At 69.6% G+C, this 57,087-nt stretch carries 49 protein-coding genes and 2 riboswitches (2 of these 51 running past the window's edge); of the genes, 23 read left to right on the top strand and 26 right to left on the bottom strand.

All coding sequences use genetic code 11. The annotated features are described in order from the left end of the window. On the bottom strand, positions 1 to 670 hold the 5' portion of the coding sequence (gene mmsB, locus E7Y32_RS00285; protein ID WP_146335295.1) for a 3-hydroxyisobutyrate dehydrogenase. It extends 233 nt beyond the left edge of the window; only the first 670 of its 903 coding nucleotides appear in the window; its start codon is at positions 668 to 670; the stop codon falls past the left edge of the window. A gap of 145 nt (positions 671 to 815) precedes the next feature. Here mmsB and E7Y32_RS00290 point away from each other — a divergent pair, with 145 nt between their 5' ends. Further along, positions 816 to 1,715: a LysR family transcriptional regulator gene (locus E7Y32_RS00290; protein ID WP_261382490.1), complete on the top strand. Its 900-nt coding sequence runs from the start codon at positions 816 to 818 to the stop codon at positions 1,713 to 1,715. Positions 1,716 to 1,825: 110 nt separating this feature from the next. On the opposite strand, the gene E7Y32_RS00295 is transcribed toward E7Y32_RS00290, so the two are convergent. From E7Y32_RS00295 to E7Y32_RS00305, 3 genes are all read right to left on the bottom strand, one after another. After that, entirely contained in the window at positions 1,826 to 3,208 is a 1,383-nt protein-coding gene (locus E7Y32_RS00295) for an MFS transporter (protein ID WP_146335297.1), read from the bottom strand. A gap of 170 nt (positions 3,209 to 3,378) precedes the next feature. Next, a complete protein-coding gene (locus tag E7Y32_RS00300; protein ID WP_146335298.1) occupies positions 3,379 to 4,512 on the bottom strand; it encodes a homoserine O-acetyltransferase in 1,134 nt (377 codons plus the stop codon). 11 nt (positions 4,513 to 4,523) lie between these two features. Beyond that, positions 4,524 to 4,639, bottom strand: a riboswitch (SAM riboswitch). Between the two features lie 182 nt (positions 4,640 to 4,821). Beyond that, complete coding sequence (locus E7Y32_RS00305; protein ID WP_146335299.1) at positions 4,822 to 6,138, bottom strand: bifunctional o-acetylhomoserine/o-acetylserine sulfhydrylase; 1,317 nt, start codon at positions 6,136 to 6,138, stop codon at positions 4,822 to 4,824. A gap of 62 nt (positions 6,139 to 6,200) precedes the next feature. Beyond that, a riboswitch (SAM riboswitch) is annotated at positions 6,201 to 6,316 on the bottom strand. Positions 6,317 to 6,538: 222 nt separating this feature from the next. On the opposite strand from E7Y32_RS00305, the gene E7Y32_RS00310 reads away from it, so the two are divergent. Beyond that, entirely contained in the window at positions 6,539 to 7,177 is a 639-nt protein-coding gene (locus E7Y32_RS00310) for a VOC family protein (RefSeq protein ID WP_146335300.1), read from the top strand. Positions 7,178 to 7,325: 148 nt separating this feature from the next. On the opposite strand, the gene E7Y32_RS00315 is transcribed toward E7Y32_RS00310, so the two are convergent. Together E7Y32_RS00315 and E7Y32_RS00320 are read right to left on the bottom strand one after the other, a co-directional pair. Further along, positions 7,326 to 8,300, bottom strand: a complete 975-nt coding sequence (locus E7Y32_RS00315) for an isopenicillin N synthase family dioxygenase (RefSeq protein ID WP_395940430.1) — start codon at positions 8,298 to 8,300, stop codon at positions 7,326 to 7,328. A 186-nt stretch (positions 8,301 to 8,486) separates the two neighbouring features. Beyond that, positions 8,487 to 9,278, bottom strand: coding sequence for a CPBP family intramembrane glutamic endopeptidase (locus tag E7Y32_RS00320; protein WP_146335302.1), 792 nt, complete (start codon positions 9,276 to 9,278; stop codon positions 8,487 to 8,489). 80 nt (positions 9,279 to 9,358) lie between these two features. Here E7Y32_RS00320 and E7Y32_RS00325 point away from each other — a divergent pair, with 80 nt between their 5' ends. Continuing rightward, entirely contained in the window at positions 9,359 to 10,015 is a 657-nt protein-coding gene (locus E7Y32_RS00325) for a histidine phosphatase family protein (protein ID WP_146338059.1), read from the top strand. 40 nt (positions 10,016 to 10,055) lie between these two features. Here E7Y32_RS00325 and E7Y32_RS00330 read toward each other — a convergent pair whose 3' ends face one another. From E7Y32_RS00330 to tdh, 5 genes are read right to left on the bottom strand one after another with little or no spacing between them, the layout of a single operon-like run. Continuing rightward, the gene (locus E7Y32_RS00330; protein ID WP_222433448.1) at positions 10,056 to 11,444 is read right to left on the bottom strand and encodes a phenylacetate--CoA ligase family protein; all 1,389 of its coding nucleotides are present in this window, start codon (positions 11,442 to 11,444) and stop codon (positions 10,056 to 10,058) included. Between the two features lie 33 nt (positions 11,445 to 11,477). Then, the gene (gene hutI / locus E7Y32_RS00335) at positions 11,478 to 12,689 is read right to left on the bottom strand and encodes an imidazolonepropionase (protein WP_146335303.1); all 1,212 of its coding nucleotides are present in this window, start codon (positions 12,687 to 12,689) and stop codon (positions 11,478 to 11,480) included. An 11-nt stretch (positions 12,690 to 12,700) separates the two neighbouring features. Beyond that, a complete protein-coding gene (locus tag E7Y32_RS00340) occupies positions 12,701 to 13,813 on the bottom strand; it encodes an FAD-binding oxidoreductase (protein ID WP_146335304.1) in 1,113 nt (370 codons plus the stop codon). Positions 13,814 to 13,862: 49 nt separating this feature from the next. Next, positions 13,863 to 15,074, bottom strand: coding sequence for a glycine C-acetyltransferase (locus E7Y32_RS00345; protein ID WP_146335305.1), 1,212 nt, complete (start codon positions 15,072 to 15,074; stop codon positions 13,863 to 13,865). 54 nt (positions 15,075 to 15,128) lie between these two features. Then, complete coding sequence (gene tdh / locus E7Y32_RS00350; protein WP_146335306.1) at positions 15,129 to 16,175, bottom strand: L-threonine 3-dehydrogenase; 1,047 nt, start codon at positions 16,173 to 16,175, stop codon at positions 15,129 to 15,131. A 144-nt stretch (positions 16,176 to 16,319) separates the two neighbouring features. On the opposite strand from tdh, the gene E7Y32_RS00355 reads away from it, so the two are divergent. Next, positions 16,320 to 17,228: a LysR family transcriptional regulator gene (locus E7Y32_RS00355; RefSeq protein WP_146335307.1), complete on the top strand. Its 909-nt coding sequence runs from the start codon at positions 16,320 to 16,322 to the stop codon at positions 17,226 to 17,228. Positions 17,229 to 17,231: 3 nt separating this feature from the next. Here E7Y32_RS00355 and gatB read toward each other — a convergent pair whose 3' ends face one another. From gatB to E7Y32_RS00375, 4 genes are all read right to left on the bottom strand, one after another. Further along, a complete protein-coding gene (gatB, locus tag E7Y32_RS00360) occupies positions 17,232 to 18,737 on the bottom strand; it encodes an Asp-tRNA(Asn)/Glu-tRNA(Gln) amidotransferase subunit GatB (RefSeq protein WP_146335308.1) in 1,506 nt (501 codons plus the stop codon). Beyond that, positions 18,737 to 20,290 (bottom strand): Asp-tRNA(Asn)/Glu-tRNA(Gln) amidotransferase subunit GatA, encoded by a 1,554-nt coding sequence (gatA, locus tag E7Y32_RS00365; protein WP_146335309.1) that lies wholly within the window; start codon positions 20,288 to 20,290, stop codon positions 18,737 to 18,739. Before gatA ends, gatB begins: the two co-directional genes overlap by 1 nt. A 4-nt stretch (positions 20,291 to 20,294) precedes the next feature. Continuing rightward, positions 20,295 to 20,591 (bottom strand): Asp-tRNA(Asn)/Glu-tRNA(Gln) amidotransferase subunit GatC, encoded by a 297-nt coding sequence (gene gatC / locus E7Y32_RS00370; protein WP_138769869.1) that lies wholly within the window; start codon positions 20,589 to 20,591, stop codon positions 20,295 to 20,297. A 281-nt stretch (positions 20,592 to 20,872) separates the two neighbouring features. Next, positions 20,873 to 22,345, bottom strand: a complete 1,473-nt coding sequence (locus E7Y32_RS00375; protein ID WP_146335310.1) for a CitMHS family transporter — start codon at positions 22,343 to 22,345, stop codon at positions 20,873 to 20,875. A gap of 179 nt (positions 22,346 to 22,524) precedes the next feature. Here E7Y32_RS00375 and E7Y32_RS00380 point away from each other — a divergent pair, with 179 nt between their 5' ends. Together E7Y32_RS00380 and E7Y32_RS00385 are read left to right on the top strand one after the other, a co-directional pair. Beyond that, entirely contained in the window at positions 22,525 to 24,282 is a 1,758-nt protein-coding gene (locus tag E7Y32_RS00380) for an ATP-binding protein (protein ID WP_261382491.1), read from the top strand. Further along, complete coding sequence (locus E7Y32_RS00385; protein ID WP_146335311.1) at positions 24,275 to 24,946, top strand: response regulator; 672 nt, start codon at positions 24,275 to 24,277, stop codon at positions 24,944 to 24,946. The genes E7Y32_RS00380 and E7Y32_RS00385 overlap by 8 nt, the downstream gene beginning before the upstream one ends. A 122-nt stretch (positions 24,947 to 25,068) precedes the next feature. Here the strand turns inward: E7Y32_RS00385 and E7Y32_RS00390 are convergent, their stop codons facing one another. The 8 genes from E7Y32_RS00390 to E7Y32_RS00425 form a co-directional block, all read right to left on the bottom strand. After that, on the bottom strand, positions 25,069 to 25,572 hold the full coding sequence (locus tag E7Y32_RS00390; RefSeq protein ID WP_146335312.1) for a GNAT family N-acetyltransferase: 504 nt from the start codon (positions 25,570 to 25,572) through the stop codon (positions 25,069 to 25,071). Between the two features lie 64 nt (positions 25,573 to 25,636). Continuing rightward, positions 25,637 to 26,467: an inositol monophosphatase family protein gene (locus tag E7Y32_RS00395; protein WP_146335313.1), complete on the bottom strand. Its 831-nt coding sequence runs from the start codon at positions 26,465 to 26,467 to the stop codon at positions 25,637 to 25,639. Next, positions 26,464 to 28,761, bottom strand: a complete 2,298-nt coding sequence (ligA, locus tag E7Y32_RS00400; RefSeq protein WP_146335314.1) for an NAD-dependent DNA ligase LigA — start codon at positions 28,759 to 28,761, stop codon at positions 26,464 to 26,466. Before ligA ends, E7Y32_RS00395 begins: the two co-directional genes overlap by 4 nt. Before the next feature lie 36 nt (positions 28,762 to 28,797). After that, positions 28,798 to 29,634 (bottom strand): PP2C family serine/threonine-protein phosphatase, encoded by an 837-nt coding sequence (locus E7Y32_RS00405; RefSeq protein ID WP_146335315.1) that lies wholly within the window; start codon positions 29,632 to 29,634, stop codon positions 28,798 to 28,800. 126 nt (positions 29,635 to 29,760) lie between these two features. Next, on the bottom strand, positions 29,761 to 31,023 hold the full coding sequence (locus E7Y32_RS00410; protein ID WP_146335316.1) for an adenylate/guanylate cyclase domain-containing protein: 1,263 nt from the start codon (positions 31,021 to 31,023) through the stop codon (positions 29,761 to 29,763). Further along, the gene (locus tag E7Y32_RS00415) at positions 31,013 to 31,609 is read right to left on the bottom strand and encodes a PH domain-containing protein (RefSeq protein ID WP_146335317.1); all 597 of its coding nucleotides are present in this window, start codon (positions 31,607 to 31,609) and stop codon (positions 31,013 to 31,015) included. The genes E7Y32_RS00410 and E7Y32_RS00415 overlap by 11 nt, the downstream gene beginning before the upstream one ends. Then, complete coding sequence (locus E7Y32_RS00420; RefSeq protein ID WP_146335318.1) at positions 31,602 to 32,519, bottom strand: biotin--[acetyl-CoA-carboxylase] ligase; 918 nt, start codon at positions 32,517 to 32,519, stop codon at positions 31,602 to 31,604. Before E7Y32_RS00420 ends, E7Y32_RS00415 begins: the two co-directional genes overlap by 8 nt. 61 nt (positions 32,520 to 32,580) lie before the next feature. Then, on the bottom strand, positions 32,581 to 33,480 hold the full coding sequence (locus E7Y32_RS00425; protein WP_146335319.1) for an NAD(P)-dependent oxidoreductase: 900 nt from the start codon (positions 33,478 to 33,480) through the stop codon (positions 32,581 to 32,583). Between the two features lie 247 nt (positions 33,481 to 33,727). Here E7Y32_RS00425 and E7Y32_RS00430 point away from each other — a divergent pair, with 247 nt between their 5' ends. From E7Y32_RS00430 to E7Y32_RS00445, 4 genes are all read left to right on the top strand, one after another. Next, positions 33,728 to 35,311 (top strand): acyl-CoA carboxylase subunit beta, encoded by a 1,584-nt coding sequence (locus tag E7Y32_RS00430; protein WP_146335320.1) that lies wholly within the window; start codon positions 33,728 to 33,730, stop codon positions 35,309 to 35,311. After that, on the top strand, positions 35,308 to 35,553 hold the full coding sequence (locus E7Y32_RS00435) for an acyl-CoA carboxylase subunit epsilon (RefSeq protein ID WP_146335321.1): 246 nt from the start codon (positions 35,308 to 35,310) through the stop codon (positions 35,551 to 35,553). Before E7Y32_RS00430 ends, E7Y32_RS00435 begins: the two co-directional genes overlap by 4 nt. Positions 35,554 to 35,606: 53 nt before the next feature. After that, positions 35,607 to 37,313: a DUF885 domain-containing protein gene (locus E7Y32_RS00440; protein ID WP_146335322.1), complete on the top strand. Its 1,707-nt coding sequence runs from the start codon at positions 35,607 to 35,609 to the stop codon at positions 37,311 to 37,313. 296 nt (positions 37,314 to 37,609) lie between these two features. Next, positions 37,610 to 39,055, top strand: a complete 1,446-nt coding sequence (locus E7Y32_RS00445; RefSeq protein WP_146335323.1) for a dicarboxylate/amino acid:cation symporter — start codon at positions 37,610 to 37,612, stop codon at positions 39,053 to 39,055. A 100-nt stretch (positions 39,056 to 39,155) separates the two neighbouring features. Here the strand turns inward: E7Y32_RS00445 and E7Y32_RS00450 are convergent, their stop codons facing one another. Then, positions 39,156 to 39,731, bottom strand: a complete 576-nt coding sequence (locus E7Y32_RS00450) for a hypothetical protein (RefSeq protein WP_146335324.1) — start codon at positions 39,729 to 39,731, stop codon at positions 39,156 to 39,158. A gap of 190 nt (positions 39,732 to 39,921) precedes the next feature. On the opposite strand from E7Y32_RS00450, the gene E7Y32_RS00455 reads away from it, so the two are divergent. Genes E7Y32_RS00455 through E7Y32_RS00465 form a run of 3 tightly spaced genes read left to right on the top strand, consistent with a single transcriptional unit; the run spans position 39,922 to position 43,644 of the window. After that, the gene (locus E7Y32_RS00455; protein ID WP_146335325.1) at positions 39,922 to 40,332 is read left to right on the top strand and encodes a YbjQ family protein; all 411 of its coding nucleotides are present in this window, start codon (positions 39,922 to 39,924) and stop codon (positions 40,330 to 40,332) included. A 38-nt stretch (positions 40,333 to 40,370) separates the two neighbouring features. After that, a complete protein-coding gene (locus E7Y32_RS00460) occupies positions 40,371 to 41,090 on the top strand; it encodes a TetR/AcrR family transcriptional regulator (protein ID WP_146335326.1) in 720 nt (239 codons plus the stop codon). Between the two features lies 1 nt (position 41,091). Beyond that, positions 41,092 to 43,644 carry an MMPL family transporter gene (locus E7Y32_RS00465; RefSeq protein WP_146335327.1) on the top strand — a complete coding sequence of 851 codons (2,553 nt, stop codon included), beginning with the start codon at positions 41,092 to 41,094 and terminating at the stop codon, positions 43,642 to 43,644. Positions 43,645 to 43,792: 148 nt separating this feature from the next. On the opposite strand, the gene E7Y32_RS00470 is transcribed toward E7Y32_RS00465, so the two are convergent. Continuing rightward, positions 43,793 to 45,214: an HNH endonuclease signature motif containing protein gene (locus E7Y32_RS00470; RefSeq protein WP_146335328.1), complete on the bottom strand. Its 1,422-nt coding sequence runs from the start codon at positions 45,212 to 45,214 to the stop codon at positions 43,793 to 43,795. 138 nt (positions 45,215 to 45,352) lie between these two features. Here E7Y32_RS00470 and E7Y32_RS00475 point away from each other — a divergent pair, with 138 nt between their 5' ends. From E7Y32_RS00475 to E7Y32_RS00485, 3 genes are all read left to right on the top strand, one after another. After that, entirely contained in the window at positions 45,353 to 46,027 is a 675-nt protein-coding gene (locus E7Y32_RS00475; protein WP_146335329.1) for a nucleoside triphosphate pyrophosphatase, read from the top strand. A gap of 124 nt (positions 46,028 to 46,151) precedes the next feature. Beyond that, positions 46,152 to 47,996 (top strand): acetyl/propionyl/methylcrotonyl-CoA carboxylase subunit alpha, encoded by a 1,845-nt coding sequence (locus E7Y32_RS00480; RefSeq protein ID WP_395940431.1) that lies wholly within the window; start codon positions 46,152 to 46,154, stop codon positions 47,994 to 47,996. Between the two features lie 32 nt (positions 47,997 to 48,028). After that, positions 48,029 to 48,760, top strand: coding sequence for a glutamine amidotransferase (locus E7Y32_RS00485; RefSeq protein WP_146335330.1), 732 nt, complete (start codon positions 48,029 to 48,031; stop codon positions 48,758 to 48,760). Positions 48,761 to 48,985: 225 nt separating this feature from the next. Here the strand turns inward: E7Y32_RS00485 and E7Y32_RS00490 are convergent, their stop codons facing one another. Then, positions 48,986 to 50,398 carry an MFS transporter gene (locus tag E7Y32_RS00490; protein WP_146335331.1) on the bottom strand — a complete coding sequence of 471 codons (1,413 nt, stop codon included), beginning with the start codon at positions 50,396 to 50,398 and terminating at the stop codon, positions 48,986 to 48,988. A 176-nt stretch (positions 50,399 to 50,574) separates the two neighbouring features. Between E7Y32_RS00490 and E7Y32_RS00495 the strand changes: the two genes are divergently transcribed. The 7 genes from E7Y32_RS00495 to E7Y32_RS00520 form a co-directional block, all read left to right on the top strand. Next, on the top strand, positions 50,575 to 50,913 hold the full coding sequence (locus E7Y32_RS00495; RefSeq protein WP_146335332.1) for a YnfA family protein: 339 nt from the start codon (positions 50,575 to 50,577) through the stop codon (positions 50,911 to 50,913). A gap of 88 nt (positions 50,914 to 51,001) precedes the next feature. After that, entirely contained in the window at positions 51,002 to 51,334 is a 333-nt protein-coding gene (locus E7Y32_RS00500) for a thioredoxin family protein (protein WP_146335333.1), read from the top strand. Positions 51,335 to 51,574: 240 nt separating this feature from the next. Further along, entirely contained in the window at positions 51,575 to 52,918 is a 1,344-nt protein-coding gene (locus tag E7Y32_RS00505; protein ID WP_261382584.1) for an MFS transporter, read from the top strand. Continuing rightward, positions 52,919 to 55,078 (top strand): molybdopterin oxidoreductase family protein, encoded by a 2,160-nt coding sequence (locus tag E7Y32_RS00510; RefSeq protein WP_146335335.1) that lies wholly within the window; start codon positions 52,919 to 52,921, stop codon positions 55,076 to 55,078. After that, a complete protein-coding gene (locus E7Y32_RS00515; protein ID WP_146335336.1) occupies positions 55,075 to 56,628 on the top strand; it encodes an FAD-dependent oxidoreductase in 1,554 nt (517 codons plus the stop codon). Before E7Y32_RS00510 ends, E7Y32_RS00515 begins: the two co-directional genes overlap by 4 nt. 117 nt (positions 56,629 to 56,745) lie before the next feature. Next, positions 56,746 to 56,916, top strand: a complete 171-nt coding sequence (locus E7Y32_RS16195; protein ID WP_186467007.1) for a hypothetical protein — start codon at positions 56,746 to 56,748, stop codon at positions 56,914 to 56,916. Positions 56,917 to 57,009: 93 nt separating this feature from the next. Continuing rightward, positions 57,010 to 57,087, top strand: partial view of a hypothetical protein gene (locus E7Y32_RS00520; protein ID WP_146335337.1) — the 5' portion only. 147 nt of this gene lie beyond the right edge of the window; 78 of the gene's 225 nt are visible here — the first part of the coding sequence; the start codon lies at positions 57,010 to 57,012; its stop codon lies beyond the right edge, outside the window.

Here is a 57,087-nt window from a genome sequence, read left to right on the forward strand (position 1 = left end):
CGGCCACCGGGTACCAGGTGCGCAGGGCCCAGCTGTCGCCGGAGGACACCGAGGCGATGTCCCAGAAGACCTGCTTGTCCAGGCCGAGGCGGTCGGCGAGCACGGCGCCTTCGGCAGTGGAGGCGAGGTTGATAAAGAGCATCAGGTTGTTGCAGATCTTGGCGGCCTGGCCGGTGGTGGCGCCGCCGGTGGGGATGATGTTGGCGGCCATCGGGCGGATGTATTCGGTGGCGTCGGCGACGGCGCCGGCCTCGCCGCCGATCATAAAGGTCAGCGTGGCGGCCTTGGCGCCGCTCATGCCGCCGGAGACGGGGGCGTCGACGAAGCGGAAGCCGGCCGCCGCGGCGGCGTCGTGCAGGGCCTGGGCGGAGGCGATGTCGATCGTGGAGGAGTCCACCAGCAGGGTTGTGGTGTCCGCGTGGGCCAGGACGCCGTCCTCGCCGAGGTAGACGGCGCGGGCGTGCTCGCCTTTGGGCAGCATGGTGAAGACGACGTCGGCGCCCTCAACTGCCTCGGCAATGCTGCCGGCGGGCTTGACTCCCCCTGCCTCGGCTGCCGCCACGGCCTCGGGATTCAGGTCAAAGCCGCGGACCTCGTTTCCGGCCTTGGCCAGGTTCACTGACATGAACCCGCCCATGTTTCCCAGTCCGATCCAGGCGACAACTGCCATGGCATAAGCTCCTTTGCTCTGCATTGTGTCCGGCGCATTGGCCGGGTTCCGTGTCCAGCATCACACCCTGATACAGTGCAATCAAGGGGAAAAAGTGAAGATGGCATGTGCATCAATGCACATCGACGAAAGGCCAGCGGTGGACTTGAAACGGCTTCCCAGCCCGGACGACCTGCTGATCCTGCTGACGGTGGCACGGCTCGGCCGATTCAACGCCGTCGCGGAGACCCTCGGCACCACGCACACCACCATCTCGCGCCGGATCCTCGCCCTGGACAAACAGCTTGGCGGCCGGACGCTGGAGCGCAGCCCGCACGGCTGGGAGCTCACCGAGCTGGGGTCCCAGGCGGTGGCGGCCGCGGAGGCCATCGAGGGGACCCTGGGCGCACTGTCCGGCCGGATCGCCCGATCGGAGGACGTGCTCTCCGGCCTGGTCCGGATCAGCACGCCGGACGGCTTCGGCGCCGAATTCGTCGCCCCGGCTCTGGTCCGGCTTCAGCAGCAGCATCCCCTGCTGAACGTGGAGATGCTCAGTGCCACCCGCAAGGTCAGCCAGAACCGCTCCGGCGTGGACCTGGAGGTGGTGGTGGGCAACCTGGAGGTCAGCAACGCGCAGACCATCTTCCTGTCCAACTACTTCCTGCGGCTTTACGCCAGCCCGCAGTACTCGGAGGAGCACGGGCTGCCGGAAACGCTCGACGACGTCCGGCGGCACGGCTTTGTCTCCTACGTCGAGTCGGCGCTGCAGGTCGCGGAGCTGGGCCACCGCTCCACCCAGCTGCCGATGCCGCGCTCCAGCTTCCAGGCCACGAGTATCTTCGCCCAGCTCGAGGCCGTCCGCCGAGCTGCCGGGATCGGGCTGCTGCCGAACTTCCTCGTCGTCGGTAAACCCGGGTTCGTGCCGGTCCTGCCGGACGACTTCCAGCGGCAGCTGCCGATCTGGGCCGTGGCGAGGGCCGAATCACTGCGCTCCGCGCCGGTGCAGGCAGTGCTGGCAGCTGTCCGGGCCGAGATCGTCGAACGCCAGGACGTGCTGGCCGGCTGAGCCGGGGTGGCGGTCAAACGTCGAGCGTCCCCCGCCACTACGACAGCAGCCCCCGTCTCCGCAGGGCGGGGACGGGGGCTGCCGTGGTTAGCGACTCGTGAAGTTGCCCGCTACTTCTTGCCTGCGGCAAGGAGGTCGGCAGTGCCCTGGGCGTCGGCGGCGTCGACGTCGTGCAGGGAGATTCCGCGGGTTTCCTTCAGGAAGTAGACCGCCACCATGGTGACCACACAGGCACCGAGCAGGTAGATGGCCACCGGGACGGAGGACTTGTACTGGCCCAGGAGGGCGACGGCGATGATCGGGGCAAGCGAACCGGCCACGATCGAGGTCACCTGGTAGCCGAGCGAGACGCCGGAGTAACGCATCCGGGTCGGGAACATCTCGGCCATGATGGCCGGCTGTCCGGCGTACATCAGGGAGTGGAACAGCAAGCCGATGGTGATGGCCGCGAGGATGACGAGGTCATTCTTGGTGTCCATCATCGGGAAGGCGAAGAAGCCCCACGTGGCGCCCAGGACGGCGCCGGCCATGTAGACGGGCTTGCGGCCCAGGTTATCGGAGAGCTTGCCGACGAACGGGATGACGGCGAAGTGGATGAAGTGCGCCACGAGCAGCAGCAGCAGGATCCGGGAGGTGTCCGTCTGGACGATGACCTTGAGGTACGTGATGGAGAAGGTGACCACCAGGTAGTACAGGATGTTCTCCGCGAAGCGCAGGCCCATGGCGGTGAAGACGCCGCGGGGGTAGCGGCGGAAGACTTCGCCGACGCCGTAGCCCTTCTTCTCAACGGTGACTTCCTTCTGTGCCTCGAGGAAGATCGGGGCGTCCTGGACCTTGGTGCGGATGTAGTAGCCGACGAGCACGATCACGGCGGAGAGCCAGAAGGCGACGCGCCAGCCCCAGCCGAGGAAGTCGGCGGAGGACAGCGTGGCGGAGAGCGTGAACAGCACACCCGTTGCCAGCAGGTTGCCCAGCGGGACGGCGGACTGCGGCCACGCGGCCCAGAAGCCGCGGGACTTGCTGGGGCTGTGTTCTGCGACGAGGAGGACTGCGCCGCCCCATTCACCGCCCACGGCGAAACCCTGGGCGAAGCGCAGGAAGACCAGCAGGGCCGGAGCCCAGTAGCCGATCTGCTGGAAAGTCGGGAGGCAGCCCATCAGGAAGGTGGAGACACCGACCAGGATGATGCTCAGCTGGAGCAGCTGCTTGCGGCCGAACTTGTCACCGAAGTGGCCGAACACGATGCCGCCGATTGGGCGGGCCACGAAGCCGACAGCGTAGGTGAGGAAGGCTGCAATGATGCCGTCCAGTTCGGTGCCGGAGTTGGGGAAGAATGCCTTGCCGAAGACGAGGGTCGCCGCGGAGGCGTAGAGGAAGAACTCGTACCACTCGACAACCGTGCCGGCCATGGAGGCCGTTACTACCTTTTTGAGGCCGGACGTCTTGACGTCGGCCCCATCTGCGCGCCGTGCGGCGGCGTTTTCCGTGCTCATGCGAACTCCTTTGGTGTCGCCTTCGACACCCTGTGGACCATTAGGTTGACAACGCGTGTGTGAACTGGGACACACGGCGTCATTCTCCACGAGTATGGCCTCGCGCGGCCGGAGGCTCAACCACTAATCCCGCAGGGCGTGTCTGCAAAAATGCACACAGCCTTCCCCGGCTACGCGAAGAAGTTGCTCCGGAGCTGTTTGCTGAGCTGGCCGATTTCGGTCAGGAAGCCGTCGTGGCCGATCGGAGCCTCGATGATGTGCACCGGAACCTCCCCCGGCAGGGCGCCGGCAAGTTCATGGGACTGGGCCGGGAAGTACAGCCGGTCCGAGTCCACTGCCGCCACGAAAAACTCCGCCGTGGCGCGGGAAACGGCCTGTTCCAGGGTTCCGCGGCCGCGCGTGACGTCGTGGCTCATCAGCGCTTCGGTGATGGCGATATAGCTGTTGGCGTCGAAGCGGCGCACCAGCTTGTTGCCCTGGTGGTCCAGGTAGCTCTCCACCTGGTAGCGGCCCCGGCCCGCCAGCGACCCGGCCTCCAGCGGCGCCTCGGCAGCCTGGGCGTTCCGTCCGAAGCGGCCGTCCAGCTCGGCAGCGGAGCGGTACGTGATGTGGGCGATCCGGCGCGCCAGGGCCAGCCCGGCATCCGGCTCCGGGCCGCCGTAGTAGTCGCCGCCGTTGAAGTTGGGGTCCTGGCGGATGGCGAGGGTCTGGGCCTGCGCGAAGGCGATCTGCTCGGCGGTGCTGCTGGCGCCCACGGAAATGACGGCGCAGCGCCGGACCCGCGCCGGGTAGCTGACCGCCCATTCCAGGGCGCGGGCTCCGCCGAGGGAGCCGCCGAGCACGGCGTACCAGCTGCCGATCCCCAGGGCGTCGGCGAGCCGGGCCTCGGCGGCGGTGCTGTCGCGGAGGGTCACCAGCGGGAAGCGGGAGCCCCAAGGCCGGCCGTCCGGCCCCGGGGTCGAGGGCCCGGTGGAGCCGTAGCAGCCGCCGAGGATGTTGATGGAGACAACAAAGTACTTGTCCGTGTCCACCGGGGCGCCGGGACCGGCCAGCTGCTCCCACCAGCCCGGTTCCTCGCCGGCGCCCCGGGTGACGTGGGTGTCCCCGGTCAAGGCGTGTTCAATCAGGACCGCATTGGAGGCGTCCGCGTTGAGGGTGCCCCAGGTCTCGTAGGCGAGGGTGACCTCCGGCAAGGTGGCCCCGGATTCCAACATCAGGGAGCCGACCGACAGGTACTGCACGGTTCCGTCGGGGACCGCGGGCGTGTTTTCGGGTACTCCCGTGCGGGAGACGGCAATCGTCATGTGGGGACCTAACCTCGCGCTTGCCCGCCGTCAGCAGACCGGCAGGCCAGGTCTTCACCCGGGGCACCCCGCCGCGGAAGGAGGGTTGCCGGCCAGCAAGCCGGGGCTGTCACTGGCACTCATGACCTGCGTTGATTCTACGAAACCCGGGGGCGCAAGCGCGAAGATTATGACGTCCATGTGACAGTCGGATCCCTGCACACCGCAGTTTCCCCACCTTTGAGGGACGTGTACGGCGGGTGGCCGCAAAGTGCCGGCGAGTCCCGGCGTCGTGCCCGCAAAGGTGGGGAGATTCCGGGACGGCGGCGCTCAGGCGTCCTTGGCCGCCCGGAAGCCGGCGTCGAGGTCCGCGATGATGTCGTCAATGTGTTCGAGCCCCACCGACAGCCGCACCAGCCCCGGATTGACGCCGGCCACCGCCTGCTGTTCCGGCGAGAGCTGGCTGTGCGTGGTCGACGCCGGGTGGATCACCAGCGAGCGCACATCGCCGATATTCGCCACGTGGGAATGCAGTTCGAGGGCGTCGACGAAGCGTTTGCCGGCCTCCGCTCCCCCGGCGAGGTTGAAAGCGACGACGGCGCCGGTCCCCTTGGGCCCGTACTTGCGGCCGCGCTCGTACCAGGGGCTGGACGGCAGCCCCGCGTAGGCGACGGATTCGACGTCGTCCCTGGCTTCCAGCCATTCGGCCACCCGGGAGGCGTTGGCGACGTGCCGTTCCACCCGCAGGCTCAGGGTCTCGAGGCCCTGGGCGATGAGGAAGGCATTGAACGGGGACACGGCCGAGCCGAGGTCGCGCAGCAGCTGGACCCTTGCCTTGAGGATGTAGGACAGGTTCGCCCCGAGCGCCCCGTCCGCCCCGAGGTCCGGGGCGTAGACCAGGCCGTTGTAGGTGGGGTCCGGGGTGTTGAAGCCGGGGAAACGTTCCGGGTCCTTGCCGAAGTCGAAGTTGCCGGAGTCCACAATCACGCCGGCGATCGCAGTTCCGTGGCCGCCGAGGTACTTGGTGGCCGAGTGGACCACAATGTCGGCGCCCCACTCGATCGGCCGGATGAGGTACGGGGTGGAGAGGGTGTTGTCCACGATCAGCGGCACCCCGGCCTGATGGGCCACCTGCGCGATGCCCTCGATGTCCAGCACGTCCTGGCGGGGGTTGGAGACCACCTCGCCGAAGAACAGTTTGGTGTTCGGCTGCACGGCATCGCGCCACTGCGCCAGGTTGTCCGGGTCCTCCACGAACGTCACGGAGATGCCGAACTTCTTCAGCGTGTGGGCCAGCAGGTTGTAGGTGCCGCCGTACAGGCTGGGGCTGGCCACGACGTGGTCCCCGGCCTCGGCGATGTTGAGGATCGCGAAGGTCTCCGCAGCCTGGCCGGAGCTGAGCAGGAGCGCGCCGAGGCCGCCTTCGAGGCTCGCGACCCGCTGCTCCACAGCGTCCTGGGTGGGATTGCCGATCCGGGTGTAGATGGGGGCGAGTTCGGCGAGCGCGAACCGGTTGGCGGCGCTTTCGGCGCTGGGGAAGACGAACGACGTCGTCTGGTAGATCGGCAGCGACCGGGCGCCGGTGGCGGCGTCCGGCTCCTGGCCGGCGTGGATCTGACGGGTTTCAAAGGACCAGGCGTTTGACATTGAAGTGCTCCTGCGGGACTGGGCACGCACCGACCTGCCCCCGGAGGGCCGGACCGGCGCTGGCGCCGCGCTTGCCGTCCGGCGGGCGCCGGAGGGCCAGGTCTTCACCCGGGGCACCCCACCGCGTTAGGAGGGTTGCCGGCCAGCAAGCCGGGGCTCGATGCTGGCGCTCATGACCTGGCTTCAGTCTAGGAACCCGCCCCGGCCGCTGGATAGCTTTGTGACGAATATGAAAGCGGGCGGCCGGGGGCACCGAGTGTCCGCGGACCTCCCGCCGACGCCGCGGAACCGCCGGCATTCCGGGCGGATCGGGCGCCCACCCAGCGCACGAAAATGACATCCTACGATGGTTAGGCGACCCTAAGCTGAGAGCTCCATCACAAAGTGCCAAGATGAGGGCATGCGCATGGATCACGTCTCTTACGCCTGTGAACAAGATGGCCTCGCGGCCACCACCGAACGTATTGCGTCCGCCCTCGGCGTCGAAGCCGTCAAGGGCGGGGTACACCCCCGATTCGGGACCCGCAACATGATTATCCCGCTCGCCGGGCACAAGTACCTGGAGGTTGTGGAGGTCCTGGACCACCCCGCCTCGGACAAGGCGCCGTTTGGCCAGGCCGTGCGTGCCCGCTCGGCAGCCGGCGGCGGCTGGATGGGCTGGTGCGTCGAGGTGGACGACCTCGCCCCCTTCGAGGAACGCCTGGGCCGCTCCGCCGTCAACGGCAACCGCAAGTTTCCGGACGGCCGCGAACTCATCTGGAAGCAGATCGGCATCCTGGGCCTGATCGCCGACCCGCAGGTACCCTACATGCTCAAGTGGGAGGGCGATCCGGAACTGCACCCGTCCAACGCCTACGCGAGCAACGTCAAGATGTCCGCGCTCACCATCGCCGGCTCGGCCGAACGCGTCACCGAGTGGCTGGGCGAACCGGTGGAGAAGCCGCTGGAGGACGTGGACGTGAACTGGCTGGCTCCGCACGGAACGCCGGGGATCCTGTCCGTCACCTTTGAAACCGATTCCGGAGCCGTCACGATCTGACGTTTCCTGCCAACACTTCGGCCGCCAGCAGCGGGTGCCAATGATGCCACCCACCGCTGGCGGCCGAATTCTCTTAAGCCCCTGGGCGCCGTGGACGCCCCTCATGCGACCCCGGGGCGCGGCCGGGTTTTTGGCGGGCCGCTCGTCCTCAGGCCTTGAGCAGGTCCGGGTGGTGGGCCTCGACGACGTTGGGGTGGGCGCGGAGCCGGTAGCGCAGGGCGTTGTCCCCGTAGGTCTCCAGGATCGGGCTGTTCGTCGGGTCCACCGAGAGACCGCGGGCCTTGGCCTGGAACTCCGGGCTGACAGCGAGCCGGGGCATGGTCGCATCGAGGGCCGGGTTGTAGAAGAACGGCAGGGAGATCCGGTCGGTGCCGCGCAGCGGGGAGATCACCCGGTGCAGGGTCGCCTTGAGGTAGCCGTTGGTGGCCAGTTCGAGCATCTCGCCGATGTTGACCACAAACGTTCCGGGCACCTGGGGCGCGTCGATCCACTGGCCCTGGTATTCGACCTGGAGTCCGCCCTTGCCGGGCTCGACCAGGAGCAGGGTCAACACTCCGCCGTCGCGGTGGGATCCGACGCCCTGCTTGGGTTCGGGATCGGATTCGCCCGGGTAGCGCACGATCTTGAGCATCGGGAACGCCTGGGCGGCAAACGCGGCGTCGAAGGTGTCCTCGGGCGCCCCAAGGGAGAGGGCGAGCGCCCGCAGCAGGTCCAGGGAAATGGCGCTGAGCCGCTCGGTCCATTCGGTGACGATCCCGCGCATCTCGGGCAGGTTCTCCGGCCAGAGGTTCGGCCCCTCCAGCCTCCAGTAGTCGGCGACGCCGGGTCGGGGCTCGACGGCGTCGCGTTCGACGCCGATGTCGATCTGCTCGCGCCAGTCGATGGCGCCGTCGGTGATTTCGCCGCCGACGCGGGTGTAGCCGCGGAACTGGGGGCTGTGCACGTTCTCGATCGCCAGCTTCTGGTCCTCTGGCAGGTCGAAGAAGCGGCGGGAGATATCGAGCATTGCGTCGGTGAGTTCCTGCGGGATGCCGTGGCCGGCCAGGTAGATGAATCCGACGTCGTGCATGGCGTCGCGCAAGTCATCCCGGAACCGGGCGGCCTCGTCCGGGCTTGCGCTCAAGCGGGAGAAATCCAACACGGGGAGTGATTCGAGCGTCAACGTCTCATAGTCCTTTGCAGCGGGTTTGGCAAGCCGGAGCCTGTAACAACTCCAATGTTACGGACCGGGCCGCTGCGGAGAGAGTCTCGTGTCGAAATAAGTCATTCTGCTTGCGGCCCCCTGGAGGTCTCCGGCGGTGCCCGCGCGCTAGCCCAGGCCGATTGCCTCGCCGAACAGGCTGAAGCCGACGAAGGCCACGATGTCCAGCAGCGCATGCGCGATCACCAGGGGCATCACCCGGCGCGTCTTTGTATAGATGAGCGCGAAGATGACGCCCATGACGGCGTTGCCGATGAAGGGCCCGAAGCCCTGGTACAGGTGGTAGCTGCCGCGGAGCATGGAACTGGCGAAGATCGCCAGCGGCATGCCCCAGCCGAACTTGCCCAGCCGGTCCAGCAGGTAGCCCACCACAATCACTTCCTCCACGATCCCGTGCCGGATCGCGGACAGGATGAGGACCGGCACCGTCCACCAGTAGGAGTCCAGCGCGCTGGGGATGATCGCCGTCGTGATCCCCAGCGCGCGGCCGGCCGCGTAGAGGCCCAGCGAGGGGATCCCGATCAGCGCGGCCAGGCCCAGGCCCTGGAGCAGGTCCTTGCCGGGCCGGGCGAAGTTGAAGCCGAGTTTCCGGAACGCCGAGGCACCGGTGCCGCCTCTGAAAGTGCCCCCGGCCGGGTCGGCGGGCCGGTGTTCGGTGAGGAAGTAGATCACCAGCACCACGGGGACCAGGGCGAACAGGATGTCCAGCAGCTGGTAGGTGAGGTCGAAGTATTCGCGGCTGCTCTGCGAGCGGTTCAGCGTCGAGGTCCCCTGCGCCAGCGGCGCCCTGGTCATTTTGTCCAGCAGCTGCACCACCGAGTACACCGCCGACTGCCCGAGGGAAAGCCCCAGGACGATCCAGACTTCAAGCCGCAGCCGACGGCGGGAGGGAACCAACATGCCTATATCTTGCCTGCCGTTCCCGGATGTTGACTGCACGTGCCTATGCTTGGGCTGTGAGCGCGCCCGGGAGAATCTTCATGATCCGGCATGGCCAGTCCGCCGCCAATGCCGACACCTCCATCTACAACCGGGTGCCCGACTACCGCATCCCGCTGACCCCGCTCGGCGTCGAGCAGGCCACGGCCGCCGGCGAGCAGCTCCGGCGCCAGCTGGACGGCCAGCAGGTGTGCGTCTACGTCTCCCCCTACCTGCGCGCCTACCAGACCCTGGAGGCCCTGAAGCTGGGCCCGCTCACCGAGCGCGTGATCGAGGAGCCCCGGCTGCGTGAGCAGGACTGGGCAAACTTCCAGATCGCCGGCGACATCGAGGACCAGAAGGAGCTCCGCAACGCCTACGGGCACTTCTTCTATCGTTTCCGCGAGGGCGAGTCCGGCTCCGACGTCTACGACCGGATCTCCTCCTTTATGGAGACCCTGTACCGGCACTGGTCCAAGCCCAGCTACGCGCCCAACGCTTTGTTCGTGACCCACGGCCTGACCATGCGGCTGTTCTGCATGCGCTGGTTCCACTGGTCGGTGGAGTACTTCGAGTCGCTGAACAACCCGGACAACGCCGAGATCCGCACCCTGCTGCGCTCCGCGGAGGGCAAGTACGAACTGGACAAGCCGTTCAGCCAGTGGGAGGAGCGCCGGGTGGACGAGACCGTGCTCGACGCGCCGCCGATGTTCTTCTAGCCGGAGTTTCCTAGACCAAAGCCCTCCAGCCGACGGCGTCCTAGCCCGCCGGGGGCTCCTTGAGGGCGATCACCTGGTGGAACTTTCCGCTTGGCCCGCTCTCTTCCGGTGCCTCCTCCGCACGGACCAGCTCCACGTTCGCCAGGCCCTGGCCGGCCAGGAAACCGGCCAGCTTCGCCGCCACGTCCTGCCATACCGCGCCCGCCGAGGCGCCGGGCTCCGGCTGGAGCCGCACCCGCAGGGTCGCGGGCCCGGTCTGGACCAGCTGGCAGCGGTGCACTCCCGGCGCGTCGTCCACCGGGGCGGTGATGGCCAGTGGCAGCACACTCACCGTGGCGCCGCGTCCGTCCTCCAGGTGCAGGACGTCGTCGTGCCGGCCGGCCACCCGGATGGCGGGCAGCGGGTTGCCGCACTCGCAGGGTCCGCCCCGGGCAACCACGGAGTCGCCGAGGTCGTAGCGGATCAGCGGCTGGACCCGGTTGGCGAGGTTGGTGAGCAGCACCGTGTGGGACGGCTGCCCGGCGGGGGTGGGCCGGTAGTCCGCCTCGACCGGCTCGAGGATGACCCAGTCGCTGTTGACGTGCAGCCAGCCGCGGGGGCAGTCCAGGGCGATCGGGGTGAACTCGGAGGCGGCGTAGACGTTGTGCACGGCCCCGCCCAGCGCCGCGGCCAGGCGCTGCCGGTCGCCCAGGGATTCGCCGCTGGACTCCACGATCACGGGTCGGATGTGCAGCCTTCCCGCATCCTGCTCCCCGGCCAGCAGTTCGAGTGCGCTGGGGTAGCCCACCACAAGGGCCGGGTCGAAGGCGTTGAGCGCCTGCACCAGCTGAACCAGCGGCTGCTGCACGGAAAACAGCCGGTAGGCGCGGCGGCGGCCGCGGCTGCGGCGCCGTTCTGACTCGAGCCAGACCACCCCGGCGAAGTGGCCGCCGTCGCCCACCACGACGGCGGTGCGGATCCCGCGCCGCAGCATCGCCAGCAGCCGGCGGGCGTCCAGGGCCGACCCGACGATCCGGACGCCCTGGGCCCGGTAGCAGGCGACGGCGTCGGGGTCGTGCACGAACAGTCCGGGGTGGCCGGTGGTTCCGGAGCTGGTGCAGGCGAAGTAGCGGCCGCGGTAGCGGGTGCCGACCAGGGACGGATCGGCCACAAAGGCCTCGAGGTCCGCCCGGGTGACGGCAGGGTCGGTGACCCAGTCGTCGAAGCGAGCCATCAGCTGCGGCTTGGTGACCGGGGGCAGGTCCCGGAGCTGGATGTCCCCGGCCGGAAGGCCGCGGTAGAGCGCCCGGTAGAACGGGGAGGCGGTGCGGGCATGGGCCACAAGGGCTGCCAGCCGGGCGTCCCGGCGTCGGGCCAGCGCCCGTTCCCCGCCGTGTTGGGCGCGCACCAGATCGATCATGATGGCGAGTTCCCTGGCGAAGCCGGCCATGTGCGTTCCTCCCTGGTCTCCGGGGCGACCCGGTCAGCGGGCGCGGACCCCGGCCCGCCAGACGGCGTGGGTGAGCGGCATCCCGGGCCGGTACGCCAGGTGGGTGGCGGACGGGGCGTTGAGCAGGTGCAGGTCCGCCCGGTGCCCGACGGCGATCGAGCCGACCGCACGCTGGCCGTCGACGTCGTTCCCGGTGTCCCGGCCCAGCGCCAGCGCACCGCCGTAGGTCGCCGCCCGGACGGCCTCATGCACACTGAGCCGCATCTGCAGCACGGCCGTGGTGACGCAAAACGCCATCGAGCTCGTGTAGGAGGTGCCGGGGTTGCAGTTGGAGGCCAGGGCCAGCTGGACGCCGGCGTCGAGCAGTTCCCGGCCGGGTGCCAGCGGCTGCCGGGTGGACAGGTCGCAGGCCGGCAGGCAGGTCGCCACGGTACCCCGCTCGCCGGCGCCGGCCGCTGCCTCCCAGCCGGCCCAGCTGTCGGCGAGGGCGTGAACGTCCGCGCGGGAGAGATAGTTCACGTGGTCCACGCTCGCGGCCCCGAATTCGACCGCCAGCCGCACGCCGGGGCCTTCGCCGAGCTGGTTGCCGTGCACGCGCAGGCCAAGTCCGGCGTCCCGGCAGGCCTGGAGCACACGGCGGGACTGGTCCTCGGTGAAGGCGCCGCGTTCGCAGAAGACGTCAGCCCAGCGCGCGTACGGCCGGACCGCGGCGAGCATGGGGCCGCAAACCAGGTCCGTGTACTCCTCGGCGTCCATCCCGTCCGGGACCAGGTGCGCGCCGAGGTAGGTCACCTCGTCAGCAACGGTGGACGCGATCCGCGCGCTGCGGGCCTCGTTGTCGACGTCGAGGCCGTAGCCGGTTTTGGTCTCGAGGTAGGTGGTGCCCTGCGCGACGGCCTCGGCCACGCGGCCCAGCGCCAGCCGGGTGAGGTCGAAATCGCTGGTGCTCCGGGTGGCGCCGGTGGTGACGGCGATGCCGCCGGCGCTGTAGCTCTCCCCCGCCATCCGGGCCTCGAACTCCGCGGTCCGGTCGCCGGCAAAGATCAGGTGCGTGTGCGAATCGACCCAGCCGGGCAGGAGCGCGCGGTGCGCCGCGTCGACGGCGTCGTCGGCCGCGGGGGCCTCGGCGGCGGCACCGATCCAGGCGATGCGTTCGCCCTCGATCACAACCGCCGCGTCCTTGAGGACCCGGTGCTCGGTGTCCTGGGTCATCAGTTCAGCGATGTTGGTGATCAGGGTGCTCATGGTTCCATTCTTCAGCCCCGGATCGACATTCGCGTTGCGGCCAGCGCCGCGGCTGTCCGGGATGCCGGACTGTCGGCCGGGAACGGCGCGCCGGAGCCCTGCCCGGCGAGGATCTGTTCCGCGGCCAGTTCGGCGATGCCGGAGGAGGTCTGGAAGCCGTAGCCGCCCTGGCCGGCGAGCCAGAAGAACCCGGCGGCTTCGGCGTCGAACCCCACCACGGGGACGCCGTCGGCGGCTTCGGTCCGCAGCCCGGTCCAGGCCCGGCGGACGCTGCCGATCCCCATCGTGGTGACGGTGTTCAGGCGGGTGATCAGCGCCTCGACGTCGCCGGGGTAGGGCTGGGCGTCCTCGGGGCCGCTCGGCACGGTTTCGGACGGCGAAATGAGCACCTGTCTCCGCCCGTCCGGCCGGAAGTAGAAGCTGTCCGAGGCCACCATCGGGCACCCCTGCGGGAGGGGGTGTTCGACGTCGACAATCGCCGCGGTGCGCCGGTAGGGCTGGAGTCCGAGTTTCTCGACGCCGCTGAGCACGGCGAACTCGTCCGCCCAGGCGCCGGCGGCGTTGACCACAACGGCGGCCTCGAGGCCCTCCTGCCCGGCGCCGAGCTCCCAGCCGGTGCCGAGGCGCTGCGCCGAGTGCACCCGGGCGCCGGTGATGATGTCGACGCCGCCCTCGACGGCCCGCTCCCGGTGGTCCTCCAGCAGCAGGGAGGCGTTGCAGGCAAAGGACCCGGAATCCAGGCCGGCCGCCGTGAAGGAGTCCGGCTTGAGCGCGGGGCAGATCTCCAGGGCCTCGGCATGGCTGATCCGGTGCATAAAGCCGCTGGCCTGGTGCCGGACGGTCTCCTCGTCCCCGATCAGCATGAACCGGCGCGGCGAGAGCACGGGCTCGGGCCGGGTGCCCTCGTGGGTGCCGATGAGCTCCAGGGTGCGCATGGTCAGCTCCTGGACCACGGGCGGGCCGTAACTGGGGATCAGCTGCCGGGCCGAGCGCGCGGACGTGTGGTACCCCAGCGACTGCTCGGCTTCGACCAGGGCCACGGTGCATTTGCCGGCGAGGGCGGAGGCGAGGGACAGGCCGGCGATGCCGCCGCCGACGATCACAACATCGTATTTAGCTGACATGCCTCCATCCTTGCACCCGGCAGGAGGCCACGTCAGTACTTTTCGGCCCCTATGCGGCGGCTACCGCCTCGCGGCTGCGGACAAATGCCTGGACGCAGCGCTCGACGTCGTCCGTGCTGTGCGCGGCGGAGAGCTGGACGCGGATGCGGGCGGCGCCCTTGGGCACTACCGGGTAGCTGAACGCCGTGACGAAGACGCCGTGGGCCAGCATCGCGTCCGCAACCTTGGCCGCCATCACGGCGTCGCCGAACATCACCGGGACGATCGCGTGTTCGCCGTCGAGCAGCTCGAAGCCTTCCTCGCCCATCCGGCGGCGGAAGAGTTCGGCGTTGGCGAAGAGCTTGCCGCGCAGCTCGCCCGAGTTCTCCACCAGGTCCAGGGCCTTGAGCGTGGCGGCAACGATCGCCGGCGCCAGCGAGTTGGAGAACAGGTAGGGGCGCGCCTTCTGCCGAAGCATGGCGATGACCTCGCGCCGGCCCGAGACGTAGCCGCCGGAGGCGCCGCCGAGGGCCTTGCCGAAGGTGCCGGTGTAGATGTCCACCCGGTCCGAGACGCCGGCGTGTTCGGGGGTGCCCGCACCGGTGGCACCCATAAACCCGACCGCGTGGGAATCATCGACCATCACCAGGGCGTCGTACTTTTCGGCGAGGTCGCAGATCGCCTCGAGCGGGGCGAGGAAGCCGTCCATCGAGAAGACGCCGTCGGTGACGATGATCTTGCGGCGGGCCGGGTTCTGCTGGGTGGTGGCCTCGATCAGCCTGGCCTCGAGGTCGGCCATGTCCTGGTTGGCGTAGCGGAAGCGCTGGGCCTTGCAGAGGCGGATGCCGTCGATGATCGAGGCGTGATTCAGGGCGTCGGAGATGACGGCGTCCTCCGGGCCGAACAGGGACTCGAACACGCCGCCGTTGGCGTCGAAGCAGCTGGAGAACAGGATGGTGTCCTCGGTGCCGAGGAACTTGGACACCCGCTCCTCGAGGGCCAGGTGCAGGTCCTGGGTGCCGCAGATGAAGCGGACGCTGGCCATGCCGAAGCCGCGGTCGTCCATGGCGGCCTTGGCGGCGGCGATGATCTCCGGGTGGTCCGCGAGGCCCAGGTAGTTGTTGGCGCAGAAGTTCAGCACCTCGGCGCTGCCCTGGCCGAGCTGGCCCGCCTTGATGTGGCTGGCCTGCGGCGAGTCGATGTGCCGCTCGGTCTTGAAAAGGCCGGCGCTGCGGATCTCGTCGAGTTCGTGCTGCAGCTGGTCCTTGATGGCTGAATACATGGTGGTGCGCTCCTCAGCTGGGGTGAATTTGTGTACGGTACCGGAAATCGGGGCTTAGAAGCAGGTCCAGTCGAGCACGACCTTGCCGCCCACGCCGGCGCGGGCGATTTCGAAGCCCTTTTCCCAGTCCGAGGCGGGCAGGGTGTCCGTGACGACGGCGGAGATGTTGGCGTGCAGCACGGGGTTGGAGGAGAGCATGGCGCTCATGGCGTACCAGGTCTCGAACATCTCGCGGCCGTAGATGCCCTTCATGGTCAGCATGTGCGTGACCACCTTCCCCCAGTCGATGTCGATGGACTGGCTGGGCAGGCCCAGCATCGCGATCCGGCCGCCGTGGTTCATGTTGTCGATCATCTCAGGCAGGGCCGTGGGGTGGCCGGACATTTCCATCCCGATGTCGAAGCCCTCGCGCATGCCCAGTTCGCGCTGGGCGTCCTTGACGCGCATCTTGGAGACGTCGATGGCGAGGTCGACGCCGAGCTGCCGGGCGAGCTCAAGCCGCGGGGCGGAGACGTCCGTGATGGCGATCTTCCGGGCTCCGGCGTGGCGGGCGACGGCGATCGCCATCAGTCCGATGGGGCCGGCGCCGGTGATCAGCACGTCCTCGCCCACCAGCGGGAAGCTCAGGGCGGTGTGGACGGCGTTGCCGAACGGGTCGAAGATCGCGCCGAGCTCCGGGGTCACGGAGGGGTCGTGGTGGACCCAGACGTTGGTTTCCGGGATGACGACGTATTCGGCGAACGCGCCGTCGCGCTGGACGCCGACGCTGACGGTGTTGATGCACATCTGCTTGCGGCCGGCGCGGCAGTTGCGGCAGATCCCGCAGACAATGTGGCCCTCGCCGGAGACCCGGTCGCCGACCTTGACGTCCAGGACGTCCTCGCCGACCTCCACGACTTCGCCGTAGAACTCGTGGCCGGCGATCAGCGGGGCATTGATGATGCCCTGGGCCCAGGCGTCCCACGACTGGATGTGCAGGTCCGTGCCGCAGATGCCGGTGGTGACGACGCGGATCTTGACGTCCCCGGCCCCGGTTTCCGGCTCCGGGCGGTCGACGAGTTCGAATCCCGCGTGGGCGCCGGACTTGTAGAGAGCCTTCATGGGCCTGCCTAACTGTGCTGGCCGCTCCGGGACGGGAGCGGCGGTGTGGGACAACTCACCTCATTAGACCGGGCCGAAAGCATTAGCACAACCGAGTTTTTCTCAATCGACGATTTAGCGATTGCTTACCTCTAGGATGGGGGCATGGAAATCCACCAGCTTGAAATGCTCCGCGAACTCGGGGCCCTGGGCAGTGTCAAGGCCGTCGCCGAGACCCTGCTGGTCACCCCGTCCGCGGTGTCGCAGCAGCTGGCCGCCCTGCAGCGGTCCGTCGAGGTCCCGCTGACCCGGAAGGAGGGCCGCAACCTGGTCCTCACCGAGGCGGGCCAGGTGCTCGCCGACGCCGGGGCCGCCGTCGTCAGTGCCATGGCGGATGCGAGGACGGCGATCGGGGCGTACCACGGCTCGCCGGTGGCGCCGGTGACGTTGAGCGGGTTCCACAGCGCCGGCCAAGCGCTGTTCGCCCCGCTGGCGAGGCTGCTGGCCGAGCCCGGGCAGCCGCGGATCCAGCTCTCCGACGAGGACGTGGCGCAGCAGGATTTCCCGGCGTTGACGGCCCGGTATGACCTGGTCCTGGCGCACCGGATGGACCACAGCCCGCGGTGGCCGGTGGAACGGGTGGCGGTGATCCCGCTGGCGCATGAGCCGCTGGACGTGGCGCTGCCGGCCGGCCACCGGCTCGCCGGCCAGCGGGCGGTGAGCGCGGACGACGTCGTCGGCGAACCGTGGGTGACCAGCCACACCGGCTACTCCCCCGCGGACGTGCTCTCCGCCGTCGCCGCCGTCTCCAGCCGCGAGCTCAACATTGTGCACCGGATCAACGACTATTCGACCGTGGCGGCGCTGGTGGCGGCCGGTAGTGTGATCGGGCTGCTGCCCCGGCACACCGCGCGGCCGGTACTGAACCCGCAGATTGTGCTCAGGCCGCTGGAGGGGATCAGCACGCGGCGCCGGATCGACATCCTGGCCCGGCCGGAGAACCTTAAACGCAGATCGGTCATGATGGTCTGCGAGGCGCTGCAGACCATCATGACCGATTTGGTGGGTGGCTAGGGCTTAGCCTTCGACGCCGAGGCGCTCCAGGATCAGCTCCTTGACGCGGCCGGCGTCGGCCTGGCCGCGGGTGGCCTTCATCACGGCACCGACGATCGCGCCGATCGCCTGCAGCTTGCCGCCGCGGATCTTGTCCGCGACGCCGGGCTGCGCGGCGAGGGCCGCATCGATGGCTTCGAGCAGCGGGCCGTCGTCGGAGACAACGGCGAGGCCGCGCTTCTCGACGATTTCCGCCGGGGCGCCCTCGCCGGCGAGCACGCCGTCCAGGACCTCGGAGGCCATCTTGTTGTTGATCTTGCCGTCCTCGACCATCTGGTTCAGTTCCACGATGGTTTCGGGCTTGACGCCGAGCTGGCCGGGGTCGACGTCGGCGTTCTTGGCGCGGCCGACGATCTCGCCCATCCACCACTTGCGGGCCACCGTGGCGGTGGCGCCGGCGGCGATGGTTTCCTCGATTTCGTCCATCACGCCGGCGTTGACGACGTCGCGGAACTCCAGATCCGAGTAGCCCCAGTCGGCCTGCAGGCGCTTGCGGCGGGCGGCCGGCGGCTCGGGCAGCGTGGCCCGGAGCTCCTCGACCCACTCGCGGGAGGCAACCACGGGGACCAGGTCCGGTTCCGGGAAGTAGCGGTAGTCATCCGCGTCGGACTTGGGCCGGCCCGAGGTGGTGGAGCGGGTGTCCTCGTGCCAGTGCCGGGTCTCCTGGATTACCGGCGCACCGGAGTCCAGGACGGCGGCGTGGCGCTGGATTTCGTAGCGGACGGCGTGTTCGACGGCGCGCAGCGAGTTGACGTTCTTGGTCTCCGAGCGGATACCGAAGCGTTCGCGGCCGTGCGGGCGCAGCGAGACGTTGGCGTCGCAGCGGACGTTGCCGCGCTCCATCTTCGCGTCCGAGACGCCGAGGTTCTTGACGATCTCGCGGACCGCGGCCACGTAGGCCTTGGCCAGTTCGGGGGCGCGGCTGCCGGCGCCCTCGATCGGCTTGGTGACGATCTCGACCAGCGGCACGCCGGAGCGGTTGTAGTCCACGAGCGAGTAGTCCGCTCCCTGGATGCGGCCGGCGGCGCCGCCCATGTGGGTGAGCTTGCCGGCGTCCTCTTCCATGTGGGCGCGTTCGATCTCGACGCGGAACACGGTGCCGTCGGAGAGTTCGATGTCCAGGTAGCCGTCGTACGCGATCGGCTCGTCGTACTGCGAGGTCTGGAAGTTCTTCGGGGTGTCCGGGTAGAAGTAGTTCTTCCGGGCGAAGCGGCAGCTCTCGGCGATCTTGCAGTTCAGCGCCAGGCCGATCTTGATCGAGGACTCGATCGCGGTCTTGTTCACCACGGGCAGCACGCCGGGCATGCCGAGGTCCACCTCGTTGACGTTGGTGTTCGGCTCGTCGCCGAAGACGTTGGGCGCGGAGGAGAACATCTTGGTCTTGGTGTTGAGCTCCACGTGGACCTCGAAGCCCAGCACGGGGTCGTACTTCTCCATCGCCTCTTCGAAGCTGAGGGTTGCGTCAGTCATTAGTGAGAACCTCCGTGGCTCAAGGCTGCGTTGTTTAGGTCGGGGGCACGGTCCAGGAGCGGGCCGCCCCACTGCGCCTCGAGCAGCGACTCGAGCACGGCACCCACACGGTACAGCCGGGCGTCCTGGCGGGCCGGGGCCAGCAGCTGGACGCCCACGGGCAGGCCGTCCTCGTCGGCGAGGCCGCCGGGCAGGGACAGGCCGGGCACACCGGCCATGTTGGCCGGGATGGTGGCGACGTCGTTGAGGTACATCGCCAGCGGGTCGTTAAGCTTCTCGCCGAGCTTGAACGCCGTGGTCGGCGCCGTCGGGGAGATCAGCACGTCGGCCTGGGCGAACGCGGCGTCGAAGTCGCGCTGGATCAGGGTGCGGACCTTCTGGGCGGAGCCGTAGTAGGCGTCGTAGTAGCCGGCGCTCAGGGCGTAGGTGCCCAGGATGATGCGGCGCTTGACCTCGTCGCCGAAGCCGGCGGCGCGGGTGGCTCCCATCACGCGCTCGATCGTCAGCGGGCCCTCTTCGGGCAGGACCCGCAGGCCGAACCGGACGCCGTCGAACTTGGCGAGGTTGGAGGAAGCCTCCGAGGGCATGATCAGGTAGTACGCGCCGAGGGCGTACTTGAAGTTGGGGCAGGAGACCTCGACGATCTCGGCGCCGGCGCCCTTGAGCAGCTCGAGGGCCTCGTTGAAGCGGTTTTCGACGCCGGCCTGGTAGCCCTCGCCGTGGAGTTCCTTGATGATGCCGATCTTCATGCCCTCGACGTTGCCGGTCCGGGCCGCGGCCACGAGGTCCTCGAGCGGGTCCGGCAGCGAGGTGGAGTCGCGCGGGTCGTGGCCGCCGATGACCTGGTGCAGCAGGGCCGAGTCCAGCACGGTGCGGGAGACCGGGCCGATCTGGTCCAGCGAGGAGGCCATGGCGATGGCGCCGTAGCGGGAGACGCCGCCGTAGGTGGGCTTGACGCCGACGGTGCCGGTGACGGCGCCGGGCTGGCGGATGGACCCGCCGGTGTCCGTGCCGAGGGCCAGCGGGGCTTCGAAGGCCGCGACGGCGGCAGCCGAGCCGCCGCCGGAGCCGCCCGGGATGCGGTCCAGGTCCCAGGGGTTGCGGGTGGGGCCGAACGCGGAGTGCTCGGTGGAGGAGCCCATGGCGAACTCGTCCAGGTTGGTCTTGCCCAGGATCGGCATCTTGGCGGCGCGGAGGCGCTCCACCACGGTGGCGTCGTAGGGGCTGTGCCAGCCTTCGAGGATCTTGGAGCCGGCGGTGGTGGGCTGGCCGATCGTGACGATCAGGTCCTTGACGGCGATCGGGACGCCGGCGAGCACGTGCAGGTCCTCGGCGGCGGCGCCTCCCGCGGCGCGGATGGCGTCCACCTCGGCGGCGACGGCGAGGGCTTCCTCGGCGTTGACGTGCAGGAAGGCGTGGACCTGGCCGTCGACGGCGGCGATCCGGTCCAGGTGCGCCTGGACGACCTCGACGGCGGTGACCTCGCGGGCAGCGAGCTTCTCGGCGAGCGCGGCGGCGGAGAGGCGGAACAGTTCGGGGCGGGTTTCAGTCATGGTCTTAGTCCTCATCCAGGATTGCCGGGACCTTGAAACGGCCCTCATACGCGTCGGGGGCTCCGGAAAGCGCCTGCTCGGCCGTGAAGGTGTGGCCCACCACGTCCTCGCGGAACACGTTGGTCAGCGGGATCGGGTGCGACGTGGCCGGGACGTCATCACCGGCGGCTTCACTAACGGACTTAACCGACTCCACGATGACGGCGAGTTCGCCGGCCATCCTGTCCAGCTCTTCAGCACTCATCTCGATGTGCGCGAGACGCGCGAGATGCGCGACGTCGTCGCGGTTGATCGCAGCCATGGATCTCCCCTGCAAGGTACGGATTATTTTCCGTCCCAGTCTACGTGTCTACACGCCCTGCCGCCGTCCGGCGCCAGGCCGGCGGTGGTCGCCTTTCGGCGGCGGGCCGGACGATCCTCCGCGTGCTCGCTCGTTCCTCGCTTAGACGCACGCTTCCGGATGTCCGTCCCGTCGCCGATGTGCCGCCTTCACCTTCAGCGATCGCGGGCTCCCCCTCAGTGCACGAGGAGGCAGGGTGCGGAAAATCTTCCGCACCCTGCCTCCTCGTGCCTGTTGGTTTCTTAGCCGATGCCGATGGCTCCGGTGAGGACTCCTACGGCGAGCATAACCAGGGAGATGACGGCGGTGCGCCAGAGGACCTTCTTGTGGTGGTCGCCCAAGTCCACTTTGGCGAGGGAGACCAGGAGCAGGATGGCCGGGACCAGCGGGCTCTGCAGGTGGAACGGCTGGCCGGTGATCGAGGCGCGGGCCATGTCCGCGGCACTGACGCCGTAGTGACCGGCGGTTTCGCTCAGGACCGGCAGGACGCCGAAGTAGAAGGCGTCGTTGCTCATGAAGAACGTCATCGGGATGCTCAGCACGCCGGTGATAACGGCCATGAAGGGGCCCATGTCCGCCGGGATGATCTGGACCAGCCATTCCGACATCGCCTTGACCATGCCGGTGCCGTTGAGGACACCGGTCAGGACGGCAGCCGCCATCACCATGGAGACGACGGCGACGATCGACGGGGCGTGGGCGATCAGCTGGGCGCCCTGGTCCTTGACCTTCGGGAAGTTGACCAGCAGGGCGATCGCGGAGGCCACCATAAAGACGAACGGGAGCGGGATGATGTTGGCGACCAGCGTCACCATGACGGCAACCGTCAGGCCCAGGTTGAACCAGAACAGCTTGGGACGGAGAGTTGCGCGGTTCGGGTCCAGGGCGGTGTCCGCCATGGCGGTGTCGCGGTCGTCAACGAGGTCCTCGGTGCGTTCCAGGACCGCGACGGAGGACCCTCCGCCGGCCGGGGCTCCCCCGGCGGGGCCGTTGCCCTTGCGGCCGAAACCGAAGCGGCCGGTGCCGCCGGTGCCGCCGGTGCCGCCGGTGGGGGAACCGCCGTCGAACTCAACACCCTCGGCCCAGATTTCCGGGGCCACGGTGCGCAACCGGTTGCGTTCCTGCAGGCCCAGCAGCCAGGCGAAGACAAACACAACGACGAGGCCGGCGATCAGCGAGGGGATCATCGGGACGAAGACATCGTTGACGTCGAGCTTCAGCGCGGTGGCGGCGCGGGCGGTGGGGCCGCCCCAGGGCAGGATGTTCATGGTGCCGTTGGCCAGGCCCGCCACGCAGGTCAGGACCACGGGGCTCATCTTCAGCCGCAGGTAGACCGGCAGCATGGCGGCGGTGGTGAGGATGAAGGTGGTGGAGCCGTCGCCGTCGAGCGAGACCGCGGCGGCCAGGATCGCGGTGCCCAGCACCACCTTGGCGGGGTCGTTGCCGAGCTTGCGCAGGATGAACTTCACCAGCGGGTCAAAGAGTCCGACGTCGATCATCAGGCCGAAGTAGATGATGGCGAACATCAGCAGCGCGGCGGTGGAGGTCATCGACTTCATCGAGTCGAGCACCATGGGGCCGATGCCCAGGCCCGCGCCGGCGAAGAGTCCAAAGACGGTGGGGACGATGATGAGCGCCAGCACCGGCGTCAGCTTCTTCGTCATGATCAGCACCATGAAGACCGCAATCATGGCGAATCCAAGTAATACCAGCACGGCCGGCTCCTTCTTCTGTGTTCCGCACCACTCCGCTGTGATGCGCACTACAGACGTTAGGGTGGCGCGCGTCACGGGAGTGCCTTTGCCTCATTTGATTGGCATACTGCTTGTTGGACGCATTTTGCTCATTTAGCTCACCGGCCGCCGTTGCCGCCGGATCCCGAAGGAGGGCCGCCGTGGGAGCCCTCGCACGCCGCACCCCGCTGCGGTTCACCACTCAGACGCTGCTGCTGCAGCTCGGCGTGGTGGCGCTGGTGGTGCTGCTCAGCAGCGCCGTGCACGCCTGGCTCACCTACGAGCGCCTGGGCCGTGAGGCGGAGAACCAGGCGCTGACCCTGGCCCGGACCGTGGCCTCGGACCCGGCGGTGCGGGCCGAGGTGCAGCAGATCAGCGCCCAGCCCGGCACTCCCCCGCCCGCGCAGCTGCTCGCCGGACCGCTGATGGCCGCCGCCGAGGGCGCCCGGGCCCGCACCGGCGCCCTGTTTGTGGTGATCACCGACGAGACCGGCCTGCGGCTGGCCCACCCCGACGCCGACCGGCTGGGCGAGCGGGTCAGCACGGATCCCTCCGAGGCCCTCTCCGGCCGGGAGGTCACCACCCGCAACACCGGCACCCTGGGCCCCTCGGCCGGCGCCAAGGTCCCCGTGTTCGCACCGGCATCCTCCACCGTGGTGGGCGAGGTCAGCGTGGGCTACTCCACCGAATCCATCAGCCAAAGCCTGGCCCGGGATATTGTGCCGATCGCCCTGACCGCCGCCGGCGCGCTGCTGGCGGGCGTGCTGGTCTCCTTCCTGCTGCGGCACCGGCTCCGGCGGCTGACCCTGGGGCTGGAGCCGGAGGAAATAAGCACCCTGGTGCACGACCAGGTGGCCGTGCTGCAGGGCGTGGACGACGGCGTGATCGGCGTCGCCGCGGACGGCAGGATCAGCGTCTTCAACTCCGCGGCGCAGCGCCTGCTGGGCCGGCCGGACCTGACCGGAACACCCTGGGCCGACGCCGGAGTGCCGGCGCAGCTGCTCGCGCTTACAAAGGCCGACGCCGCCGAGGGGGACGCTGTGGAACTGGTCGCCGGCGGCCGGGTGCTGGTGGCCAGCGCGCGCAAGGCCCTGCACGGCCGGGAGGACCTGGGCTGGGTGGTGATGCTCCGGGACCGCACCGAGCTCCAGCAGCTCACCCGCCAGCTCGACGCCGTGGGCACCCTGTCCACCGCCCTGCGCGCCCAGCGCCACGAGTTCGCCAACCAGCTGCACACGATCGCGGGCTTTATGAGCATCGGCCAGCACCAGCAGGCGCGCGACTTCCTGGCCCGGCTGGCCGCGACGGGGCCGTTGAAGTTCCCGGTGGACCAGGCTGAGCTGCTGCAGGATCCCTACCTGCAGGCCTTCCTCGGCGCCAAGGGTGTGGAGGCCGACGAGCGCGGCGTGGCCCTGCGGCTGGGTCCCGAGACCCTGGTCCGCGGCGTCGTCGTCGAACCGCAGGAGGTGACCACGGTGCTGGGCAACCTGATCGACAACGCCGTGAACGCCGCCGTCGCCGGCTCCGCGTCGGAGCGCTGGGTGGAGGTTGAGGTGCTGGACGAACCAGGCGACGGCGGCGGGCCCGGCACGCTCCACATCCTGGTGGGCGACTCCGGCGACGGCCTGCCGCCCGGCGACGGGCCCGAGGACGAGGGCGTTTTCGCCGAGGGGTTCACCACCGCGAAACGTCCGGCCCGGGCCGGGGCGGGGCAGGGCCTGGGCCTGGCGCTGGCCCGGCAGCTCGCCCGGCGCCGCGGCGGCGACGTGCGGGTGCTGGAGCGGGGCACGCCCGGCGGCCCGGGCGCCGTCTTTATGGCAACCCTCCCCGGAACGACCGCCGGCGCCGGTGAAAAAGCAGCGGAAAACGCAAGTGAACCCAGGGCCGACGACCTGGCAGAAGGAGACAACGATGTCTGACGATTTCCGGGTCCTGATTGTGGACGACGACTTCCACGTCGCCAAGCTTCATGCGGCTTATGTGGACTCCGTGGCCGGCTTTATGGCGCTGGCACCCGCGGGTTCGGCGTCGCAGGCCCTCCAGTCCATCCACAGCCTCCGGCCGGACCTGGTGCTGTTGGATGTCTACCTGCCCGACGCCTCCGGGCTGGACCTGCTGGGCCAGCTGGACGTGGACACCGTGATCCTCAGCGCCGCCTCGGACGCGGCGTCCATCCGGGTGGCCTTCCGGCGCGGCGCCCTCGGCTACCTGCTCAAACCGTTCACGGCGGAGTCCCTCTCCCAGCAGTTGCGCTCCTACGCCCGCTACCGGCGCATCCTGGCCCAGGCCGGGAACCTCACCCAGGACACGGTGGAACGGGCCAAGCGTGCCCTGATCCCGGGCGACGTCGCGTCCTCCGCCCGGCCGCGGTCCGCGACCGAGGCGGCGGTGCTGGAATCCCTCGAGCCGGGCGAGCAGTACTCGGCGGCGGAAGTCGCCACCCGGGTGGGCGTCTCCCGGGCCACCGCGCAGCGGTACCTGTCCTCGCTCGCGGACGACGGCGCCGTTGACATCCAACTGCGCTACGGGACCACCGGCCGGCCCGAACACCGCTACGGCGTGCGGGCGGCAGCAGGCGCCTGAGCCCGGGCTGCTGCGCTCCGGGGGCACTTTGGCACGGACACGTCGTCAACTACGGCGCCGACGTCGAACATCGCGCCCAAAGTGCCCCGGACGGTTGCTGCACGGCACCAAGCGGCTTGGTGTTACAACGCCAGGCGGTAGACCAACAGTTTGATGTCGGTGTCCGGAACGAACCAGTCGCGCTCGGGGACGCGCTGGAAGCCGGTCTTCCGGTACAGGCCGTGGGCGCTCTCCCAGGTCATCCCGGTGGTCAAAGCCACGCCGGTGATGCCGGGCAGCGACCTGGCGTGTTCGATGATGGCCTGCACCATGGCCTTGCCGGCGCCGCTGCGCTGCACCGCCGGGTCCACCACTAGCATCCGGAATTCCAGCTCGTCGGGCCGGGCGATGTCCGCGTAGGGCCCCCCCGCGACGGCGAGGGTCACGGAGCCGACAACCTGGCCGGCGCGTTCGGCCACCCAGATGGTCGCGTTCTCGTGCCGCCGGGCAACCTGCTGGATTTGCTGCATGTAGGGGTGGTCCGCGTCCTCGAAGTGGCCGGCGGCCAGGTAGGCGTCCCGGGTGATGCGGGCGACGGCGTCGTAGTCGTCCGGGGTGGCGGGACGAATGAGGATCTGCGAATGCACCTGTCCATGGTACGGGCGCACGGGCGGGCCCGGATGCCAGCGGGCGGTTTCCGTGACCGAACTATCAGAGCGGAAACTTCCCGGAGAGCTCCAGCGGCCCCGCGCAGGTCCAGGCCGCGAGCCGCTCCTCGTCCGAGGGGCCGCCGTCGAGCACGCTGGTGAGCCGGGGACGCCGCACCCAGCAGCCGGCCTCCTCCGCGATCAGGGCGCCGGCGGCGAAGTCGTGTTCGTTCAGGCCCCGTTCGCCGTAGGCGTCGTGGGTGCCGTCGGCTACGAGGCAGAGATCCAGCGCGGCCGACCCCAGCCGGCGCACGTCCGCGAACCCGTCCATCAGGCCGGCCAGCCCGGACGCCTGCTCGGCCCGGACGGCGGGGTCGTAGCTGAAGCCCGTTGCCAGGATCTGCCCGGTCCGGCCGGGCACCGGGCCGTTGAGCGCCGTGCGCCGGCCGTCCTCCTCCACCCACGCGCCTCGGCCGCGGGAGGCGTAGTAGACCCGCCCCAGCGCCGGGGCGTGGACGACGCCGGCGAGCCAGGCGCCGTCGGGTCCGGCCACCGCCACCGAGGTGCCGTAGTAGACAATGTTGCGGATGAAGTTGGTGGTGCCGTCGAGCGGGTCGACCGACCAGCGGAAGCCGCTGGCGGTCTCAGGCAACACGGTGCCGCCCTCCTCGCCGGTGATCGTGTCCTCGGGCCGGGCGCCGGTGATGACCTCGCGGACGGCGGCCTCGGCTGCGAGGTCGAAGGCCGTCACCCAGTCCCCCGAATCGCCCTTGTTGCTGACGTCCAGGGCGCCGGCGCTCCGGCTGGACAGCACCGCGGCCCCGGCGGCGGCGGCCTCCCGGGCAAGCTCCAGGAAGGCGGAGGCCTCGGGGAATTCGGCCGGCCCGGAGGTCACTCGGCCGCCTCCTGGTGGTCCTCGCCGTCCTCGACGTCGGCGTCGTCTGCCGAACCGTCAGCACCGTCTGCCCCGGCGCCGCCGTCGAGGCCGGCCGGGCCGTGCGCGAGCAGCGCGCGGAAGCCGTCCTCATCCAGCACCGGCAGGCCCAGCTGCTCGGCTTTGTCCAGCTTGGTGCCGGCGTTTTCGCCGGCCACCACGTAGCTGGTGTTCTTGGAGACCGAGCCGGCGGCCTTGCCGCCGCGCACCAGGATCGCTTCCTTGGCCTCGTCCCGGCTGAACCCCTCGAGGCTGCCGGTGACCACCACGGTCAGGCCCTCCAGGGTGCGCGGGGTGGATTCGTCTCGCTCGTCCTCCATCCGGACACCGTCTGCCGCCCAGCTGTCCACGATCTCGCGGTGCCAGTCCTCGGCGAACCACTCCTTGAGCGCCACCGCGATCACCGGGCCCACACCGTCGACGCCGGCGAGCTCCTCCTCGGAGGCCTGCCGGATGGCATCCATGGTCCCGAACGCGGTGGCCAGGGCACGCGAGGCCCGCGGCCCCACGTGCCGGATGGAGAGCGCCACGAGCACGCGCCAGAGCGGCTGGGTTTTGGCCTTTTCGAGTTCGCTGAAGAGCTTCTCGGTGGTGGCCGTCGGCTTGGAGGGGACCTTGGCGGTGCCCTTGGTGTAGAAGTAGGGCACAAGTTCGAACTCACCGGTCGGCACGCCCTTGGAGCGCTTTTCGCGGCGGATCCGGACGCCAGCGAGGTCCTCGGGCGTGAGCCGGAACAGATTCGCCTCCGTGGTGAGCGGGGCGACGTCGGGCTCGGCGGGCTGGGTCAGGGCGATGGCAGCTTCCCAGCCGAGGGCCTCGATGTCGAACGCGCCGCGGCCGGCGAGGTGGAAGACGCGTTCGCGCAGCTGCGCCGGGCAGGAGCGGGCGTTGGGGCAGCGGATGTCGACGTCGCCCTCCTTGGCCGGGGCGAGCGGGGTGCCGCAGGCGGGGCACTCGGTGGGCATGACGAAGTCGCGCACCGGCGGGTCCTGGGCGTCGCGCAGCGCCAGCACGGGCCCGACGATTTCCGGGATGACGTCCCCTGCCTTGCGCAGCACCACAATGTCGCCGATTTTGACGCCCTTGGCCTTGACGACCTCCTGGTTGTGCAGGGTGGCCATTTCCACCGTGGAGCCGGCGACCTTGACCGGCACCATCACGCCGTACGGGGTGACCCGGCCGGTGCGGCCCACGTTGACGGCGATGTCCAGCAGCTTGGTGTTGACCTCTTCCGGCGGGTACTTGTAGGCCACGGCCCAGCGCGGCACCCGGGAGGTGTAGCCGAGGGCCCGCTGGGTGGCGAAGTCATCCACCTTGACCACAATGCCGTCGATTTCGTGGCTGAGGCTGTGCCGCTTGTCGCCGTAGCGGCGGATGAAGTCCAGCACCTCGGCCAGGCCGGGCAGCACCTCGAAGTAGGGGCTGGTGGGCAGGCCCCAGTCGGCGAGCTGGCGGTAGGTGTCCGACTGGCTGCCGGTCTCCAGCCCTTCGCGGGCGCCGATGCCGTGAACGTACATCTTCAGCGGCCGTTTGGCGGTCTCCGCCGGGTCCTTCTGCCGCAGCGAGCCCGCGGCGGCGTTGCGCGGGTTGGCCAGCGGCGCCTTGCCCTCCGCGATCAGCGCCTCGTTGAACTCCGCGAACGCCTTGGACGGGATAAAGACCTCGCCGCGGATCTCCATCTCGGCCGGGAAGTTGCCGCCCTTGAGCTGCTGCGGGATCTCCTTGATGGTCAGGACGTTGTGGGTGATGTCCTCGCCGGTGAAGCCGTCGCCGCGGGTGGCCGCCCGGATGAGCACGCCGTCGCGGTAGAGCAGGTTCACGGCCAGGCCGTCGATCTTGAGTTCGGTGAGCCACGACGGCGGGTTGCCGCCGTTGCCGAGCTTGGCGATGCCGGCCTCCGCCTTGGCGATCCAGGCCTCGAGCTCCTCGAGCGAGAACACGTCCTCGAGGCTGTACATCCGGGTCAGGTGTTCGACGGCGGCGAAGGCCGCGGAGACCTCCCCGCCCACCTCCTGGGTGGGGGAATCGTTGGCCACCAGCTCGGGGTGCATGGCCTCGATGGTCTCCAGCCGCCGGAAGAGCTCGTCGAACTCGGCGTCCGAGATGATCGGGGCGTCCTCCTGGTAGTACGCGAAGCGGTGCTTGCGGACCTGCTCGACCAGTTCCTCATACTCTTCGCGGACGGCCTCGGACGGGACCAGTTCCCCGTCGGGGCTGTGGGTGTCGGTTTCTGCTGCAGTCTTCCCTGTGCTCACAGACCTATCCTGCCTTAGATCACCGACGTTGTCCGGTCATCGGCGGGACTGTGCGGCAGCGCTGCCGGCGTCGGCCACTTTGCTTGCGTCCACCACGATGCAAGACACGTTGTCGCGGCCGCCACTGCGCAGGGCTGCCTGGATCAGCTGGTCCACGGCAGCCTGCGGGTCCGGCTCGGAGACCAGGATCCGGGCGATGTGCTCGTCGTCGAGCTCGCCGTTGAGCCCGTCCGAGCAGACCAAGATCCGGTCGCCCTCCTCGACGGGCAGCAGCCAGTAGTCGGCCTCCGTCTCGTCGCCGGTGCCAAGCGCCCGGGTGACCACGTGGCGGCGCGGATGCACAGCGGCCTCGGCCATGGTGATCTCGCCGGCGTCCACCAATTCCTGCACCTCGGAGTGGTCCACGCTGACCTGGCTGAGCTTGCCCTGGCTGAGGCGGTAGGTGCGCGAATCGCCGATGTTCATCACCAGCCAGTGCGGGATGCCCAGCTGCTCCACGACGACGACGCCGGAGAGGGTGGTGCCGGCACGGGATCCGGTTGCTTCCCGGATGTCGGCGTCGGCCTGCTGCAGGGCCTGCTGGACGACGGCCGCGGTGGCGTCCCGCTCCCCGGTGGCGAGCTGCGGAACCCCGGCGAGGGTGCGCACGCAAATGCCGCTGGCGATCTCGCCGGCTTCGTGGCCGCCCATGCCGTCGGCGACGGCGAAGACCGGGTCCGCGGCGATGAACGAATCCTCGTTCACCTCACGGCGCAGGCCGCGATCCGTGCCGTAACCGGAGTTGAGTCGGAGGCTGGGGGCACCGCTGGGCGCGGTTCCGGATGCGGCTGCAGAAGCCCCGGCGGTAGGAACGGGAGCCGGCTTGGATGTCATGCCTGTCCTAGGTAGAAGGGGCGGCGCGGAGGGCGTCCGCGCCGCAATGCGCTACCGGGATAGTACCGGGTCTGGCGCCCGCACGGCGCGTTGCGCGCCGAAGGAGCGCCATGGTTTGGACCCTCCTTAGTCCAGGACCAGGCCCTTTCCGCTGCCGCGCTGCAGCTCCACGGGGTGGATTTCGCCGAAGCCGCGCACGTTTTCAGCGTCCCGGGGCAGCAGCACAAAGCGTTCGTCGTGCTCCAGGGCGGCGGCTGTCATGGAGTCGACCAGGACGGTGCCCGGATCGGCCAGCGCGGTGAGCCGGGCGGCCAGGTTGACGGTGGGGCCGTAGATGTCGCCCAGCCGGGAGAGGATGCGGCCCCAGACCATCGCGACGCGGGCCTGCGGCAGGATCTCGTCCTCGTTGAACGCCTGGGCGAGGGCGAGTGAGATTTCGGCGCCGGCGGCCGGGGTTTCGGCAATGTAGAGGACTTCGTCGCCCACCGTCTTTACCAGGCGTCCGCCGCCGACGGAGATGATTTCGGCGCACTTGTTTTCGAAGCGCTGCACCAGCTGGGCGAGCGTCTTTTCGTTCATCCGGCGGGACAGGCTGGTGTAGGAGACCAGGTCCGCGAAGCCCACGGCGCGCGCCAGCGGCAGCGGGGCGTCGTCCTCGTCCCCTTCGCGGCCCTCTTCGCTGGAGGCCAGGCCTGCTTCGGCCCGGACGGCGAGGCGCTGCACGCCGGCGTTGAGCTGGCGGCGCCAGGAGTAGACCAGCATTTCCTCGAGCGCGTCCACCAGGGAGGGCAGCTCGCCGACCAGCTGCTTGCGGGCGACGGCGTCGGTGACGCCCTGCTGGTGGACCATGTCTTCGACGAGGGCCTCGATCTGCCAGACCACCATCCGGTCCGTCATCTGGCCGATCGCGCGGGTGACGGAGATGGCGGCTTCCTCGGTGAGCTTGCCGGTGCGGACCAGGTCCACCACCGTGCTCAGTGCGGCCTGGTCCCGTTCGGTGAACGCGACGTCCTCGTCGCCCAGGTTGGGGAAGCCGAGGGCGCGCCAGAGTTTCCGGGCGGACAGCAGCGAGAGTCCGGCGCCGGCGGCCACCTCGCGGCGGCGCAGCTTGCGTTCGCCGCCGAGCAGCCGCTGCTCCAGCGCCTTGGTGGCGAGGCGTTCGGCGGACATGGTGCCGGGCCCCGGGGCGGAGTCGGGGGCGGCAGCAGCGTCGGTGGCTTCGACGGAGGCCGCGTCTGTGGCTGCGCCGGAGGCGTCGCCGGCAGTTGCTTCGGCCGCGGAGTCCAGCACGGCAACTTCGAGGGCGGAGACATCCACCACGGCGTCCGGGACGTCCGACGGCTCGTGGGCCAGGAGTCCGGTGTCGGGGTGCGCGTTCTCAGCGTTCATCTCTTCCACCTTCCCTCATGTTCCCCCGCCAGTCGCCGGTGCCGTGCATCGTGTCGTCGGCCTCAATCAGTTCATCCTCCGGAATGTCGTCAATCGCGTCGAGGATGAAGTTCCGGAACGTCATGACCTCGGGGACGTCCGGGACCACCATGCGTGCGGGGTACCCGGTGTCCAAGGATATATTCCCGGAGCGCAATGACCGTTGGAGCAGCGTCTGTTCCACCAACACATTACGGACTGCGGCGAGCGGAACCTGCGCCTCGCGCCGTCGCAGCATGCCGTAACGGGCAATCAGGCGTCGGCTGGTCAGGATGTAGCGGCTGGCGTGCCAGGTCACCACTTTGGGCAGGCAGGACGCCACCAGGACCCACGCCGCCAGCGCGAGGCTGGCCCCGATCAGCCACGGCGTCCAGGCCGGCGTGGCCAGCGGCACCAGTTTGGCCGGGCCGCCCTTCACGATCCAGGCGCAGGCGAAGGCGGTGAGGGCGCAGACCAGGATAAACAGCAGGGCCGGACCTATCAGCGTCCGGGGCTGGGGGCGGGTAATGACAATCACTTGCTCGCCCGGGACAAGCTCTTTACGCATAGCCGCTTTCGCCGCCGGCCTCGCCGGGAGGGGTCCAGGGGCGCAGGTGCACGACGTCGCCGGCGGTCACCACGTGTTCGTGCCCGCCGGCGTCGACCACCAGCAGGGAACCGTAGTCGTCCAGCCGGGTGGCATGGCCGATGATCTCGTGGTCGCCGGGCAGCTGGGCCCGGACCTGCTTGCCGAGCGTGGTCAGCACGTGCTCCACCCGCTTGTGCAGCGAGGGTCCGCCGGCCATTCCGGCGGCCGGGTCGCCGTCGGCGTTGCAGAAACTGCGGTACAGCGTGGCGAAACGGGACAGGTAGCTCTTGAGCAGCGCGGTCCGGTCCACCGTCATGGGCTGTTCCAGCAGCACCGAGGTGGCGGTGGGCACCGGGAGCTCGGCCGCGATGAGGGTGACGTTGAGGCCCGTGCCGAGGACCACCGGGGGCACGGCGCCGTCGCCCATCGGGCCCAGCTGCGCGAGGATGCCGGCGATCTTCTTGCCGCGGACCAGCACATCGTTGGGCCACTTGAGCTCGGCGGGGATCCCTGCCGTCTCCAGCAGGGCCTCCCGCAGTGCCAGGGCGGCCAGCAGCGAGAGCCACGAGTAGCTCTGGGTAGGCAGCGGACGGCCCTCGGCATTGACCGGACGGAGCACGATCGAGACGGACACGGAGCTGCGGGCAGGGGCCTCCCAGTGCCGGTCGAGGCGGCCGCGGGCGGCGCTCTGGTACTCGGCGGCGAGCACGGTGAGGTCCGGATACGCCCGCGGATCCACGCTCACGCCGTGCAGCAGGTCCGCGTTGGTGGAGCCGGTGGACTCCACCACGCTCAGCTGCGCGATGCCGTGGGCCGAGAGGAACGCGGCGTCGCCGAGGGCGCCCTGGTCCAGCGGTGGACGGTCCGGTGTCTCCTGAGCGGCTTCCATGCTTGAATCCTACCGAGTTACGGCTCCCCCGGCTCCGGCGCAGGCGGAGGCGGCCGGAAACTCAGAGGAAAATGTCAGGGACCAGCCGGTCCTCGGGCGCACCCAGGCTGTACGGCGCGAAGTCGGTGACGCCGGCCGCGGCGAGGACCTGCTCGTCGGTGTAGAAGTTCCCGCTCCAGCTGCCCGATTCGGGGACCGCGTTGCTGGCGGTCAGCACCGCGTGGGCCGCGTCGGCCATGATCTGCGGGCCGCGCGCGCCGCGGACGATCTGCTCGCCGCCGGGCATGTTGCGGATGGCCGCCGTGTCGATCAGGGTGCAGGGCCAGAGCGAGTTCACGCTGATGCCGTCCACCTTGAGCTCCTCGGCCAGGCCCAGGGTGGTCAGGCTCATGCCGTACTTGGCCATGGTGTAGGCCAGGTGCATCCCGGCCCACTTGGGATCCAGGTTCAGCGGCGGCGAGAGCGTCAGGATCTGCCCGGCGTCGGACTCGCGCAGCGCGGGCAGGGCGAGTTTGCTGAGCAGGAAGGTGCCGCGGACGTTGATGTCCTGCATCAGGTCGTAGCGCTTCATGTCCAGGGCGTCGGTCTTGGAGAGGTCGATCGCCGAGGCGTTGTTGATCACGATGTCGATCCCGCCGAAGCGTTCCACCGCGGCGGCCACGGCGCCGGCGACGTCGGCGTCCCTGCGCACGTCGCCCACCAGCGGCAGCGCCTGCCCCCCGGCCGCCTCGATCTGCTCGGCGGCGGAGTACACGGTGCCCTCGAGCTTGGCGTGCGGCTGGCCGGTCTTGGCCAGCAGCACGATGTTGGCGCCGTCTTGAGCGGCCCGGACGGCGATGGCCAGGCCGATCCCGCGGCTGCCGCCGGACATCAGGATGGTGCGGCCCTGAAGGGAACCCGAGGCCTGGTACGGGCTCTGCTGGTGCGGGGACGTGCCCGAAGCGTCGTTGCTTGAAGTCATAGGGACACCTTAGCGGATGTTACTCGCCAGTAACATCCCCTCTTGCGGCGCGGCCGCGACGCTCCCGCCCACGTGCGGGCGGTGAGGGTCGGAGCGAAAATTGTAGGTTTTCTACAGCGGCGTGGGCGAATACCGTCACTAGACTTGCCAGCACGGCCATGTTTTTGTGTGGAATCCACTTAAGCGCCACACGGGCCGGCGTCATTGCGCGAAGAACAGCAGAGAACAACAGAGCCGGAGACACTTGATGAGCCACGATCTGACCACGACCGCGGGGAAGATTGCCGATTTCCGCGACCGCCAGGCCCGTGCCGAGCAGCCCTCCGGCCCGGAAGCGATCGAGAAGCAGCACGCCCGCGGCAAGAACACCGCCCGCGAGCGCATCGACCTGCTGCTCGACGCCGGTTCCTTCGTCGAGTTCGACGCCCTTGCCGTGCACCGCTCCACCGCGTTCGGCATGGAGAAGAAAAAGCCGCTCGGCGACGGCCTGGTCTCCGGTTACGGCACCGTGGACGGCCGGCCCGTCGCCGTCTACAGCCAGGACTTCTCCGTCTACGGCGGCTCGCTGAGCCAGGTCAACGGCGAGAAGATCGTCAAGGTCCAGGAGTTCGCACTGCGCAACGGCTGCCCCGTGGTGGGCATCCTCGACGGCGGCGGCGCCCGGATCCAGGAAGGCGTCGCCTCGCTGGCCATGTTCGCCGACATCTTCCGCAACAACGTGCACGCCTCCGGGGTGGTCCCGCAGATCTCGCTCATCATGGGCCCCTCCGCCGGCGGCGCGGCCTACTCCCCCGCCCTGACCGACTACGTGGTCATGGTGGACAAGACCTCGCACATGTTCATCACCGGCCCGGACGTGATTAAGACCGTCACCGGCGAGGACGTGGACATGGAAACCCTCGGCGGGGCGCGCCAGCACAACGCCAACACCGGCACCTCCACGTATCTCGCCGCCGACGAGGCCGACGCCGTCGAGTTCGTCCGCGAACTGCTGGACTTCCTGCCGTCCAACAACCTCGCCGAGGCCCCGGTACTGCAGCACTCCCAGGAGCTGGAGCTCGACGACGACGACCTCGCCCTGGATGTGCTGATCCCGGATTCGGCCAACCAGCCCTACGACATGCGCAAGGTGATCGAGCAGATCGTCGACGACGCGCACTTCCTGGAGATGCAGTCGCTCTACGCGCCGAACGTCATCATCGGCTACGGCCGCGTCGAGGGCCACACCGTGGGCATCGTGGCGAACCAGCCGATGCAGTTCGCCGGAACCCTGGACATCGCTGCCTCGGAGAAGGCCGCCCGCTTCGTCCGGCACTGCGACGCGTTCAATATCCCCATCATCACGCTGGTGGACGTCCCGGGCTTCCTGCCGGGCAAGGACCAGGAGTTCCAGGGCATCATCCGCCGCGGCGCCAAGCTGCTCTACGCCTACGCCGAGGCCACCGTGCCGAAGCTGACCGTCATCACCCGCAAGGCCTACGGCGGAGCGTACATCGTGATGGGCTCCAAGAAGCTGGGTGCGGACCTGAACCTCGCCTGGCCCACCGCGCAGATCGGCGTCATGGGTGCCCAGGGCGCCGTCAACATCCTGTACCGCCGCGAGCTGGCGGCCGTGGCGGAGGCCGGCGGCGACGTCGAGGCCAAGCGCGCCGAGGTCATCCGGCAGTACGAGGAGGAGTTGCTCAACCCGTACCAGGCCGCCCAGCTCGGCTACGTGGACGCGGTGATCGCCCCGTCCGAGACCCGGGTCCAGATCATCAAGGGCCTGCGTGCGCTGCGGGACAAGCGGGCCAGCCTGCCCGCCAAGAAGCACGGGAACATCCCGCTGTGACGCCGGAGAAGGGCCCTGTTGACTCGGAAGCCACTCAGCCTGCGGAGCAGCCGCTGCTCGCCGTCGTCAAGGGCAAGCCGACGGCGGAGGAACTCGCGGCGCTGACCGCCGTCGTCCTTTCGCTCGGCAGCAGCGAGCCGGCCGCGCCGGAAAAACCGGGCGCCCGGCACTGGATCCGGCGGCAGCAGCTGCAGCTGGCACCGAAGCCCGGCCCGGGTTCGTGGAAACGCAGCCGCGGCTAGAAAAAGTTCAGTAACCCTTTCATAACTGGCCCGGCCCGGCTAGTCTCGTTCGGGTGACTACCGAAACAACTGAGAACACCACGCCCGACAGCCCGGGGGCGCGCCCGCAGACCGCGATCGACGCCGTCGCCGACGCCTTCACGGACACCCTGATCCGGCTCAACCCGAGTTTCGCCACCGAACTCGGCCTGCCCGGCCACGAAACCGAGTACCCGGACTTCTCCCCCGCCGGGCACGAGGAGTTCGCCGCCGCCGCGCGCGAGGCCCTCGCCGCGCTGGAGGGGCTGGAGCCCGCGGACGACGTCGACGCCGTCACCCTGGACGCCATGCGCGAACGCCTGGGCCTGCAACTGGAGATCCACGAGTCCGGCTGGGACCTGGCCGAGCTGAACAACATCGCCTCCCCGTCCCAGGAGATCCGCGCGATCTTCGACCTGATGCCGACCGACACGGCCGCGCAGTGGGATCACATCGCGGGCCGGGCGGACAACGTCGCGGACGCCCTGGACGGCTACATCGTGTCCCTGCGGACCGCCAAGGAAGCCGGCCGGGTGGCCGCTGCCAGGCAGGTGCGGATCGTGATCGAGCAGGCCACCAAGCACACCGCGGAGGACGGCTTCTTCGCGAAGCTGGCCGCCGAGGCGAAGACCGCCGAGGGCCCGCTGCCCGAGGACGTGCAGTCCAAGCTCGACGCCGGCGCTGCCGCCGCCCGCGCCGCCTACGCCCGGCTGGCCGGGTTCCTGGAAGCCGAACTGCTGCCGGCCGCCCCGGAGAAGGACGCCGTGGGCCGCGAGCGCTACGCGCTGGCCTCCCGCTCCTTCCTCGGCGCCACCGTGGACCTTGAGGAGACCTACGCCTGGGGCGTGCAGGAACTCGACCGGCTCATCGCCGAGCAGGAGCGGGTGGCCAACCAGATCCGCCCCGGCGCCACGATCGAAGAAGCCAAAGAGATCCTGAACAACGACCCGTCCCGCCAGCTCAAGGGCACCGATGCCCTCCGGGCCTGGATGCAGGAGCTCTCCGACAAGGCCGTGGCCGACCTCGCCGGCGTGCACTTCGACATCCCGGACGCCATGAAGACCCTCGAATGCAAGATTGCCCCCACCCAGGAGGGCGGGATCTACTACACCGGGCCGTCGGATGACTTCAGCCGTCCGGGCCGGATGTGGTGGTCCGTGCCGCCGGGAGAGGACACCTTCACCACCTGGGCCGAGACCACCACGGTCTACCACGAGGGTGTGCCAGGCCACCACCTGCAGGTCGCCACCGCCACCTACCGCCGCGAACTGCTGAACAAGTGGCGGCGCAATGTCTGCTGGACCTCCGGCCACGGCGAGGGCTGGGCACTGTACGCCGAGAAGCTCATGCAGGAACTGGGCTACCTGAAGGATCCGGGGGACCACATGGGCATGCTCGACATGCAGCGCATGCGGGCCGCCCGGGTGGTCTTCGACATCGGCGTCCATCTGGAGCTGCAGGTGCCCGAGCGTTGGGGGTCGGGCACCTGGACTCCGGACACGGGGTACGAGTTCCTCAAGCAGAACCTTGCCATCAGCGAGGGCCAGCTGAAGTTCGAGTTCACCCGCTACCTCGGCTGGCCGGGGCAGGCGCCGTCGTACAAGGTGGGGCAGCGGCTCTGGGAGCAGATCCGCGCCGAGCTCGAATCCCGCCCGGGCTTCGACCTGAAGGCGTTCCACACCAAGGCGCTGAACATGGGGTCCGTGGGGTTGGACACGCTGAAGCGGGCGCTCCTGGGGTAGGCCGGGCCTGTTGCAGCGGCACGGCCGCCTTCCTCCTGCAGCGGCACGGCCGCCTTCCTCCGCGTGCTCGCTCGTTCCTCGCTTAGACGCACGCTTCCGGAAGACTGCCGCGCCACTGCCCGCTCCCCCCGGCCTGCAAGCGAGACAATCGCCACACCGCGGGCTGGAATAACTTCATAAACGGGCAGTCTTTCGGCGCATTTGCGGGGTTTCTGCAGGCGCTGGCCAATTCGGGGTGCGTAATATTTCTCAACGTTCGTTCGTCGTGTTATGTGCGGCGGTCCTAGCGTGTTCGGGTGACCACTCAGACAAGCACCCCCGCAACCGCAGGAAAGCCCGGTTTCCAGCTGCCCAAATGGGCCGGCTCTTTTGGCTTCCAGATCATCGCCGCGCTGATCGTCGGCCTGGGCCTTGGCCTGCTCGCCAAGTACACCGGCAGCACCAAGACCAACCCGAACGCCCTCGGCGCCACCCTGCAGACCATCGGCTCGAGCTACGTCTCGCTGCTGCAGACCGCCGTCGTTCCCCTCATCTTCACCGCCGTCGTCAGCTCCATCTCCAACCTGCGCGCCGTTTCCAACGCGGCCCGGCTGGCCTGGAACACCCTGCTCTGGTTCGCGATCACCTCGCTGATCGCAGTGCTGATCGGCATCGGCCTGGGCGTGCTGCTGCAGCCGGGCGCCGGCACCGGCATCACCCAGCAGGCCAAGTACGCCGGCAAGTCCGGTGACTGGTGGGCCTTCCTGGTCGGCCTGTTCCCCAAGAACTTCCTGGGCCTCGGGGCGAGCACCACCATCACCGACGGCGTGGCCACCACCGCCGTGAGCTTCAACGTGCTGCAGATCCTCGTGATCGCGATCGCCGTCGGCATCGCCGCGCTCAAGGTGGGCAAGGCCGCCGAGCCGTTCCTGAACCTCAACGCCTCCGCCCTGGCCGTAATCCAGAAGGTTCTCTGGTGGATCATCCGGATCGCCCCGCTGGGCACCGTGGGCCTGATCGGCAACGCCGTGGCCGTCTACGGCTGGGACACCATCGGATCCCTCGGCAAGTTCACATTCGCCATCTACGTGGGCCTGGCGCTCGTGCTGTTCGTGGTCTACCCGGTCCTGGTCCGCACCCACGGCCTGTCCATCAAGCAGTATTTCTCCGGCGTGTGGCCGGCCGTGCAGCTGGCCTTCGTCTCCCGCTCCTCGGTGGGCACCCTGCCGCTGACCCAGCGCGTGACCGAGCGCTCCCTGGGCGTGCCCCGCGCCTACGCCTCCTTCGCCGTGCCGCTGGGCGCCACCACCAAGATGGACGGCTGCGCCGCGATCTACCCGGCCATCTCCGCCATCTTCGTGGCCCAGTTCTTCGGCATCCAGCTGGACTTCAGCCAGTACCTGCTGATCGCCCTGGTCTCCGTGCTGGGCTCCGCCGCGACCGCCGGCACCACCGGCGCCGTCGTGATGCTGACCCTGACGCTTTCCACGCTGGGACTGCCGCTGGCCGGCGTCGGGCTCCTGCTGGCGATCGACCCGATCCTGGACATGGGCCGCACCGCGGTCAACGTGGCCGGCCAGGCCCTGGTTCCCACCATCGTGGCCAAGCGCCAGGGCATCCTCGACGAGGCGCTCTACAACGCCCCGCGCAACGGTGACCCGTTCGCCGACGACGCCGTTGACGCTTCGGCCGACGCTTCCCTTGACGCCGACGCCGACGCCCCGGCTCCCGCCGGGCGCGAACTGGCGGACGCGAAGGCCTAAGCAACTGGCCTAAGGGCCCAGGCACTCGCCCTGGCGCCAAAGAAAAGAGCAGTCCCCGGGAATGTCCCGGGGACTGCTCTTTTGCCTGTGCCAGGCGGGGCTAGTGGCCGCCGCCGCCAATAACGCCCTTCTCCACGGCCTTGGTGACCGCGTCGGCCTCGGCCTGGGTCAGCGTCCCATCGCTGACGGCCTTGTCCAGCCTGGTCTTCAGCGCCGCGGCGTGCTCCGCCTGCTCGGCGGTGCGCAGCTCCTCGAGGGCCGCGGTGACCTTGGCCTCGTCGATGCCGAGCGACGCGGCCAGGGACTTGGCCAGCTCCGCCTCCATGGCGGCGCGGTCGGGCTTAGTGCCTTCAGCCGGCGGGGTGGTGGGCTTGTGGGCGTCCCGGAAAGCCTTCAGGGCCTCGGTGACCTTGGCTTCGTCCACTCCGAGCTTGGTGGCCAGCTCGGAGGCCCTCGCGCCGCCGAAGCCGCCGCGTTCCCCGCCGTGGCCGTGGCCGCCGCGCATGCCCATGCCGTCACCCGGCGTGGTGCTGCCGTCCGCCGGCGCGCTGGAGCTGGCGCTGGGGGCGGGGGTCGGCGTCGTGGTGGCGGAAGCCATCCCGGCCAGTCCGAGGCCGGCGCCCAGGGCGAGGGCCGTGGCCGAAACGCCGAGCGTGATTCTCTTGGTACGTGACATGTGATGTCTCCTGGATCTGCCGTGCGGTGACGGCTCCGTTCTGATGTTGCTGCGCTGTCTCTTTCAAGACGTGCCTTCAGTCTGCTCCGGCGGGCTCGGCTGGAGCTGTTCGGAACCTTTCATCTTGCTGTGAAAGATTCCGAGTCGGCTTTTCCGTTGCCACCGCCGGCAATATGGCTAGGCTCAGGACATGCTGATCGTCACCTCGAACGACATCCCCGGCCACCGGATCGACGCCGTCTTCGGCGAGGTCATGGGACTGACCGTCCGCGCGCGGGACATCGGGGGCCAGGTGGTGGCGGGGCTGCGGTCGCTGGCCGGCGGCGAGCTCCGCGAACTGACCCAGGTCCTCTACGAGAGCCGGCAGGAGGTGATGGCGCGGATGGTCGCCGAGGCCGCGCAGCGCGGCGCCAACGCGATCATCGCGATGCGGTTTGACACGGCGCACATGGCCAACAACTGGACCGAAATCTGCGCCTACGGCACGGCAGTGTTCGCGATTCCCCTTGGCGAGGGCGAGGCCGGCGCCACCGGCCAGTCCGTGCAGCTCGTGTCGCAGCCCGGTGGCGGCGCCGGCTCCAGCCCCAGCCCCAGCTTGTAAAGTTGCCCGGAGTGCAAACATGCACATAGTGTAAGCACATGCCCTCACCTGAACTTTCCGGGCCCGACGTCGGCGCCGCTGCCGGGGCCGCCGGTCCGTCCCGGCGCGAGCTCAACAAGGCGGCCACGCGCCAGGCCATCACCGAGGCGGCCCTCGGCCTGCTCCGTGCCAACGGCCCGGGCAACTTCACGGTGGAGAACATCGCCGACGCCGCCGGCATCTCCAGGCGCACCTTCTTCAACTACTTCTCCAGCACCGAGGCCGTCATTGCCTCGGTAACCCACGGCTTCCTGGACACGGCGCTGCAGCAGTTCCGGCTCCGCCCGGCCAACGAGCCGATCCTGGAATCCGCCCGCGCCGCGCTGGTTGAACTCGCGGACCCCATGACGGTGGCGCCGCTGGCCGAGCTCTACAGCCTGGGCCAGTCCAACCCGCAACTGAACCGCTCCGAGCTCGAAGCCTGGGACCACTGCACCGACGAGATCATCGACGCCGCCCGGGTGCGCTTCGCACAGCGCACCGGCGCCGAGGTGGACGAACTGTACCTGCGCGCCCTCGCCGGCTCGGTGATCTCGTGCGGCAAAGCGGCCATGGACGTCTGGTTCGCCCGCTGTGGGGGCTCCCTTTCCCCCGAATCGCTCTCCACCCTGCGCCAACTCCTGATCGACTCCATGAGCCTGCTCGGCTCCGGATTCTCCTCCCCGGCAGCCGCTCACGCCGCCACTCCCACCGCCGCCCCTTCCCCAGATCGGTTCTGATATGGCACTCCTGCTGTACCGCCTCGGCAAGTTCTCCTACCGCCACCGCTGGCGCGTCATCTCGCTGTGGCTGGCCGTCATGGTCGCCGTCGGCGGCGCCGCGGCTGCCTTCCACGGCACCCTGTCCAACAACTTCCAGATCCCGGGCACCGAAACCCAGCAGATGGCGGACAAGCTCAAGAAGGAGCTCCCGGCGTCCTCGGGCGGCTCGGCGAGCATCGTCTTCGAGGCCAACGATGCGCGGTTCAGCCAGGCCGGGCAGGACGCCGTTTCCGCCGCCCTCGCCAAGCTCAAGGCCATCCCCGACGTGCAGGGCACCGTTGATCCGTTCGCGACCCAGGCGCAGCTGGACAAGGCCGCCTCGGACCTCGCCGCCGGCGAGCAGCAGGCGGCCGCGGGCAAGGCCCAGCTGGCCAAGGCTGCCGCCGAGCTCGCCGCTGGCAAGGCCCAGCTGGCAGCTGCCGAACAGCAGATGACGGCGGCCGGGCTGCCGGCGGCCGCGATCGAGGCCCAGCTCGGCCAGCAGAAAGCCGCCCTCGCCGAAGGCCAGGCCAAGCTCGACGCCGGCACCAAGGACCTTGAGGCCGGCGACGCCAAGCTGGCCCTCGGCAAGCGCCAGCTGGAGGCCTCGCGGGGCCTGCGCTTCGTCTCCGAGGACGGCAAGGCCGCCATCGCCCAGGTCCAGTTCAAGACCTCCATCAACGGCCTGAAGCCCGAGGTGCGGCAGGAAGTCCAAGACATCGTCAAGCAAGTCTCCGCCGCTAACGTGACCGCGCTGCCCAGCAAGGAGATCAGCGAGGACATCTCGGAGATCTTCGGCACCGCCGAGATCATCGGCATCGCCGTCGCGGCCCTGGTCCTGGTGGTCATGCTCGGCACCCTGATCGCGGCGGGCCTTCCCCTGCTGATGGCGCTCGTCGGCGTGGCCGTCGGCGTCGGCGGGACCTTCGCGCTCAGCAGCGCCGTGGACATGAGCTCCATCTCCCCCATGCTCGCCCTGATGCTCGGCCTCGCCGTCGGGATCGACTACTCCCTGTTCATCGTCAACCGGCACCGCGGCCAGCTGCTCGCGGGGATGGACCCCGAGGAGTCGGTGGCGCTGGCCACCGGCACCTCCGGCAACGCCGTGCTCTTCGCCGGACTCACGGTGATCATCGCCCTCGCCGCCCTCGTGGTGCCGGGCCTGCCGTTCCTGGCCGTGATGGGCCTCTCGGCCGCCGCCACGGTGGCCGTCGCCCTCGTCGTTGCCCTGACACTGACGCCCGCCATCCTGTCCCTGGTGGGCCGCAGGCTCGTGTCCAAGCGGGCCTGGGCCAAGGCCGAGCGGCACAATGCGGCGCCGGACCACGCGAAGGAGGACCTGGCCAAGGACGAATACCGCAGCAGCCACGGCTGGGGCGGCGTTGTCACCAAGCACCCGTGGCTGGCGCTGCTGGCCGGTGTGGCGCTGCTGGGTGTGGTGGCGCTGCCCGCCAGCCAGCTCAGGCTCGCCCTGCCGGACGCCAGCTCCGAGCCGGTGGCCTCGCAGGCCTTCCAGGCCTACGACGTCACCAAGCGCAGCTTCGGCGAGGGCATGACCGGGCCGATCATCGTGGTCGGCGACCTGCCCGCGGGACTGAGCGACGCCGAGGCCAAAGCCAAGCAGTTCGACGTCGCGGACATCCTGCGCGGCACCAACAACGTGGCCGCCGCCGTGCCGCTGGCCCTGAGCGAGGACCGCCGCACCGCCGTCTTCCAGGTCCTCCCGAAGGAGGGCCCGGCCAGCGCCAGCACGGTCAAGGTGGTGGCCGAGCTGCGCGCCGAGAAGGACCGGATCAAGGACTCCACCGGGGTCGGCATCGGCCTCACCGGCCAGACCGCGGGCAACGTGGACGTGTCCACCAAGCTCGGTGACGCGCTGCCGCCGTACCTGGCAATCGTCGTGGGGCTCTCGCTGATCCTGCTGCTGCTGGTGTTCCGCTCGATCGTGGTGCCGCTGCTGGCGACCGGCGGTTTCCTGCTCTCGCTTGCGGCCGCGTTCGGCGGCGTCGTCGCGGTCTACCAGTGGGGCTGGCTGGGGACCGTGTTCGGCGTCGAGAACCCGGGCGCGGTGCTGAGCTTCCTGCCCATCATCCTGATCGGTGTGCTGTTCGGCCTCGCCATGGACTACCAGGTATTCATCGCCTCCGGCATGCGCGAGTCCTACATGCACGGCGAAACCGCCAGGCATGCGGTGCGCTCCGGTTTCAGCCACGCCGCCGCCGTGGTCACCGCCGCCGCGATCATCATGGTCAGCGTGTTCTCCGGGTTTATCTTCTCGCACCTGAACATGGTCCGGCCGCTGGGCTTCGCCATGGCCTTCGGGGTGCTGGTGGACGCGTTTGTGGTCCGGATGACGATTGTCCCGGCCGTGATGTACCTCCTCGGCAGCAAGGCCTGGTGGCTGCCGCGCTGGCTGGACCGGATCCTGCCGGACGTCGACGTCGAGGGCGCCAAGCTGCGCCAGCCAGCGGTTTCGACGGCGGACGCCGCCGCCGAGCCCGAGGCTGAGCCGGAGCAGGTCGGCGCGCGCTGACCGCAACCGGCTGAACCGACCCGCCTACTCGGACCGCCCTACGCGGACCCGATGCCCCGACGGTTCCCCTCCAGCCGCCCGCTGATCTTTCCGGATCGGCGGGCGGCTTTGTGGTGCCGGCAGGGCTATCCGTGGTGGACGCCGCCACTCAGGCCGCGAGCATAGGGACCTGACGGGTTCGTTTGAGGCTCTTGGCGCGGTGCCGGATTTTTCGCCGGTGGTGGCCTGCGTCGGTGGCGGGCCCGGCCTCGCTGGGCAGGGGCGGGCCGGTAGTCGGGGTCCCGGTGATAGGGGTGCCCGGCAGCGGTGGTGCCATCGACCGGTAACTGTGACCGGCAGGGGTTGTGGTTTCGATTGTGTGCCGGGGACCGGGCCGCGGTCTGACGCTCCAGCCCGGAGCTTCTTTGGTGTGGTTGCAGGCTTCGCAGAGCCCCGCACCGTTGCTCTGGTCCGTGGCGCCGCCGCTGTGCCACGCGACAATGTGGTCGAAGTGGCGTATGGGCGCGTCGCAGTAGGGAGTGCGACACGTCTCGTCCCGAGCGGTCAGGAAGCGGCGAAGTCCAGGCGGGAAGAGGCGCGCACGGGAGTCCAGCGCAATGAGCTCCCCGGCGCCAGGGGCCGTGTAGAGCCGTCGGAGCCAGAGCCTGAACGCGTGGTCTGTGCCGCCGCCCGTGTCGGGTGCTGGGCCGGCGCCGGTCCTGCCGCCGGAACCGGCCAGCAACTGCCGCGCCCAGCCGGCCGGGACGACCCCGTAGCCAGGGAGGCGGGCCGCTTCGCCGTCGCCCTGGAAAAGGGTGCGGTCGGTCATCACGAGCTGGATCTCAATCCCGCTGATCCCGCCAGGCGTGCCGGTGGTACGTTCGACGAGGGCGTCGGCCATGAGCTGCCCGCGGGTTCTTGGGTCTCCGGCGTTGCGGGCCGAATCGGCGTGCCGGCTGAGGGCTGCGTAGACGGCCACGCCCGCGGCAACGGGAAGCAGGGCCGTCAAGTAGCACATGGTGTCGGGGGCCACGCGGAGACTAACGTGTCGCTCCGTGGCGGCGTGGCTGGCTCGCTGCGTGACCGTGCGCGGATCCCGGCGGTACGCCGCGGCCCGGGCGGCGGCGATGATGCGGCGGTCTCCGGCGCCGTCGAACGTCCCAGTGTCGGGCGCGAGTTCCTCGTCGACGGCGGCCCGCTCCTCCGCGGACAGACACGCGGTTTCCCTCACGAGCAAAGTGGCGCGCCATTCGTTGAGCTGCCCGGTCTCCAGCGCGGCGAGGGTGTGGGGCATTTCGGTGACAAGAGCCTTCGCCAAACCCAGGAGCCGTGAGCCTTTGGCCGGGGATTCCCGCCGCGCCAGGGCGATCTCCGCCCCGACCCCGGCCCCAATCTGGTCCGCAGGCAAGCCAATAGCGGCTTGTTCGCGCCGCCGCGCCAGGTCCAGCGCCACTGCCAGGCGCGCCTGCCGGGCCGCAATCGCCGACTTCCGGTCCTCGAGCGCCCGGAGCTCATCGACGATCGCCGCCGCGTCTCCCACCTCCGGGTCCGCACCGAATGATTCCTCGAAAAGCCTCGGATTGCCTTCCATGCACCAAGTCAATCGGAGGGGTACGACATTTTTAACGTCCCGCCCTGCCGTCGAGCCGAGACGCCCCGCAACGCACCCGGAAGCCCCCAACCCCACCAAACCCGCCACACTGTCACCCCGAGGAACTACGCTGGTTCCGTGACCCGCCTGATCCTCGCCTCCCAGTCCCCCGCCCGCACCAAGCTGCTCAGCAACGCCGGCATCGCCCACGAGGTCCTCGTCTCCGACGTCGATGAGGACGCCGTGCAGGCCCGCTACGGCGTGACCGACCCGCACGACACCGCCCTGCTGCTTGCCCGCGCCAAGGCCGAGGCCGTCGCCTCGCTGCCGGAGGCCGAGGGCGCCCTGGTGATCGGCTGCGACTCGGTCTTCGAGTTCGACGGCGAGGCCCACGGCAAGCCCTACACCGCCGAGGTCGCCAAGGAGCGGATGCTCCGGATGAGCGGCGGCATGGGCGTGCTGCACACCGGCCACTGGCTGGTCGACTGCCGGGACACCGACGCCGGCCCGAACAGCGACGGCGGCACCGGCGCGACGCTCGGCTCCGTGAACTCCGCGGAGGTGCACTTCCTGGAGATGAGCGAGGACGAAATCGACAGCTACATCGCCACCGGCGAACCGCTGCAGTGCGCCGGCTCCTTCACGATCGACGGCTACGGCGGGGCGTTCATCCGCAAGGTCGACGGCGACCCGCACACCGTCGTCGGGCTCTCCATCTCCACCCTGCGGGCCCTCCTGGGCCAGGCCAAGGTGGGCGTGACGGAGCTCTGGACCGGTGGCGCCGCCGACCCGGCGGACATTCGCGCCGAGTGAGCCATTTCGCACCCCCTTGTAGGAACCCCACAAAGGATCGGCCGTTTACGCGCGGGATCCGCAAGTAATCTCGGCGGAACCCACAAAACCGCGCTAGGCTCCCTGAAGGAAAGAAGGAGACGCCTTGTCAGCAAATTCGGAGCAGTCCGCAACGCCCGTGCCCGCCACCACCACGCCGGGCACCCGCCCCCTGAGCAAGGTGCTGATCGCCAACCGCGGCGAAATCGCGGTGCGCATCATCCGCGCGGCCCGCGATGAAGGCATCGCCTCCGTGGCCGTGTACGCGGATCCGGACCGCGACGCCCTGCACGTCAAGCTCGCCGATGAGGCCTACGCCCTGGGCGGCAAAACCGCCGCCGAGTCCTACCTCGTGATGGACAAGCTGATCGAGGTGGCCCAGCGCGCCGGCGCCGACGCCGTCCACCCCGGCTACGGCTTCCTCGCCGAAAACGCCGAGTTTGCCGCCAAGGTGATCGCCGCCGGGATCACCTGGATCGGGCCCTCCCCCGAGGCCATCTCCGCCCTCGGCGACAAGGTCCAGGCCCGCCACATCGCCGAGAAGGTCGGCGCCCCGCAGGTTCCCGGCACCGCAGACCCGGTCGAATCCGCCGAGGAAATCCTCGAATTCGTCGACAAGTTCGGCCTCCCGGTCGCCATCAAGGCAGCCTTCGGCGGCGGCGGACGCGGCATCAAGGTGGCCCGCAGCCGGGAGGAAATCCCCGAACTCTTCGAATCCGCCGTGCGCGAGGCCACCGCCGCCTTCGGCCGCGGCGAATGCTTCATCGAACGCTTCCTCGACGCCCCTCGCCACGTCGAGACCCAGTGCCTCGCCGACGCGCACGGCAACGTCGTCGTCGTCTCCACCCGCGACTGCTCGCTGCAGCGCCGCAACCAGAAGCTGGTCGAGGAAGCCCCGGCCCCGTTCCTCACCGAGGAACAGAACCGGCGGCTTTACGAATCGTCCAAAGCCATCCTGAAGGAGGCCGGCTACCTCGGCGCCGGCACCTGCGAGTTCCTCGTCGGCCAGGACGGCACCATCTCCTTCCTCGAGGTCAACACCCGCCTGCAGGTGGAGCACTGCGTCTCCGAGGAAGTCACCGGCATCGACCTGGTCCGCGAGCAGTTCCGGCTGGCCCGCGGCGAGGAGCTCGGCTACGGCGACCCGGAAGTCCGCGGCCACTCGATCGAATTCCGCATCACCGGTGAAGACCCGGGCCGGAACTTCATGCCCGCTCCCGGGACCATCACCGGCCTCAAGAACCCCACCGGCCCCGGCGTGCGGATCGACTCCGGCGTCGAACAGGGCGACGTGATCAGCGGCAACTTCGACTCGATGCTCTCCAAGCTGATCGTCACCGGCGCCACCCGCAGCCAGGCGCTGCAGCGCTCCCGCCGTGCCCTTGAAGAGATGGTGGTGGAGGGCATCCCCACCGTCATCCCCTTCGACCTCGCCGTGGTCACCAACCCCGACTTCGCCCCCGCCGAAGGCCCGTTCAAGGTCCACACGCGCTGGATCGAGACCTCCTTCGTCAACAACATCCCCGCCTGGACGCCGTCCGGCGCCGGGGCCGAGGCGCCCGACGCCGGCGACCGCCAGCGCGTCGTCGTCGAGGTCGGCGGCAAACGGCTCGAAGTAGTGCTGCCGACGTCGCTGGGCACCGTCTCCGGCGGTGGTGGCGCCAAGCCGGCGAAGACCAAGAAGCGCTCCCGCAGCGCCAGCGCGGCGGCTCCGGCCGGCGGCAACGCCCTGACCTCCCCCATGCAGGGCACCATCGTGAAGGTGGCCGTGGCCGAGGGCGAACGGGTGGCCGAGGGCGACCTTGTGGTGGTGCTCGAGGCCATGAAGATGGAACAGCCGCTCACCGCGCACCGCGCCGGCATCGTCATCGGTCTTTCCGCATCGGCCGGCGAGACCGTCTCCGCGGGCGCGGTCATCGCGATGATCGAGGACGGCGAGGCGGCCGAATAGCGGCAGCGGGCGGCGGGAGGCAGACTTAGTACGTGAAGCCCTTCCTGCTGCTCGCCTCCCGCGCCGAGGACGCCGCCGCCGACGACGAATATCTCGCCTACCTGCGCTACACCGGGCTGGTGGAGGCCCAGCTGCACCGGATCCGGATGGAGGCCGCGCCGCTGCCCCGGCTGGCGCTCAGCGACTACTCGGGCGTCATTGTGGGCGGAAGCCCCTTCACCTCGAGCGATCCCGCGGAGCACAAGAGCGAGGTCCAGCACCGGGTGGAGCGCGAGCTGTTTGCCCTGCTGGACAGGATCGTGGCCGAGGACTTCCCGTTCCTGGGCGCCTGTTACGGCGTCGGCACCCTCGGCCTGCACCAGGGCGCCGTGATCGACCGGACCTACGGCGAGGGGCTCGGCGGCGTCACCGTGAGGCAGACCAATGCCGGGAAGCTGGACCCGCTCCTGCGCGGGCTGCCGGAGCGGTTCACGGCGTTCGTGGGCCATAAGGAGGCGTGCACCGTGCTGCCGAGCGGGGCGGTGCTGCTGGCCAGCTCCGAGACCTGCCCCGTGCAGATGTTCCGGATCCGGACCAACCTCTATGCCACCCAGTTCCACCCCGAGCTCGACGTCGAGGGCCTGACCACCCGGATCGACATCTACCGCCATGCCGGCTACTTCCCGCCCGACTCGGCCGAGGAACTGATGGCCCAGGCCCGGCAGCATAATGTCACCGAACCGATGGCCATCCTGCGGAACTTCGTGGAGCGCTACGCGCGGTAACGCGACCCCATTCCACGACGCTCCCGCAGATCCGGCCGCCCCTTCCACGACGCTCCCGCAGATCCGGGAACGGCCTTGGGTGCGGGAGCGTTCACCCCACACCCACCAGACCTGCGGGGGCGTCGGAACATCACCGACCAGACGTGCGGGAGCGTCTGAACACGGAAATGCCCGGCGTGTTCACCGAACACACCGGGCATCTCAACCAGTAACCGGGCTGGAGCGTCAGGCGACGTTGTTCTCGTATTCCAGGTCGCGGGTTTCCTTGCTGACATACAGGGCGATCAGGGTCAGCACGGCCATCGAGGTGAGGTACACGCCCACCAGGATCGGGCTGCCCTTCGCCATTTCCCACAGCCAGACGGCGATGAACGGTGCCACCGCCGCGCCCAGGATGGACGAGACGTTGTAGCTGACGGCCGAGCCGGTGTACCGGACGTTGGTCGGGAACAGTTCGGGCAGGAGCGCGCCCATCGGACCGAAGGTCAGGCCCATCAGCGAGAAGCCGATGATCAGCAGGGCCATGGTGCCGATGAAGCCGCCGCTGAACAGCGGGACGAACAGCAGGCCGAAGACGAAGATGCCGGCCGTGACAGCCATCAGCATCTTGCGGCGGCCGTACTTTTCAGCCAGCGGGCCGGAGACCAGGGTGAAGATTCCGAAGAACACGACGCCGGCAATCAGCATCCAGAGGAAGTCGTTGCGGGTGTAGCCCAGGCCCGGAACGAATGCGGCGGCTGCCGCCTCGGTCATCGGCTTGCCGGCCTTCTCGGCGGCGGCCTTGGCGGCGTCCAGGCTGGAGGCGCGGGTGCCGTAGGTCAGCGTGAACGTGGTCATCAGGTAGAAGAGCACGTAGGTGGCGAGCATGATGAAGGTGCCCAGGATCAGCTGGCGCCAGCTGGTCTTGAAGACGCGGCCCAGGGGCAGCTTGGCGACCTCATTGGACTCGATGACCTTGGTGAAGGCCGGGGTTTCGATCAGCTTGAGGCGGACGTACAGGCCGATGATGACCATCACGGCGCTGAGCAGGAACGGCACACGCCAGCCCCAGTCGGCGAAGGCCTGCGGCGAGAGGGCGTAGCTGAAGACCAGGAAGATCACGTTGGCGATGATGAAGCCGATGGGTGCGCCCAACTGCGGGAAGGTGCCGTAGATGGCGCGCTTGTTGGCCGGGGCGTTCTCGGTGGCCAGCAGGGCCGCGCCGCTCCATTCGCCGCCGAGGGCCAGGCCCTGGGCGAAGCGCATAACGACCAGCAGGGCCGGGGCCCAGAACTCCCAGCCCGGGACCAAAGCGGTGGGGAGGCAGCCGATCAGGAAGGTCGCGATGCCCATGGTGAGCAGCGACGCCACGAGGGTGCCCTTGCGGCCGAACTTGTCACCGAAGTGGCCGAAGACGATCGAGCCGAGCGGGCGGGCGATGAATGCGACGCCGAAGACGGCGAAGGAGCTCAGCAGCTGGGTGGTCTCGTTCTGGCCCGGGAAGAAGAGCTTCGGGAAGACCAGGACGGCGGCCGTGGCGTAGACGTAGAAGTCGTAGAACTCAACGGTGGTGCCGATCAGGCTGGCGACGATCACGCGGCCGCGCGAGTTCACCTGCTTGGCAGAGCCCTGCTCCGCTGAAGTGGCGGTGGATGACATGTAGTGACGCTTTCATGAAGACCGGGCCGCCCTGCGGAGAGGCGTCCGGCTGAGGAATGGATATACGTCCGATAATAGTTCCCCGCGTCCAGCCAATGGACAAATGTTCCATTATTTGGACACCCCGTGTCGTCCGCAGTACGCGCTCCGCCACCGCGCACTGACATGATGGACGCGTGAGCATTGCAAAAACGATCCTGTTGTTCGTCCTGGCTGCTGCCGCTGAAATCGGCGGCGCGTGGCTCGTGTGGCAGGCGGTCCGCGAAGGCAAGCCATGGTGGTGGGCCGGGCTCGGGGTGATCGCCCTGGGCATCTACGGTTTTGCCGCCACGCTGCAGCCCGACGCCCACTTTGGCAGAATCCTTGCCGCCTACGGGGGCGTGTTCGTCGCGGGTTCCCTGGCCTGGGGCATGATCTTCGACGGCTTCCGTCCGGACCGGTGGGACATCGCCGGTTCGGCGATCTGCCTGCTGGGTGTGGCCGTGATTATGTTCGCGCCGCGCAGCGCCGGCTGACTCCTCATCGACGGCGAAGAGATATTCGGCCAGAAGAAACTCACCGAAGGCGCAACGTAGGCACGTGACCGGACAGGAACCCAAGAGTATGAAAATAGAAATCCTCCACATCGCGGACTGCCCCAACACTGCGCGGGCGCTCGAACGGGTCGAAGCCGCCCTTGCCGCCTTGGGGCGCGACGACGTCGCGGTCCATCTGCAACTGGTGGAGTCTGCCGCCGACACGGCCGGGAGGGGATTCGCCGGTTCGCCCACGATCACCGCGGACGGGGCCGACATCTTCCCCGGCGGGGCGCCCAGCAGTGATCTCGCCTGCCGCATCTACCCCGTACCGGGCGGACATGCGGGCGCACCAACCGTCGAGCAGATCATTGGTGCGCTGACGCACCGCGGCCTCACGCCGTCACAAAAGCGCCGATAGGCAAACGTCACAGCACGTTAACAAAGCGCGAGGGTCCCGGAAACGCGGCATCCCTAGTTTTGAGGGACATCCCCGAAGGAGGTCCCCGTGACTGAACGCATTGCCGACGCCATTACCGGCGTTTCCCCGAACCACGACGCCGGCTCCGCGCCCGCCGCAACCGCCCCCGGCCGCACCTCGCCCGCGGACCGCAACACCGCCGACCGCACCGCCGACCGCACCGCCGTCGGCGGCCCCGCACTGGAGTACCGCCCGGGCCGCTGGATCGCCAACTGGGACGCCGAGAACCAGACCCAGTGGGAATCCCTGGGCCGCGGCATCGCCCGGCGGAACCTGAACTGGTCCATCTTCGCGGAGTTCCTGGGCTTTGTGGTCTGGCAGCTCTGGTCGATTGTGGTGGTCCAGCTCCCCGCGGCCGGCTTCCGCTTCTCCACGAACGAAATCTTCTGGCTGATCTCGATGCCCAGCCTGGTCGGTGCGACGCTCCGGATCCCCTACACCTTTATGGTTCCCCGCTTCGGCGGACGGAACTGGACCATCGTCTCGGCCCTGCTGCTGCTGATCCCCTCGACCGGGCTTGCCCTGTGCGTCGGCAACCCCGGCACCCCGTTCGGCGTGATGCTGCTGGTGGCCGCCCTGGCCGGCTTCGGCGGCGGCAACTTCGCCAGCTCGATGGCCAACATCACCTTCTTCTACCCGGCCCGCGAAAAGGGCTGGGCGCTGGGACTGAACGCCGCCGGCGGGAACCTCGGCGCCGCCGTCGCCCAGCTCGCCGTCCCGATCGCCATCACGGTGCTGGCCGCGGGCGCCGTGAACCTGCCGGTGGCCGGGCTGATGTGGATCCCGTTGATCCTGCTGGCCGCGTTCGGCGCCTGGAAGTACATGGACAACCTCACCAGTGCCAAGGGCGACGTCGCCGGCTCGCTCGCCGCGGTCAAGGAACCGCACCTGTGGATCATGGCCCTGCTCTACATCGGCACCTTCGGCTCCTTCATCGGCTTCGCCGGCGTGTTCCCCAAGCTGATCAAGGACTACTTCCCGGCGTTCTCCTCGATCGGTGTCGGCACCGTGGCGCTGTCGCTGGCGTTCCTGGGCCCGCTGGTCGGATCGCTGGCCCGGCCCTTCGGCGGCCGGATGGCGGACCGGCTGGGCGGGGCGCGGATGACCGTGACGGCGTTCGCTGCGATGGCCGTGATCACCCTGACCATGGTCTTCACGCTGCCGCTGGCGAACTTCTGGCTCTTCCTCATCCTCTTCCTGGCGCTGTTCACGGCCAGCGGCTTCGGCAACGGGGCAACCTACCGGATGATCCCGGTGATCTTCGCCCTGCACAGCCGGGCGGCCCGGTCCGGGGCCAGCACCGTGGCCACCCAGCGGCTGGCGTCCTCCGCGCTGGGCCTGATTTCGGCGATCGGCGCTTACGGCGGCTTTGTCATCCCGCAGGTGCTCAACGCCTCCAACACCGCCAGCGGCTCCTACACCCCGGCCTTCTACGGCTTCGTCGCCGCCTACCTCCTGATGCTGGCCGTCTGCTGGGCCTGCTACCTGCGCCCCGCCACCCGTCACGGCAAAGGACACGTCTAAATGGCCGACGGCGCCGCCACCCACTGCCCCTACTGCGCGCTGCAGTGCGCCATGACACTGACCGCCCCGGCGGCGGATACCGATCCGCTAGATGAGGCCCCGGTGGAGGTGGCCGGCCGCGACTTCCCCACCAACCGCGGCGGCCTGTGCCGCAAGGGCTGGACCTCGGCGTCGCTGCTGGAGCACCCCGGCCGCGTCACCGAGCCGCTGCTCAAAGGCGCCGACGGCGTGCACCGCCCGGTCGGCTGGGACGAGGCCCTGGACCGCATCGTCACAGCGGTGAACGCGGCCCGCGGCCGCTACGGGCCGGACGGCGTCGGGGTCTTCGGCGGCGGCGGGCTCACCAACGAGAAGGCGTACCAGCTGGGCAAGTTCGCCCGGCTGGCCCTGGGCACCTCGCGGATCGACTACAACGGCCGGTTCTGCATGTCTTCCGCCGCAGCCGCCGGGATGCGCGCCTTCGGCCTGGACCGCGGCCTGCCGTTCCCGCTGGCGGACCTCGACGCCGCCAGCACCATCCTGCTGCTCGGCTCCAACGTCGCCGAGACCATGCCGCCGTTCGTCCAGCACCTGCAGGGCGCGCGCGACGCCGGCGGGCTGATCGTCGTCGACCCCCGCCGCTCCGCCACCGCCGCGTTCACCGCCGACGGCGGCGGCCTGCACCTGCAGCCGCTGCCCGGCACCGACCTCGCGCTGCTGCTGGGCCTGGCGCACGTGGTCATCCACGAAGGACTCGCCGACGCCGGGTACATCGCCGACCGGACCACCGGCTACGAGGCTGTGGCCCGCAGCGTCGCCTCCTACTGGCCCGAGCGGGTGCAGTCCCTCACCGGGGTCCCGGCCGGGCTGATCCGGGACACCGCCCGCCGGCTCGCCGAGGGCCGGGCGCGCGGCGGCAGCTACGTCCTCACCGGCCGCGGCGTGGAACAGCACGTGGACGGGACGGACACCGCCACCGCCGCGATCAACCTCGCCCTGCTGCTGGGCCTGCCCGGCTCGGCACGCAGCGGCTACGGCACCCTCACCGGCCAGGGCAACGGCCAGGGCGGCCGCGAACACGGACAGAAAGCGGACCAGCTCCCCGGCTACCGCAAGATCACCGACCCCGCCGCTCGCGCCCACATGGCCGAAGTCTGGGGCGTCCCGGAGACCGCCATCCCCGGCCCCGGCGTCCCCGCCGTCGAACTGCTCACGTCCCTGGGACAGCCCGACGGCGTCCGCTGCCTCTTCGTGCACGGAGCCAACGTGGCGGTCTCCGCGCCCGACGCCAACGCAGTGATCGCCGGCCTGCGCAGCCTGGACTTCCTGGTGGTCTGCGACTTCTTCGTCTCCGAGACCGCGGCCGAGGCGGACCTGATCCTGCCGGTCACCCAATGGGCCGAGGAGGAAGGCACCCTGACCAACCTCGAGGGCCGGGTGCTGCGCCGGCGCCGGGCCATCGCGCCCCCGCCCGGGGTCCGCAGCGAACTGTGGATCATGACCCGGCTGGCCGAGCTGCTCGAGGCGCCGTCGACCTTCAGCGAGGACCCGGAGATCGTGTTCGAGGAGCTCCGGCTAGCCTCCGCCGGCGGACTGGCCGACTACTCCGGCATCGACTACGCCCTGCTGGACCGCGGCGAGGAAGCCTACTGGCCCTACCCGGCCGGCAGCACGGGCACCCCTCGGCTGTTCCTGGACTCATTTGCCCATCCGGACGGCCGGGCGGTCTTCACCCCGGTGGCTCCCCGCCGGCGTACGCTTGCCGCGGTTCCGGAAGCCGCGGGCACGCCGATGACCCTGATCACCGGGCGCCTGCTGGAGCACTACCAGTCCGGCGCCCAGACCCGCCGGGTGGCAGCCCTCGCCGCGGCCCGGCCCGAGGCCCGCCTGCAGCTGCACCCGGCGGCCGCCGCGGCGCAGGGCATCGCCGAGGGCGACGTCGTCGCTGTCACCAACGGCCGCGGCGAGGTCCTCTGCCGGGCCGAGCTCAGCGCGGGCATCCGGCCGGAGACCGTGTTCCTGCCGTTCCACTTCCCGGGGCTGGAGAGCGCCAACCGGCTCACCGAGGCGGCCACGGACCCGGTCTCCGGGATGCCCGAGTTCAAGACCAGCAAGGTGTGGGTGAGGCCGGCCGCGGCGGGCGCCCGCGCGGAGGTCCTGCAGATGGAAGGTGCCCCATGACGGAACGGATTGTAGTGGTGGGCTTCGGCCCGGTGGCGGCACGGCTGATCGATGAACTGATCCCGGCGGTGCGGGGCGGGCTGGTGCACCTGACCGTCGTCGGCGAGGAAACGGAGGCCGCGTACAACCGCGTGCTGGTGGCGGACCTCGGCGTCGGGCGGACCACGGCCGCCGCCTTGGCGCTGGCGGATGCGGCGGCACTGGTGGCCGACGGCGTCGACGTCCGGCTGGGGGTCCGGGTCCGAAGGGTGGACCGAGCCCGGCAGCGGGTCCTGCTGGCCGACGGCAGTTCCCCGGGCTACGACCGGCTGGTCTTCGCCACCGGGTCCCGGCCGGTGATCCCCAACCTCACCGGGCTGAACCCGGATCCGGCCGCCCCCGTGCTGCCCGCCGGGGTGACGGCGCTGCGGGACCTGGCGGATGCCGCGGCGCTGCAGGCGGCGGTGGCCGGCGGTAAGCGCGTGGTGGTCCTGGGCGGCGGCGTGCTGGGCCTGGAGACGGCGCTGGCCGCGGCCGAGGAGGGCGCCACCGTGACCGTGGTGCACAATGGCCCGCACCCGCTGGGCCGCAATATCGACCGCGGCGGCGGTGCCGTGCTCGCGGCCTCGCTGCGGAACTGCGGTGTACGGGTGGCTGGCAACGCCCGCTCGGTGGCCGTGGAGACCGGGGCCCACGGCGCCTTCTCCGCGCTGCTGCTGGAGGACGGTTCCGCGATCGACGGCGAGCTGCTGGTGCTCTCCTGCGGCGTGCGACCGCGAACGGAGCTGGCGGAGGGCTGCGGGCTGTCGACGGGGGCCGGGATACTGGTGGACCACCGCTTAAGGGCGCACCACGAGCCGCACATTTTCGCGATCGGTGACTGCGCCGAGGTCCGCTGCCCCGACCCGGATTGTCTGGCGTGCCGGAGTGCGCGGGGCCCGTCCGGGCTGGTGGGGCCGGGCTGGCGGCAGGCCGAGTGGCTGGCCGGGTACCTGACGTTGCTGGCGTCCGGTTCTGGTGCCGGGGCTGATGCCTTGCCGCCGCTGCCGGCTGAACAGCCGGGCGTGGTGGTACTCAAGGCCCGCGGCCTGACCATGGCCGTGGCCGGCGATGTGTCCGCCGAGCCATGGGATGAGGAGGCTTTGACCGCCGGTGCCGTGGGCGGGCGGGCGCGGCTGCAGGTAGCCCAGTGGTCCGACCCCGAGCACGGCCGCTACGTCAAGATGACCACCCGGGCCGGAGTGCTCGAGGGCCTGGTGGCCGTGGGCATGCCCCGCACCGCGGCCGAACTGGTGCAGCTCTTCGAACGCGGCGCCGAGCTGCCCGCGGACCGGTCGCTGCTGCTGCGCCTGGACGGCCCGGACCAGGCTCCTTCTACCGCGTCCGATCCCGAGCGGACCGTGTGCCGCTGCGCGGGGGTGAGCGGAACCGCCATTGCCGCCGCAGTGACCGGAGGGTGCGGGACGGTGGCCGAGGTGTCCGCGGAGACCCGCGCCGGCACCGGCTGCGGCGGCTGCCACGAAGACATCAAGGGGCTCATCGAGAAGCACTTCCAGGGCGCCGTGGCGTAGGTCTGGCCGGACAGCTGTCGTTCCCTCCGGAAATTGAGCCCCAGGTCTTCTGCGGCCGCAACGCGAGCGCAATGATTAAGTTACTGATCTCGGACGTGGAGTGGAGCGGAGAGGACCATGTTCAAGGCGCTGCTGTGCAAGCTGAATATTCAGCATGATTGGCATATCGAACATGCCGAGGACGGCGCTCTGGACAAGCGCTGCCGGCGTTGCGGCAAGGACGACGACAGCGGAGGCGGAGGGGGCGGGACTTTCGCTGCCTGGGCCGGACCGTCCGGGATGGGCTAAGGCCCTCATCCCCGTCAGCCTTTCTCCCCTTGGCCCGCCCACTCCCGCAAGCGTTCAATGGGCACAGGTTCTCACCGTCTCCAGGAGGCAGCCGTGTCCGTCCCCATGATCCTGGCGGTTGCCGCCGTCGTTGTGGTCGCCGTCGTGCTGGGAGTGGTCTTTGGCCGGCAG

Source organism: Arthrobacter sp. UKPF54-2 (assembly GCF_007858535.1).
GTDB lineage: Bacteria > Actinomycetota > Actinomycetes > Actinomycetales > Micrococcaceae > Arthrobacter.

Bases quoted from the DNA above. Each gene is read 5' to 3' on its own strand.
- E7Y32_RS00295 (WP_146335297.1), bottom strand. From the start codon at position 3,208: ATGAGCACGGAAAACGCCGCCGCACGGCGCGCAGATGGGGCCGACGTC.
- E7Y32_RS00300 (WP_146335298.1), bottom strand. From the start codon at position 4,512: ATGACGATTGCCGTCTCCCGCACGGGAGTACCCGAAAACACGCCCGCG.
- E7Y32_RS00305 (WP_146335299.1), bottom strand. From the start codon at position 6,138: ATGTCAAACGCCTGGTCCTTTGAAACCCGTCAGATCCACGCCGGCCAG.
- E7Y32_RS00310 (WP_146335300.1), top strand. From the start codon at position 6,539: ATGCGCATGGATCACGTCTCTTACGCCTGTGAACAAGATGGCCTCGCG.
- E7Y32_RS00320 (WP_146335302.1), bottom strand. From the start codon at position 9,278: ATGTTGGTTCCCTCCCGCCGTCGGCTGCGGCTTGAAGTCTGGATCGTC.
- E7Y32_RS00325 (WP_146338059.1), top strand. From the start codon at position 9,359: ATGATCCGGCATGGCCAGTCCGCCGCCAATGCCGACACCTCCATCTAC.
- E7Y32_RS00330 (WP_222433448.1), bottom strand. From the start codon at position 11,444: ATGGCCGGCTTCGCCAGGGAACTCGCCATCATGATCGATCTGGTGCGC.
- hutI (WP_146335303.1), bottom strand. From the start codon at position 12,689: ATGAGCACCCTGATCACCAACATCGCTGAACTGATGACCCAGGACACC.
- E7Y32_RS00340 (WP_146335304.1), bottom strand. From the start codon at position 13,813: ATGTCAGCTAAATACGATGTTGTGATCGTCGGCGGCGGCATCGCCGGC.
- E7Y32_RS00345 (WP_146335305.1), bottom strand. From the start codon at position 15,074: ATGTATTCAGCCATCAAGGACCAGCTGCAGCACGAACTCGACGAGATC.
- tdh (WP_146335306.1), bottom strand. From the start codon at position 16,175: ATGAAGGCTCTCTACAAGTCCGGCGCCCACGCGGGATTCGAACTCGTC.
- E7Y32_RS00355 (WP_146335307.1), top strand. From the start codon at position 16,320: ATGGAAATCCACCAGCTTGAAATGCTCCGCGAACTCGGGGCCCTGGGC.
- gatB (WP_146335308.1), bottom strand. From the start codon at position 18,737: ATGACTGACGCAACCCTCAGCTTCGAAGAGGCGATGGAGAAGTACGAC.
- gatA (WP_146335309.1), bottom strand. From the start codon at position 20,290: ATGACTGAAACCCGCCCCGAACTGTTCCGCCTCTCCGCCGCCGCGCTC.
- gatC (WP_138769869.1), bottom strand. From the start codon at position 20,591: ATGGCTGCGATCAACCGCGACGACGTCGCGCATCTCGCGCGTCTCGCG.
- E7Y32_RS00385 (WP_146335311.1), top strand. From the start codon at position 24,275: ATGTCTGACGATTTCCGGGTCCTGATTGTGGACGACGACTTCCACGTC.
- E7Y32_RS00405 (WP_146335315.1), bottom strand. From the start codon at position 29,634: ATGACATCCAAGCCGGCTCCCGTTCCTACCGCCGGGGCTTCTGCAGCC.
- E7Y32_RS00410 (WP_146335316.1), bottom strand. From the start codon at position 31,023: ATGAACGCTGAGAACGCGCACCCCGACACCGGACTCCTGGCCCACGAG.
- E7Y32_RS00415 (WP_146335317.1), bottom strand. From the start codon at position 31,609: ATGCGTAAAGAGCTTGTCCCGGGCGAGCAAGTGATTGTCATTACCCGC.
- E7Y32_RS00420 (WP_146335318.1), bottom strand. From the start codon at position 32,519: ATGGAAGCCGCTCAGGAGACACCGGACCGTCCACCGCTGGACCAGGGC.
- E7Y32_RS00425 (WP_146335319.1), bottom strand. From the start codon at position 33,480: ATGACTTCAAGCAACGACGCTTCGGGCACGTCCCCGCACCAGCAGAGC.
- E7Y32_RS00430 (WP_146335320.1), top strand. From the start codon at position 33,728: ATGAGCCACGATCTGACCACGACCGCGGGGAAGATTGCCGATTTCCGC.
- E7Y32_RS00450 (WP_146335324.1), bottom strand. From the start codon at position 39,731: ATGTCACGTACCAAGAGAATCACGCTCGGCGTTTCGGCCACGGCCCTC.
- E7Y32_RS00455 (WP_146335325.1), top strand. From the start codon at position 39,922: ATGCTGATCGTCACCTCGAACGACATCCCCGGCCACCGGATCGACGCC.
- E7Y32_RS00460 (WP_146335326.1), top strand. From the start codon at position 40,371: ATGCCCTCACCTGAACTTTCCGGGCCCGACGTCGGCGCCGCTGCCGGG.
- E7Y32_RS00465 (WP_146335327.1), top strand. From the start codon at position 41,092: ATGGCACTCCTGCTGTACCGCCTCGGCAAGTTCTCCTACCGCCACCGC.
- E7Y32_RS00470 (WP_146335328.1), bottom strand. From the start codon at position 45,214: ATGGAAGGCAATCCGAGGCTTTTCGAGGAATCATTCGGTGCGGACCCG.
- E7Y32_RS00490 (WP_146335331.1), bottom strand. From the start codon at position 50,398: ATGTCATCCACCGCCACTTCAGCGGAGCAGGGCTCTGCCAAGCAGGTG.
- E7Y32_RS00500 (WP_146335333.1), top strand. From the start codon at position 51,002: ATGAAAATAGAAATCCTCCACATCGCGGACTGCCCCAACACTGCGCGG.
- E7Y32_RS00510 (WP_146335335.1), top strand. From the start codon at position 52,919: ATGGCCGACGGCGCCGCCACCCACTGCCCCTACTGCGCGCTGCAGTGC.
- E7Y32_RS00515 (WP_146335336.1), top strand. From the start codon at position 55,075: ATGACGGAACGGATTGTAGTGGTGGGCTTCGGCCCGGTGGCGGCACGG.
- E7Y32_RS16195 (WP_186467007.1), top strand. From the start codon at position 56,746: ATGTTCAAGGCGCTGCTGTGCAAGCTGAATATTCAGCATGATTGGCAT.